The organism is Streptomyces sp. 8L, from assembly GCF_020176795.1.
Classification (GTDB): domain Bacteria; phylum Actinomycetota; class Actinomycetes; order Streptomycetales; family Streptomycetaceae; genus Streptomyces.
This window is the reverse complement of the sequence record NZ_JAIUKE010000055.1, coordinates 1-40,822: the sequence shown is the minus strand read 5'-3', so window position 1 is coordinate 40,822 and position 40,822 is coordinate 1. Positions and strand designations below refer to the sequence as shown.

General features: G+C 72.1%; 33 protein-coding genes. 10 read left to right on the top strand and 23 right to left on the bottom strand.

What is annotated here, in order from left to right:
• Positions 1–90 precede the first annotated feature (90 nt).
• Together sucD and sucC are read right to left on the bottom strand one after the other, a co-directional pair.
• Positions 91–999: a succinate--CoA ligase subunit alpha gene (gene sucD / locus LCE31_RS06825; RefSeq protein WP_225013081.1), complete on the bottom strand. Its 909-nt coding sequence runs from the start codon at positions 997–999 to the stop codon at positions 91–93.
• A 13-nt stretch (positions 1,000–1,012) separates the two neighbouring features.
• On the bottom strand, positions 1,013–2,146 hold the full coding sequence (sucC, locus tag LCE31_RS06820; RefSeq protein ID WP_225013080.1) for an ADP-forming succinate--CoA ligase subunit beta: 1,134 nt from the start codon (positions 2,144–2,146) through the stop codon (positions 1,013–1,015).
• 148 nt (positions 2,147–2,294) lie between these two features.
• On the opposite strand from sucC, the gene LCE31_RS06815 reads away from it, so the two are divergent.
• The 4 genes from LCE31_RS06815 to LCE31_RS06800 all read left to right on the top strand — a co-directional run bounded on the left by LCE31_RS06815 (position 2,295) and on the right by LCE31_RS06800 (position 8,861).
• The gene (locus tag LCE31_RS06815) at positions 2,295–3,977 is read left to right on the top strand and encodes a thiamine pyrophosphate-binding protein (protein WP_225013079.1); all 1,683 of its coding nucleotides are present in this window, start codon (positions 2,295–2,297) and stop codon (positions 3,975–3,977) included.
• A gap of 12 nt (positions 3,978–3,989) precedes the next feature.
• Positions 3,990–5,243 carry a formyl-CoA transferase gene (frc, locus tag LCE31_RS06810; RefSeq protein ID WP_225013078.1) on the top strand — a complete coding sequence of 418 codons (1,254 nt, stop codon included), beginning with the start codon at positions 3,990–3,992 and terminating at the stop codon, positions 5,241–5,243.
• Positions 5,243–7,387: an acetate--CoA ligase family protein gene (locus LCE31_RS06805; protein WP_225013077.1), complete on the top strand. Its 2,145-nt coding sequence runs from the start codon at positions 5,243–5,245 to the stop codon at positions 7,385–7,387. The genes frc and LCE31_RS06805 overlap by 1 nt, the downstream gene beginning before the upstream one ends.
• Before the next feature lie 79 nt (positions 7,388–7,466).
• On the top strand, positions 7,467–8,861 hold the full coding sequence (locus LCE31_RS06800) for an OFA family MFS transporter (RefSeq protein ID WP_225013076.1): 1,395 nt from the start codon (positions 7,467–7,469) through the stop codon (positions 8,859–8,861).
• Positions 8,862–9,156: 295 nt separating this feature from the next.
• Here the strand turns inward: LCE31_RS06800 and LCE31_RS06795 are convergent, their stop codons facing one another.
• The 18 genes from LCE31_RS06795 to LCE31_RS06710 all read right to left on the bottom strand — a co-directional run bounded on the left by LCE31_RS06795 (position 9,157) and on the right by LCE31_RS06710 (position 29,452).
• Entirely contained in the window at positions 9,157–10,203 is a 1,047-nt protein-coding gene (locus LCE31_RS06795) for a sugar phosphate isomerase/epimerase family protein (protein WP_225013075.1), read from the bottom strand.
• Positions 10,200–11,687: a nucleotide pyrophosphatase/phosphodiesterase family protein gene (locus LCE31_RS06790; protein ID WP_225013074.1), complete on the bottom strand. Its 1,488-nt coding sequence runs from the start codon at positions 11,685–11,687 to the stop codon at positions 10,200–10,202. The genes LCE31_RS06795 and LCE31_RS06790 overlap by 4 nt, the downstream gene beginning before the upstream one ends.
• Positions 11,684–12,853 carry a metabolite traffic protein EboE gene (eboE, locus tag LCE31_RS06785; RefSeq protein WP_225013073.1) on the bottom strand — a complete coding sequence of 390 codons (1,170 nt, stop codon included), beginning with the start codon at positions 12,851–12,853 and terminating at the stop codon, positions 11,684–11,686. Before eboE ends, LCE31_RS06790 begins: the two co-directional genes overlap by 4 nt.
• Positions 12,854–12,857: 4 nt before the next feature.
• Complete coding sequence (locus LCE31_RS06780; RefSeq protein ID WP_225013072.1) at positions 12,858–13,718, bottom strand: TatD family hydrolase; 861 nt, start codon at positions 13,716–13,718, stop codon at positions 12,858–12,860.
• On the bottom strand, positions 13,718–14,299 hold the full coding sequence (locus tag LCE31_RS06775; protein ID WP_225013071.1) for an EboA domain-containing protein: 582 nt from the start codon (positions 14,297–14,299) through the stop codon (positions 13,718–13,720). Before LCE31_RS06775 ends, LCE31_RS06780 begins: the two co-directional genes overlap by 1 nt.
• A gap of 72 nt (positions 14,300–14,371) precedes the next feature.
• Complete coding sequence (locus LCE31_RS06770; protein ID WP_225013070.1) at positions 14,372–15,232, bottom strand: sugar phosphate isomerase/epimerase family protein; 861 nt, start codon at positions 15,230–15,232, stop codon at positions 14,372–14,374.
• Entirely contained in the window at positions 15,229–16,362 is a 1,134-nt protein-coding gene (locus tag LCE31_RS06765; protein ID WP_263631522.1) for an SCO3242 family prenyltransferase, read from the bottom strand. Before LCE31_RS06765 ends, LCE31_RS06770 begins: the two co-directional genes overlap by 4 nt.
• A 5-nt stretch (positions 16,363–16,367) precedes the next feature.
• On the bottom strand, positions 16,368–17,501 hold the full coding sequence (locus LCE31_RS06760) for an inositol-3-phosphate synthase (RefSeq protein WP_225013068.1): 1,134 nt from the start codon (positions 17,499–17,501) through the stop codon (positions 16,368–16,370).
• A gap of 651 nt (positions 17,502–18,152) precedes the next feature.
• Positions 18,153–19,157, bottom strand: a complete 1,005-nt coding sequence (locus LCE31_RS06755; RefSeq protein WP_225013067.1) for a sugar phosphate isomerase/epimerase family protein — start codon at positions 19,155–19,157, stop codon at positions 18,153–18,155.
• An 11-nt stretch (positions 19,158–19,168) separates the two neighbouring features.
• On the bottom strand, positions 19,169–20,434 hold the full coding sequence (locus LCE31_RS06750) for a Gfo/Idh/MocA family protein (RefSeq protein WP_225013066.1): 1,266 nt from the start codon (positions 20,432–20,434) through the stop codon (positions 19,169–19,171).
• A 76-nt stretch (positions 20,435–20,510) separates the two neighbouring features.
• Positions 20,511–21,548: a substrate-binding domain-containing protein gene (locus LCE31_RS06745; protein ID WP_225013065.1), complete on the bottom strand. Its 1,038-nt coding sequence runs from the start codon at positions 21,546–21,548 to the stop codon at positions 20,511–20,513.
• Between the two features lie 113 nt (positions 21,549–21,661).
• A complete protein-coding gene (locus LCE31_RS06740; RefSeq protein WP_225013064.1) occupies positions 21,662–22,750 on the bottom strand; it encodes an ABC transporter permease in 1,089 nt (362 codons plus the stop codon).
• Complete coding sequence (locus LCE31_RS06735; RefSeq protein ID WP_225013063.1) at positions 22,747–24,276, bottom strand: sugar ABC transporter ATP-binding protein; 1,530 nt, start codon at positions 24,274–24,276, stop codon at positions 22,747–22,749. Before LCE31_RS06735 ends, LCE31_RS06740 begins: the two co-directional genes overlap by 4 nt.
• Positions 24,277–24,717: 441 nt before the next feature.
• Positions 24,718–25,899, bottom strand: coding sequence for an ROK family transcriptional regulator (locus LCE31_RS06730; protein WP_225013062.1), 1,182 nt, complete (start codon positions 25,897–25,899; stop codon positions 24,718–24,720).
• A 226-nt stretch (positions 25,900–26,125) separates the two neighbouring features.
• Positions 26,126–26,803, bottom strand: coding sequence for a GntR family transcriptional regulator (locus LCE31_RS06725; protein WP_225013061.1), 678 nt, complete (start codon positions 26,801–26,803; stop codon positions 26,126–26,128).
• Between the two features lie 90 nt (positions 26,804–26,893).
• The gene (locus tag LCE31_RS06720; RefSeq protein ID WP_225013060.1) at positions 26,894–27,841 is read right to left on the bottom strand and encodes a beta-ketoacyl-ACP synthase III; all 948 of its coding nucleotides are present in this window, start codon (positions 27,839–27,841) and stop codon (positions 26,894–26,896) included.
• Positions 27,842–27,984: 143 nt separating this feature from the next.
• Positions 27,985–28,131: an MFS transporter small subunit gene (locus LCE31_RS06715; RefSeq protein WP_225013084.1), complete on the bottom strand. Its 147-nt coding sequence runs from the start codon at positions 28,129–28,131 to the stop codon at positions 27,985–27,987.
• Positions 28,100–29,452, bottom strand: coding sequence for an OFA family MFS transporter (locus LCE31_RS06710; protein WP_225013059.1), 1,353 nt, complete (start codon positions 29,450–29,452; stop codon positions 28,100–28,102). The genes LCE31_RS06715 and LCE31_RS06710 overlap by 32 nt, the downstream gene beginning before the upstream one ends.
• Before the next feature lie 341 nt (positions 29,453–29,793).
• Between LCE31_RS06710 and LCE31_RS06705 the strand changes: the two genes are divergently transcribed.
• Both LCE31_RS06705 and fdhD read left to right on the top strand, forming a co-directional pair.
• On the top strand, positions 29,794–30,774 hold the full coding sequence (locus tag LCE31_RS06705) for a 2-dehydropantoate 2-reductase (RefSeq protein WP_225013058.1): 981 nt from the start codon (positions 29,794–29,796) through the stop codon (positions 30,772–30,774).
• 409 nt (positions 30,775–31,183) lie between these two features.
• Positions 31,184–32,023 carry a formate dehydrogenase accessory sulfurtransferase FdhD gene (fdhD, locus tag LCE31_RS06700; RefSeq protein WP_225013057.1) on the top strand — a complete coding sequence of 280 codons (840 nt, stop codon included), beginning with the start codon at positions 31,184–31,186 and terminating at the stop codon, positions 32,021–32,023.
• A gap of 202 nt (positions 32,024–32,225) precedes the next feature.
• Here the strand turns inward: fdhD and LCE31_RS06695 are convergent, their stop codons facing one another.
• Complete coding sequence (locus LCE31_RS06695) at positions 32,226–32,672, bottom strand: SRPBCC family protein (protein WP_225013056.1); 447 nt, start codon at positions 32,670–32,672, stop codon at positions 32,226–32,228.
• 126 nt (positions 32,673–32,798) lie between these two features.
• Complete coding sequence (locus LCE31_RS06690) at positions 32,799–33,869, bottom strand: bile acid:sodium symporter family protein (protein WP_225013055.1); 1,071 nt, start codon at positions 33,867–33,869, stop codon at positions 32,799–32,801.
• A 132-nt stretch (positions 33,870–34,001) separates the two neighbouring features.
• Here LCE31_RS06690 and LCE31_RS06685 point away from each other — a divergent pair, with 132 nt between their 5' ends.
• Entirely contained in the window at positions 34,002–34,883 is an 882-nt protein-coding gene (locus LCE31_RS06685) for a LysR substrate-binding domain-containing protein (RefSeq protein ID WP_374118419.1), read from the top strand.
• 65 nt (positions 34,884–34,948) lie between these two features.
• On the opposite strand, the gene LCE31_RS06680 is transcribed toward LCE31_RS06685, so the two are convergent.
• The gene (locus tag LCE31_RS06680; RefSeq protein WP_225013054.1) at positions 34,949–35,956 is read right to left on the bottom strand and encodes an Lrp/AsnC family transcriptional regulator; all 1,008 of its coding nucleotides are present in this window, start codon (positions 35,954–35,956) and stop codon (positions 34,949–34,951) included.
• Between the two features lie 122 nt (positions 35,957–36,078).
• Here LCE31_RS06680 and LCE31_RS06675 point away from each other — a divergent pair, with 122 nt between their 5' ends.
• From LCE31_RS06675 to LCE31_RS06665, 3 genes are all read left to right on the top strand, one after another.
• Positions 36,079–37,578 (top strand): MFS transporter, encoded by a 1,500-nt coding sequence (locus tag LCE31_RS06675; protein ID WP_225013053.1) that lies wholly within the window; start codon positions 36,079–36,081, stop codon positions 37,576–37,578.
• Positions 37,579–37,782: 204 nt separating this feature from the next.
• Positions 37,783–39,606 carry an AMP-dependent synthetase/ligase gene (locus tag LCE31_RS06670; RefSeq protein WP_225013052.1) on the top strand — a complete coding sequence of 608 codons (1,824 nt, stop codon included), beginning with the start codon at positions 37,783–37,785 and terminating at the stop codon, positions 39,604–39,606.
• A gap of 269 nt (positions 39,607–39,875) precedes the next feature.
• Positions 39,876–40,661, top strand: a complete 786-nt coding sequence (locus LCE31_RS06665) for an aldo/keto reductase (RefSeq protein ID WP_225013082.1) — start codon at positions 39,876–39,878, stop codon at positions 40,659–40,661.
• Positions 40,662–40,822: the final 161 nt, after the last annotated feature.

Sequence of the window (40,822 nt, the reverse complement as noted above, 5' to 3'; positions counted from 1 at the left end):
GTGCGGTCGCCGTCCCGCGACCGCACCGGCGTCCGCGCGGGCCGGGCCGTGTCCCACGATCCCGCGGACATGGCACGGCGCCGGCGGCGGTCAGAGCCGGTCGCGTACCAGCCGTGCCGTCTCCGACGGTGTGGAGCCGACGCGTACGCCGACCCCTTCGAGCGCCTTCTTCTTGGCTTCCGCGGTGCCGGACGAGCCGGAGACGATGGCTCCCGCGTGGCCCATGGTCTTGCCCTCGGGCGCCGTGAAACCGGCGATGTAGCCGACCACCGGTTTGGTGACGTGCTCGGCGATGTACGCGGCGGCGCGCTCTTCCGCGTCGCCGCCGATCTCGCCTATGAGCACGACGAGTTCCGTCTCCGGGTCGTTCTGGAAGGCGGCCAGGCAGTCGATGTGGGTGGTGCCGACGACGGGGTCGCCGCCGATGCCCACCGCCGACGAGAAGCCGATCTCCCGCAGTTCGTACATGAGTTGGTAGGTGAGCGTGCCGGACTTGGAGACGAGTCCGATCCGGCCGGGCGTGGGGGCGATGTCGGCGGGGATGATGCCCGCGTTCGACTGTCCCGGGCTGATCAGGCCGGGGCAGTTGGGACCGATGACCCTCGTACCTTTCCCTTCAGCATACGCCTGAAACACCACGGCGTCGTGTACAGGGATGCCCTCGGTGATCACGACGGCCAGCGCGATGCCCGCGTCCGCCGCCTCCATGACCGCGGCCCCGGCGAACGGCGGTGGCACGAAGATCACACTGACATCGGCGCCGGTGGCCGCCATGCCCTCGGCGACCGAGCCGAAGACCGGCACCGGTGTGGGCGCGCCCGCCCGGCCGTCGGGGCCGCGGGGGACGTCGAAGTCGACGGTCCTGCCCGCCTTGCGCGGGTTGACACCGCCGACCACCGCGGTACCCGCGGCCAGCATCCTGCGGGTGTGCTTCATGCCCTCGCCGCCGGTCATGCCCTGGACGAGGACCTTGCTCTCCTTGGTCAGGAAGATCGCCATGTCGAATCGCTCCTCACGCGGCGTGGGCGAGGACGGCGGCCTGGCGCGCCGCGCCGTCCATGGTGGTGACCTGCCGGACGAGCGGGTGGGCGCGGCGGTCGAGGATCTCCCGGCCGCGTGCCGCGTTGTTGCCGTCGAGCCGTACGACGAGCGGCTTGGTCAACGTGACGGATTCCAGGGCCCGTACGATGCCGTCGGCGACCGCGTCGCAGGCGGTGATACCGCCGAAGACATTGACGAAGACGGACCTGACGGACGGGTCGGAGAGGATGACCGACAGGCCGTCGGCCATGACCTGGGCGGAGGCGCCGCCGCCGATGTCGAGGAAGTTGGCCGGGCGCGCGCCGCATCCCGCGACCACGTCGAGCGTCGACATGACGAGGCCGGCGCCGTTGCCGATGATGCCGACCTCGCCGTCGAGCTTCACGTAGTTGAGGCCCTTCCCGGCCGCCGCGGCCTCCAGCGGGTCGGCGCCCGCGTCGCGGGGCGCCTCGCCCCACCGCTCCTGGCGGAAGCGGGCGTTGTCGTCGAGGGTGACCTTCCCGTCGAGGGCGACGATCCGCCCGTCGGCGGCCCGCACCAGCGGGTTGACCTCGACGAGCAGGGCGTCCTCGCGGACGAGGACCTGCCACAGTCCGCGCAGTACGGGTGCGGTGTCGGCGGGCAGGCCCGCGGCGACGGCGATCTCCATGGCCTTGGCCTCGGTGACACCCTCCGCGGGGTCGATGGGGACGCGGGCGACGGCCCCGGGCCGGGTGGCCGCCACTTCCTCGATCTCCATGCCGCCCTCGGCCGAGGCGATGGCGAGGAACGTACCGGCGGCGCGGTCGAGCACGTACGAGACGTAGAACTCGCTGTCGATGTCGACCGTCTCGGCCAGCATCACCTTCCGCACGGTGTGGCCCTTGATGTCCATGCCGAGTATCTGACGTGCCGTCAGTTCCGCTGCGGCCGGGTCGGCCGCCAGTTTCACACCGCCCGCCTTGCCCCGGCCGCCGGTCTTCACCTGAGCCTTCACCACCACACGCCCGCCGAGCCGTTCGGCCGCAGCGCGCGCCCCGTGGGGCGTCGACGCGACTTCGGCGGCGGAGACCGGAATGCCGTGTTCTGCGAAGAGTTCCCTGGCTTGGTGCTCATACAGATCCATGCCGCTCCTCTTTTTCGTCAAGTGCCGCACGCCCCCTGGACACCACCCCCGGAGATGGGGGATAACAAGGTTCATACAGTATTCGTAGACTGTATGCAATGTACCGGGAGCGCCTCACCGCGTTCTGACGAAGGGACAGGAACACTCCATGCCCGACGACAGCCAGGCACAGATCTCCGGTGGCCACCTCGTCGCCAAAGCACTCAAGGCGGAGGGGGTGGAGCGCGTCTACACCCTCTGCGGCGGTCACATCATCGACATCTACGACGGGTGTGTGGACGAGGGCATCGAGGTCGTCGACGTACGCCACGAGCAGGTCGCCGCCCACGCGGCCGACGGCTACGCGCGCATCACCGGCAAGCCGGGCTGCGCGGTGGTGACCGCGGGTCCCGGCACCACCGACGCCGTCACCGGTGTCGCCAACGCCTTCAGGGCCGAGTCACCCATGCTGCTCATCGGCGGCCAGGGCGCCCACAGCCAGCACAAGATGGGCTCGCTCCAGGATCTGCCGCACGTCGACATGATGACGCCCATCACCAAGTTCGCCTCCACGGTGCCCGACACCGCGCGCGCCGCCGACATGGTCTCCATGGCCTTCCGCGAGTGCTACCACGGCGCGCCCGGGCCCTCCTTCCTGGAGATCCCGCGCGACGTGCTGGACGCGAAGGTCCCTGCGGAGAAGGCCAGGGTGCCGCGCTCCGGCCAGTACCGCGCCTCCACGCGCACCGCGGGCGACCCCGACGCGATCGAGAAGCTCGCCGACCTGCTGGTCGGGGCCGAGAAGCCGGCCATCCTGCTGGGCAGCCAGGTGTGGACGACGCGGGGCACCGACGCCGCCGTCGACCTGGTCAGGTCGCTGAACGTGCCGGCGTACATGAACGGCGCCGCCCGCGGCTCGCTGCCGCCCGGCGACCCCCACCACTTCCAGCTCTCGCGCCGCTACGCGTTCTCCAACGCGGACGTCATCGTCATCGTCGGCACCCCCTTCGACTTCCGCATGGGCTACGGCAGGCGCCTCTCCCCCGACGCGACGGTCGTACAGATCGACCTGGACTACCGCACGGTCGGCAAGAACCGCGACATCGACCTCGGCATCGTCGGGGACGCCGGCCTCGTCCTGGAGTCCGTCGCCCAGGCGGCGAGCGGCCGGATCAACGGCGGCGCGGCCCGGCGCAAGGGCTGGCTGGACGAGCTGCGGGCCGTGGAGCAGGCGGCGCTGGAGAAGAGGCTCCCGAGCCTGAGGTCGGACGCCTCGCCGATCCACCCGTACCGGCTGGTCAGCGAGATCAACGACTTCCTGACCGAGGACTCGGTCTACATCGGCGACGGCGGCGACATCGTCACCTTCTCCGGACAGGTCGTGCAGCCCAAGTCACCGGGCCACTGGATGGACCCGGGCCCGCTGGGCACCCTCGGCGTCGGCATCCCGTTCGTGCTCGCGGCCAAGCAGGCGCGGCCGGACAAGGAGGTCGTCGCGCTGTTCGGCGACGGCGCCTTCTCCCTGACCGGCTGGGACTTCGAGACGCTCGTGCGCTACAACCTGCCGTTCGTCGGCATCGTCGGCAACAACTCCTCGATGAACCAGATCCGTTACGGCCAGGCCGTCAAGTACGGCAAGGACCGCGAACGGATCGGCAACACCCTCGGTGACGTGCACTACGACAAGTTCGCCCAGATGCTGGGCGGTTACGGCGAGGAGGTCCGCGATCCGGCCGACATCGGGCCCGCGCTGCGGCGTGCGCGCGAGTCCGGGCTGCCGTCGCTCATCAACGTGTGGGTCGACCCCGACGCGTACGCGCCGGGAACGATGAACCAGACCATGTACAAGTGAGGAGTCCCTCCCATGACCCAGGCAGTTCAGGCCCCGGGCGCCACCCAGGCGCTGGCGGGCGTACGCGTCCTCGACATGACGCATGTGCAGTCGGGCCCCTCCGCCACCCAGCTGCTCGCGTGGCTCGGCGCCGACGTGGTGAAGCTGGAGGCTCCGAGCGGTGACATCACCCGCAAGCAGCTGCGGGACCTCCCGGACGTGGACTCGCTGTACTTCACCATGCTCAACTGCAACAAGCGCTCCATCACACTGAACACCAAGACGGACCGCGGCAAGGAGATCCTCACCGAGCTGATCCGCCGCTCCGATGTGATGGTGGAGAACTTCGGCCCCGGCGCGGTCGACCGGATGGGCTTCACCTGGGAGCGCATCAAGGAGATCAACCCGCGGATCATCTACGCCTCCATCAAGGGCTTCGGTGAGGGCCCGTACACCAACTTCAAGGCGTACGAGGTCGTCGCGCAGGCCATGGGCGGCTCGATGGCCACCACCGGTTTCGAGGACGGACCGCCCACCGCGACGGGCGCGCAGATAGGCGACTCGGGCACCGGTGTGCACGTGGTGGCCGGCATTCTCGCGGCGCTGTACCAGCGCGAGTCCACCGGGCGCGGCCAGCGGGTGAACGTCGCGATGCAGCACGCCGTCCTCAACCTGTGCCGGGTCAAGCTGCGCGACCAGCAGCGCCTCGGGCACGGCGCGCTGCGCGAGTACCCCAACACGGACTTCGGCGACGAGGTGCCGCGCAGCGGCAACGCGAGCGGCGGCGGGCAGCCCGGCTGGGCGGTGCGGTGCGCGCCCGGCGGACCCAACGACTACGTGTACGTGATCGTGCAGCCGGTGGGCTGGGCGCCGATCACCGAACTCATCGGCAGGCCCGAGCTGGCCAACGACGCCGACTGGGCCACGCCCGAGGCACGGCTGCCCAAGCTGGGGAAGATGTTCCAGCTGATCGAGGAGTGGACCTTGGGACTGCCCAAGTGGGAGGTGCTGGAGAAGCTCAACGCCCACAACATCCCGTGCGGTCCCATCCTGTCCACGAAGGAGATCATCGAGGACGCCTCGCTGGCCGCGAACGACATGGTCGTGGAGGTCGAGCACCCCACCCGCGGCACCTTCACCACCGTCGGCAACCCCCTCAAGCTGTCGGACTCCCCTGTGAAGGTCACGAGTTCCCCCCTGCTCGGCGAGCACAACACCGAGGTCTACGGCGAACTCGGCCTCGGCGACGAGGAGCTGAGCACTCTGAAGACGAACGGAGTCATCTAGTGTCACAGAACGAGACCGCCCGGTCGGCCGTCAGGGCCGTACTGGACGCGGCGCTGGCCGAGGGCCGTACGGCGCTGACCGCCCCCGAAGGGAAGGCGATCAGCGACGCGTACGGCATCCCGACGCCGGCCGAGGCACTCGCCGAGTGCTCCGACGACGCGGTCCGGCTCGCGGACCGCATCGGCTTCCCGGTGGCGATGAAGATCGTGTCGCCCGACATCCTGCACAAGACCGACGCGGGCGGGGTGCAGATCGGCCTGAAGTCGGCGTCCGAGGTGCGCGGCGCGTTCGCGTCGATCGTGTCCAACGCCCGGGCGTACGACGCCGACGCGCGCATCCTCGGCGTCCAGGTCCAGCAGATGGTGCCGGAGGGCACCGAGGTGCTCGTGGGCACCGTCACCGACCCGACGTTCGGCAAGATCGTGGCGTTCGGTCTCGGTGGTGTGCTGGTGGAGGTCCTGCGGGACGTGACGTTCCGGCTCGCCCCTGCGACCGAGGACGACGCGCTCTCGATGCTGGACGGCATCCGCGCCGCGGAGGTCCTGCGCGGCGTGCGCGGCGGGAAGGCCGTGGACCGCGCGGCGCTGGCCGGCCTGATCGTACGGGTGTCGCGGCTGGCCGCCGACTTCCCGGAGATCGCCGAGGTCGACCTCAACCCGGTGTTCGCCACGGACTCCGGTGTGATGGCGGCGGACGTGCGGATCATCCTGACCGGGCAAGCGCCCGCCGCCCGGCGGACGTTCACCCGCGAGCAGATCCTCACCTCGATGCGCCGGCTGATGCAGCCGGAGTCGATCGCGGTGATCGGCGCCTCCAACGAGCAGGGCAAGATCGGCAACTCGGTCATGCGCAACCTGATCGACGGCGGCTTCCGCGGCGAGATCCACCCGGTGAACCCGAAGGCCGACGACATCCTCGGCCGCAAGGCGTACGGCAGCGTCACCGACGTGCCGGGCGAGCCGGACGTCGCGGTGTTCGCGATCCCGGCGAAGTTCGTGCCCGCGGCACTTGAGGAGGTGGGCCGCAAGGGCATACCCAACGCGGTGCTGATCCCGTCCGGGTTCGCCGAGACCGGCGAGCACGAACTCCAGGACAGGATCGTGAAGATCGCCGAGGAGCACGGCATCCGGCTGCTCGGACCGAACATCTACGGCTACTACTCGACGTGGCAGGACCTGTGCGCCACGTTCTGCACGCCGTACGACGTGAAGGGCGGTGTGGCCCTCACCTCGCAGTCCGGCGGCATCGGCATGGCGATTCTCGGGTTCGCCCGTACCACGAAGACCGGTGTGTCCGCGATCGTCGGCCTCGGCAACAAGTCCGACCTGGACGAGGACGACCTGCTGACCTGGTTCGGCGAGGACCCGCACACCGAGTGCATCGCGATGCACCTGGAGGACCTCAAGGACGGCCGCGCGTTCGTCGAGGCGGCGCGGGCCACCGTGCCGAAGAAGCCGGTGGTGGTGCTGAAGGCGGGCCGCACGGCGGCGGGGGCGAAGGCGGCCGGTTCGCACACCGGCGCGCTGGCGGGCGACGACGCCGTCTACGACGACATCCTGCGGCAGGCCGGTGTGATCAGGGCCCCGGGGCTGGCCGACATGCTGGAGTACGCGCGAGCGCTGCCCGTGCTGCCCACGCCGAAGGGCGACAACGTCGTCATCATCACCGGGGCCGGCGGGTCCGGTGTGCTGCTGTCCGACGCGATCGTGGACAACGGCATGAAGCTGATGGAGATCCCGGACGATCTGGACGCGGCGTTCCGGAAGTTCATCCCGCCGTTCGGCGCGGCCGGCAACCCCGTCGACATCACGGGCGGCGAACCGCCGTCCACGTACGAGAAGACGATCCGCCTGGGCCTCGAGGACCCGCGCATCCACGCGCTGGTGCTGGGCTACTGGCACACGATCGTCACTCCCCCGATGGTCTTCGCCGAGCTGACGGCCCGTGTCGTGGCGGAGTTCAAACAGCGGGGCATCGAGAAGCCCGTCGTCGCGTCGCTGGCGGGTGACACCGAGGTGGAGGAGGCCTGCGCCTACCTCTACGAGCACGGTGTGGTCGCGTACCCATACACCACGGAACGGCCGGTCCAGGCGCTCGGCGCCAAGTACCGGTGGGCCCGGGCGGCGGGGCTGCTCACCACGTAACCGAACTCCTCAAAGCACCAAGAGTCCGGACAGGGGGCGCTGGCCAGGTTCTTTGGAAGCCGAAGGAGACAAACCACCCATGAGTAGCGACGTAGGGCGGGAGACGGCGCCGGCCGCCTACCGCGAGATCACGGACGGCAAGGGCCGCGTCTACCGCATCGGCGAGAGCGACCGGGAGATCCTCGGCCACTCGCGCAAGCTGATGATGTGGCTGCCGTGGGCCGCGATGTTCGCGATCAGTGTGTTCGAGTACGCGTACGGCTCTGCCGAGGACGTGCTCTCCGACGCCCACAACTGGACCCAGAGCAACACCTTCTGGATTCTCAGTGTGTGGACGTTCTTCCAGGCGGGCGTGTCGTTCCCGACCGGATGGCTGCGGGAGAAGGGCTACCTCAAGCCGCGGGGCGCCGTGCTGCTCGGCTCGGTCCTGGCCCTGCTGGGATTCCTCGCGATATCCCACTTCGACAATGTGTTCCTCGCCATCATCGGGTTCGGCGTGCTCGGCGGCGTGGGGTCGGGTCTCGTGTACTCCACATGCATCAACATGACCGGCAAGTGGTTCCCCGAGCGGCGGGGCAGCACGACCGGCTTCGTCAACGGCGGTTTCGCGTACGGCTCGGTGCCGCTCATCTTCATCTTCAACTTCGCGTTCGACACCAGCAATTACCATGTGGTGCTGGACCTCGTCGGCGTGTACGTCATGATCGTCCTGCTGGCGGTCGCCTGGTTCTTCAAGGACCCGCCGAAGAACTGGTGGCCGGCCCACGTCGACCCGCTGAAGCGGGGCGAGGCCGGCTCCAAGACCGCGCGGGCCCTGGCGAAGAACCCGCCGGCCGTCAAGCAGTACACCCCCATGGAGGCGATCAAGACAGGTCAGCTGCCGCTCATCTGGGTGCTGCTGGTGATCACCGCCGGTGTCTCCATCTTCGGTGTGTCCTTCCAGGTCCCGTTCGCCAAGGAGGTCGGCTTCGGCCCGCTGGTCGCGGCGAACTCCGCGGGCGTCCTCTCGGTCGTCAACGGTGTCGGCAGGGCCGTGGTCGGCTGGCTCTCCGACATCATGGGCCGCAAGCTGGCGCTGATCATGGTGATCCTGGTCCTCGGCCTCTCGCAGTTCGGTGTCATGTGGGCGGGCAACATCCACAGCGAGTGGCTGTTCCTGGTGTTCGCGTTCTTCTCCGGGTTCGGCGGCGGAGCGTTCTACCCGATGTTCGCCACGCTGGTGCCGGACTACTTCGGCGAGAACAACAACGCGACGAACTACGGGATCGCCTACAGCGGCAAGGTGGTCAGCGGTCTGTTCGGCTCCGGCCTCGGATCGATGGTCATCGACAGCTGGGGGTACAACGGCGCCTACGTCACGGCCGGTGTGATCTCACTGGTGGCGGCGGCCCTGGCGTTGCTGCTGCGGCACCCGGGGGCGCCGCGCCGTGGGACGGTGCCCAATCCCAACCCGGTCAGCCGCGAGGCGACATGACCGGCACCTGACCGGCGGACCGCTGCCGTCCGCCGGAACTCCGCGGGCCGCGGCTCGCGACCTCCACCCGCGGACGGCTCCTGTCACACCGGCGGGGGGGGGGGGGGGGGGGGGGGGGGGGGGGGGGGGGGGGGGGGGCCGGCGGGGGGCCCCCCCCCGCGCCGCCGCGCGCCGCCCCCCCCCCCCCCCCCGCGCCGGGGCCCGGGCCGGGGGGGGCGGCCGCCCCCCCCCCCCCCCCCCCCCCCCCCCGCGGAGTGCGCGCTCCCGGCCTGCGGCGGCCGCGAGCGCCCGGGGCTCAGCCCTTCGCCCTCTCCGTCAGCGCGTGCAGGCTGTTCGCCGACTTGCGGGCGAATTCGAGGGAGTCGGCCGGCTGGTCGTGCTCGACCTGCCAGTTGTGGGTGGTGCGCCCCTTGTTGGTGGCGTTGACCTTCTGGATGAAGGTCTTGTAGTCGATGTCACCGTCACCGACGTCGACCATGTCGTAGCCGTCGCGCGCGTCGGGGTCGTGGACGCCGTCCTTGACGTGGAACAGCGGGTAGCGGTGGGGCTGCTGGACCACGTAGTCGATCGGCTCGAACGGCCGCGGCCTGCCCTCGGGGGTGACGCTGAAGCGGAACTGCGCCGTGTAGGCCCAGTAGATGTCCATCTCCAGGAACACGTACCGCGGGTCGGTCTCGGCCAGCAGCACGTCGTAGAGGCGCACGTCGGGGTTGTCGGTGGCGAAGCCGAACTCGTCGCCGTGGTTGTGCTGGTAGAACTTCATGCCCCGGGCCTTCGCGGCCTCGCCGTACGTGTTGAACTCCGCGGCGGCCCGCTTCCAGGCGTCCACCGTGTTGCCGTACCGGTTGGGGCTCGACGCCGTTCCGATGTGTTCGAGTCCGAGGGCCTCTGCGTCGTCCAGGACCCTGCCGAGGCTGGTGGCGAAGCTGTAGCCCTTCGGATCGTCGGTGAAGTAGCCGACGTGGCTGCCGATGCCGTCGAGGCCGTAACTCCTGGCGAGCCGGGCCACCTGTTTCACGGTGATCGGCCCGATGCCCTGGGTGTAGCCGGCGTACTCGATCTGGTCGTAGCCGAACTCAGCCAACTCCTTGAAGACGGACGCGAATCCGATCTCCTGGATCTTGTCGCGGACCGAGTAGAGCTGGATGCCGAGGCGCCCGGGCGGCAGCACGGGGCGGGTCGGGGCCGTCCTCTTCCGCGCGGCGGCCAGGGGCGCGGCGCCCGCGGTGCCTGCGGCGAGGCCGAGCAGCGTGGCGGCGCCGGCGCCCGCGGTGACGCCGAGCATGCCGCGTCGGGAGAGCCGGTGGGCGAGCTCGGCGTCGGCGGTGTTCCTGCGGATCATGGGCGGGACTCCCTCTGTGGTCGGTGCGGGTCTGCGAGGCCGAGGAGCAGGGACTTCACATCGGTCGCCGCGACGCGGCCACCGACGGCTCCGGGCTCGGAGCACAACAGCACGGGGCCCTCGTCGTCGCTCGCCGGCAGGCGGCCGTGGCTGCCGCGGATCGGCGAGGCGTCGAGCGGCACGACGGCGAGCCGGTAGCGCATGCCCGCCTTCTTGCGGGCGAGCGCCGCGGCGGCCCTCAGCCGGACGTAGGGATCGTGCGGGTCCATGAAGAGCTCGACCGGGTCGTAGCCGGGCTTGCGGTGGATCTCCACGAGCCGCGCGAAGTCCGGGGCGCGCGCGTCGTCCAGCCAGTAGTAGTACGTGAACCACGCGTCCGGCTCGGCGATCGCGACGAGCTCGCCGGAGCGCGGATGGTTCAGCCCGTGGCGCTTCTTGCCGTCGTCGTCGAGGAGTTCCGCGATGCCGTCGAGGCCGGCGAGCGCCTCGCGTACTGCGGTGCTCTCCCCCGGCCGCCCGGGCCTGCGGAGGTAGATGTGGGCGATCTGGTGGTCGGCGACGGCGAAGGCGCGGGAGGCCATCGGGTCGAGGTACTCCATGCCGTCCTGGGTGTGCACCTGAAGCAGTCCCGCCCTGCGCAGGGCGCGGTTGATGTCGACCGGGCGGGACACCCCGGTGATGCCGTACTCGGACAGCGCGACGACGGTGCGGTTCGCCCGGCGGGCGTCGTCGAGCAGCGGTGCGAGGGCGGTGTCGAGGTCGGCGGCGGCGCGCAGGGAGCGCGGGTCGTCGGGGCCGTGGCGCTGGAGGTCGTAGTCGAGGTGCGGCAGGTAGCACAGCGCGAGGTCGGGGGCGCGGGTGCGCAGGATGTGCCGGGTCGCGTCGATGATCCACTGCGAGGAGACCAGGTCCGCGCCCGGGCCCCAGAAGTGGAACAGCGGGAACGTGCCGAGCCTCGCGGTGAGTTCGTCGTGCAGCGCGGGCGGGCGCGTGTAGCAGTCGGGTTCCTTGCGGCCGTCCGCGTAGTAGACGGGGCGCGGGGTGACCGTCCAGTCGGTGTCCGCGCCCATCGCGTACCACCAGCAGATGTTGGCGACGGTGTATCCGGGGTACGCGCGCCGGGCCGCGTCCCACAGCAGGTCGCCGGAGACGAGTCCGTTGTGCTGGCGCCACAGCAGGACGTCGCCGAGTTCGCGGAAGTACCAGCCGTTGCCGACGATGCCGTGCTCGGCGGGAAGGGTGCCGGTCAGGAACGTGGACTGCGCGCTGCAGGTGACGGCGGGCAGCACGGTCTCCAGCGCTGCCCGTGACCCGGCGCGCGCGAGTGCCGTCAGGTGCGGCATGTGCGCGAGCAGGCGCGGGGTCAGGCCGACGACGTCGAGGACGAGGAGCGGGACCGGCCCCTCGGACGGCGGCGGGGTCGTGGCAGGCGGGGTCGTGGCAGGCGCCGTCGTGGCAGGTGGGTTCGTGGCGGGCGGGGTCATGGCAGCTCCTTCAGCCCGAGATCGGTCAACAGGTCCCGGGCGAGGACGAGTTCGGCTGCTATGCCGTCGGCGAGGCGCCCCCGGGTGCGGGGCCGCAGCTCGGCGGGGAGCGCCTGCCAGGTGTATGTCTCGACCTCCAGGTGGCGGGTGCGCGGCTCTGCGACGGCGACGAGGGCGGCCAGTACGGTGCGCAGCACGTCGAGTGTGGAGGTGAGCGGGGGCGCGGGCGGCGCGTGCAGGGGTACGTGGAAGTGTGCGCGCCAGGGCCCGCCGTCCGGCAGCGCCCCGCCGGCCAGGGCCTCGTCCAGGTCGTCCGTGCCGTGCAGGCCCGCCGCCGTACGGGTACGGGTCTGATGGAGGAAGCGCGGTTCCGCGAACGCGCCGAGCGCGGCCCGGACTTCCGGCAGATGCGGCTGCTCGGCGTGCAGGGCTGCGGAGAGCTGGGTCTTGGGGACAGTGACACCGGCGGCGGCCAGCGCGGCGAGGGCGGCGAGCGGGTCCTCGAAGGAGGTGGCGAGGTGGCAAGTGTCGACGCACACGCCGATCCGGTCGGAGGCGAGGGCGGCGACGGGTGCGATGGCGTCGGCGGTGGTCTCGACCGTGCAGCCGGGCTCGGGTTCCAGGGCGATCCGGATGGACTTGCCGGTCAGTTCCTCCAACGCGTCGAGCCGTCGCGCGAGGGTGGCCAGCGCGGCGTGCGCGGTGCGGGCCGCTTCGGCGCCGTACGCGGTGCGCCAGGCGAGGGGAAGGGTGGAGATGGTGCCCTCGGTGACGTCGTCGGGGAGAAGGGCGGCGAGGAGCCGTGCGAGGTCGGTGGTGTACGCCAGGCGCTCCGGATCGGCCCAGTCCGGCTTGTACACGCGGTACTTGACCTCGTCGGAGCCGAAGCCGTCGTAGGGGAAGCCGTTGAGGGTCACGACTTCGAGGCCGCGCCGGTCGAGTTCCGAGCGCAGGCCGCGCAGCCGCGCCGGGTCGTCCACGAGGGTGCGGGCGGCGCGCCTGGCGAGCCACAGGCCGATGCCGAGGCGGTCGCGGCCGAGGCGCCTGCGGACGGGTTCGCAGTGGTCGCGGAGCTGGGCGAGCACGCCGTCGAGCGTCTCGGCGGGGTGCACGTTGGTGCAGTACGCGAGGTGGACGGTGGAGCCGTCGGGGTGGCGGAAGCGCATGGCCTCACTCCCCGCCGCGCAGAACGGAGTTGCCCTCGTGCAGCGCGCCGTCGGCGGTGCCCGGTCCTGGCACGTCGAGCTGGAGCCGGCCGCTCTGGCCGTAGAACGCCACGGGGTTGGCCCAGAGCACCTGCTCGACGTCTCGGTCGGTGAAGCCCGCGGCGAGCATCGCGTCGGCGACCTTGCGGGTCTTCAGCGGGTCGCTCTTCCCCCAGTCCGCCGCGGAGTTGACGAGGATCTTCGCGGTGCCGTACTCCCGCAGGACGGCGACCATGCGGTCCTCGTCCATCTTGGTGTCGGGGTAGATGGAGAAGCCCATCCAGCAGCCGCTGTCCGCCGCGTCCTCGACGGTGGTCTCGTTCAGGTGGTCGAGCAGCACGCGCTCGGGCGGCAGCTCGGACTCGCGTACGGCGTCGACGGTGCGGCGCAGCCCGGTGCGTTTGTCGCGGTGCGGGGTGTGTACGAGGGCGGGCAGGCCGTGGTCGGCGGCGAGCTGGAGCTGCGCGGCGAGGGCGTGGTCCTCGGCCGGGGTCATCGAGTCGTAGCCGATCTCGCCGACGGCGACGACGCCGTCCTTGACGAGGTAGCGGGGCAGCGCGTCCAGCACGGGGGTGCAGCGCGGGTCGCCGGCCTCCTTCGGATTGAGGGCGAGGGTGCAGTGGTGGGCGATGCCGTACTGGGCGGCGCGGAACGGCTCCCAGCCGAGCAGCGCGTCGAAGTGGTCGAAGAAGCTGGCGGGCGAGGTGCGGGGCTGGCCGAGCCAGAACGACGGCTCCACGAGGGCGCGCACCCCGCTGTCGTACATGGCCTCGTAGTCGTCCGTGGTGCGGGAGGTCATATGGATGTGGGGGTCGAAGATGCGCATCAGGACTCCAGTCCCGTCAGGGCGAGTACGCGGTGCAGGCCGGCGGGCACGGGCCGCCCCGCGGCGCCGCGTTCCGCGGCGAAGTCGCCGAGCATGCGGGCGAGTTCGCGATCGCCCGCGGCGCGCCTCGCGAGGCCCGCGACCTGCTCGACGGGCACCCCTGTGAAGAGGCACTTGAGCACGGCGTGCCGCCAGGCGTGCGGGTGCAGGTGGTCGGCGGCGTACGGCCCCACGGCCGCGGCGACGAGCCGCGTGTCGTTGGCCCGCAGGGCGTCCTCGACCAGCGGCACGGCCTCGGGGCCGGGGACGCGGCCCGGCAGGGCGAGCAGGACGGCGCGCCGCTCGGCGCCGCTGCCCTGCCGGTAGAGGCGATCCAGGGTCGCGACTCCGGCCCCGGCGCGGTCGAGGAGCAGGACGCGGACGTCGTCGGCGTTGTCCTGGCCGCACACCCGCCCGGCGGCGGCGAACCTGAGCTCCCAGGCGCCGTCTCCCGGTGCGGCGGCCTCGGCGAGCGCCGCGTCCAGCCACGCGCGGGCCGGGCCGTCGAGGCGGGGGGCAAGCGTGGCACGGGTGGGTCTCATACCGGTGCCCCCTTCGCGCGGGTGCGGGCGAGTCTCATACGCGTGCTCCCTTCGCGCGGGCGCGGGCGAGTCTCATACGCGTGCTCCCTTCGCGCGGGCGCGGGCGTGCCTGAGGAACTCGATGGAGCGCCGGGCGAGTTCGGGTCCGGCGTGCGAGTGGCGTGGCAGCTCGACGACGGTGAGGCCCTGGTAGCCGACGGCGTCGAGTGCGTCGAGCACGGGCGGGAAGTCGATCTCGCCGTCGCCGAACGGCAGGTGTTCGTGCACACCGCGCCGCATGTCCTCGATCTGTACGTGGCGCAGCCAGGGCGCGGCGTCGCGCACGCAGTCGGCGGGCGGGGCCGGTTCGAGGCACTGGCAGTGGCCGACGTCGAGTGTGAGTCCGAGGGACGGGGGGTCGCCCAGGCGGTGGCGCAGGGTGTGGAAGGACGCGAGGTCGCCGACGAGGTGGCCGGGTTCGGGTTCGACGGCGAGCGGAACACCGGCCAGGTCCGCGGCGTCGAGGACCGGTGCGAGGCCCTCTTCGAGCCGGTCCCACCCCGCCCGCGGCTCCTCGCCCCCGCCGAGTGCGCCGCTGAAGCAGTGGACGGCGCACGCACCGAGGTCGGCGGCGACGCGTACGGCTCTCAGCAGCAGTCCGACGCGCGCGGCACGCGCGGCGGGGTCGGCGTCGAGCAGTGTGGGGCCGTGCTTGCGGCGAGCGTCGAGCACATAGCGCGCCCCGGTCTCGACGGTGACGCCGAGCCCGAGCGAGCCGAGGCGCGCGGCGACGGCGCGGGTGCGGCCGGCGAGGTCGGGGGCGAGCGGGTCGAGGTGCATGTGGTCGAGCGTCAGGCCGACGCCGTCGTAGCCGAGATCCGCGAGGAGCCCGAGGGCGTCGTCGAGCCGCAGGTCGGTGAGGCCGTTGGTGCCGTAGCCGAGACGCGGGCTCATGTGGGGCTCACCTTCCTGGCGAGGTGCCGGGCGACGGGCACAAGGCCGGCGAGGGCGAGGGCGGTCGGCGGATCGCCCGCGCGGGCGGCCAGCGCGGACTGGAGCGGGATCAGGGCGCGGATGCCGCCGCCGACCGCGCGCTGGGTGAGCGGTGGTGAGGGATTGAGGAGGGCATGCCACATCGGACGTACGGCAGTGGCCAGATAGGCACAGACGAGACCGGCGGAGACGAGCGACGCGACGGGGTCCGGGGCCAGCCCGCACGGCACCGGGCCCGGCGGGTCCCCGTACGACGGCACACCGGACGGAAGGCCCGGCGCGGGCCAGCGCCGCGACACACCGGACCGAAGACCCGGTGGGAACACGACCGACGGCACACCGGACAAAGGCCCCGGCACAGGCCAGCGCCACGACACACCGGACGGGAGGCCCGGCAGGTCGTCCCCGCGCGCGGCTCCCGGTCCGGTCCGCTCGGGGCGCGGCCCCGCCGAACCGCGCGGCGCGGTGGACGGGACAGAGGGCGCGCGGACCAGCGCCGCCGACAGCGCGGCCGTGGCCGCCAGCGCCGCGAGGGGCGCGGCCCGCGCGCCACCCCGGGTCTCGCCGCGGGAGACGGCGGTGACCGCGGCCGTGTGGGCACCCACCGCGAGGGCGCCGGGCAGCGCGGCACCGGCCCGGCCGCCCGGCGCGGCGCTCGCGCCCAGCAGTACGTCGAGCGAGCGGGCCGCGCCCATCGCGACCGGACCCGCGACGGTGTGTTTCAGCTTCAGGTCGTACGCCCACACGGTCGCGGCCACCGCGGCCGACACCGCGAGGGTTCGGCGCCCCGCCAGGGCCGCCAGGGCCAGGCCGGCCGCCGTCAGGGCGCCTGCCGCGCCCAGCGCGGCGCACGGGGCGACCCGCCCCGACGGGATCGGGCGGTGCGGCCGCTCGACCGCGTCCTCCTCGCGGTCCGCCCAGTCGTTGAGCGCCATGCCCGCCTCGTACAGGCACAGGGAGGACCCGATGGCGAGCGCGGTACCGCGGCCGGGGCGCGCACCTGCCGTCGCCGCACCGGCCAGGGCGTCGCCCGGAACCGTGAACAGCGCCGACACGCGCAGCAGTTCGGCCCAGGCGCGGGCACGGCCCAGGAGGCTCACGCGTCCGCTCCCAGGCGTACGGCGAAGGCCAGCAGTTCCTCGTACTGCTCGGCGAGCGCGACGATACGGCCGTCCGGGTCCTTGAAGTAGAAGCCCAGCTCGGGAAGGGGGCCGCCGATGCCCGCCTCGTGTGCGCGGCCGACGAGCCGGGCGAGGTCGAGCACGAGGGGCGCGGCGAGCGCCGAGTCACACCCCTGCCAGGTGGTCTGGAGGGTCATCCGGGAGCCGAGGAATCCGTCGAAGGCGATGTGGTCCCACGCCGTCTTCCAGTCGCCGAGCGCCGGTACGTCGTCGATGTGCACCTCGCCCTCGGGGACGGCGCCGAGCGCGTCGGCGAGGACACGTTCCTTGCCCGCGTTCTTGGCCGCCGCTGCCGCCGGGTCCGCGAGCGCGGCGCCGTCGCCGCCGCCGAGCAGGTTCGTGCCCGACCACGCCCGTACGGTCAGGGCGCGCCGCACGAACATCGGGGCGAGCACGGACCGCAGCAGCGTCTGGCCGGTCTTGCCGTCGCGGCCCGCGTGGGGAAGTCCGCTCGCCTCCGCCACGCAGGCGAGCGCGGGGGTGCGCAGGCCGGTGGACGGTGTGAAGTTGACGTAGCCGCAGCCCGCGCGGAGCGCCGCCGCCGCGTACAGGGAACTGGCCGGCAGGCGCGGGTCGCCGGGTCTGGGCAGGGGTTCCGTCGAGGAGACGTTGACGACGACGGTGCGGGCGGCGCCCGCGCGGTGTGTGAATCGGGTGATGTCGGCGGCGAAGGCGGCGATGAGTTCGTCGTCGTCCCTGGTGTCGCCGGGGCCCGGGCCGCCGGGTCTGATCTCCGCGTCGGCGGCGGCCAGTTCGGCCGTGATGGCGCCGGCGAGCCCGTGGGGCAGCACGCCCGCCGCGGTCAGCGCCTCGGCCCGCTTGGGCAGCGGGCAGCTCGCGGTGTCGTGGCCGCCGAAGACGAGGGAGGACAGCGCGGGCAGGCGGGCCGCCGCGAACGGCGGTGTCTCGGTGACCATGCCGGTCGGCGGACGCAGGCCCGCCGTCACCGCCGCACACCCGGCGATCGCGGTCGTCGCGACGGAGCCGCGCGCCCCGACGAGCCAGACTCCGGTGCGCGTTGTGGTCGATTCGCTGCTGGTCGTCGTCACGGGCTGCCTCCTGCCGCCGATGTGCGGGTGTGCTGTGCGCTGCGCTCACGCGGTGCGGTGTGCCGGTGCGGTGTGCTGACGCGTGCTCCGCCGGTGCGGTGTGCGGGCCCGAGGCGGTGGGCGGGGGGTACGGCGCCTCCCCGCCCACCCCCGGCGCGTGGGCGCCGGCGGTCAGGGGCCGGACGTCAGGCGGTCCTGGCGGCCGGCGACCCGGTCCGGGCCATGGCGGTGCTGGTACTGGTACGCCTACTGGTACGTGTACGGGTGCGCGACGCCGCCCGGCGGTGCGGGCCGGGCCGCCCGCCCGCGGCAGCGGAGAGGAGACCTGCCCGCGCGATAGGGGGTGTTCCGGCTGTGGGACGTCCTCTGTGCACGAAAGTCCTCCGGAGAGTGGGCTGTTCGTACGCTTCCGGTACGCGCCCGGCACCGGTGGTGAAACGTGGCCGCGGTGTGTACGCCACACCGGGCCGCTGTCCTGTGCGTCCTCTGTGGACGGTAGCCGGGTTCGTCCCGGACCGAAAGACCTTGCGCATGGATACGCTCATCTTTTCCCAGCGCCAGGACAAAGCAGTGTGCGGGCAGGCCGGACCGCCCGGCGGCACACCTCCGCCACCGGGCAGGCCCGGCCGTCAGAGCGCTCGGCCCGGCTGCTCAGGCACCGCCGCCGAACGCCGCGTCGAACGACGCGCTCGGCGGGTCGAAGTCGAACCGCTTGAGGTCGCGCAGCGCCTCCGGCGCCCCCGCCAGCCGGTCCATGCCCGCGTCCTCCCACTCGACCGACACGGGGCCTTCGTAGCCGATGGAGCGGAGCATCCGGAAGACGTCCTCCCAGGGCACGTCGCCGTGGCCGGCGGAGACGAAGTCCCAGCCGCGGCGCGGATCGCCCCACGGCAGGTGGGAGCCCAGGCGTCCGTTGCGGCCGTCGAGCCGCTTGCGGGCCTCCTTGCAGTCGACGTGGTAGATCCGGTCGCGGAAGTCGTAGAGGAACCCGACCGGGTCCAGGTCCTGCCACACGAAGTGGCTCGGGTCGAAGTTGAGCCCGAACGCCGGGCGGTGGTCCACCGCTTCGAGCGCACGGTGCGTGGTCCAGTAGTCGTAGGCGATCTCACCGGGGTGCACCTCGTGGGCGAACCGGACGCCCTCCGCGTCGAACACGTCGAGGATCGGGTTCCACCGTGCGGCGAAGTCGTCGTACCCCCGCTCGATCATCCGGGGCGGCACGGGCGGGAACATCGCGACCAGGTGCCAGATCGGCGAGCCGGTGAAGCCGATGACGGTGTCCACGCCGAAGGCCGCGGCGGCCCGCGCGGTGTTCTCGATCTCGGCGGCGGCGCGCCGCCGTACGCCCTCGGGGTCGCCGTCGCCCCAGACGCGGCCGGGCAGGATGTCCTGGTGGCGCTCGTCGATGATGGCGTCGCAGACCGCCTGTCCGACCAGGTGGTTGGAGATCGCCCAGCACTTCAGGCCGTACTTCTCCAGCAGTTGGTGCCTCCCGGCCAGGTAACCGGGGTCGGCGAGTGCCTTGTCGACCTCGAAGTGGTCGCCCCAGCAGGCGAGTTCGAGCCCGTCATAGCCGAAGTCGCGGGCGAGGCCGCACACCTCCTCCAGCGGCAGGTCGGCCCACTGGCCGGTGAACAGGGTGAACGGACGTGACATGCGGCTCTCTCCTAAGTTTGGGCGGCGGTCGTGGCGGCCGTTACGGACGCGGGCATCTCGGCGGGCGACGGGGGCGGTACGAGCGTGTAGAGCGCGTTGTTCGCGGCGCTCTCCTCCACCGCCGCGAGCACCCGCTGGACCTGGAGGCCGTCCGCGAACGAGGGGACGGGGTCCGCGCCCCCCGCGACGGCCTCCACCAGGTCGCGCACCTGGTGGACGAAGGTGTGCTCGTAGCCGAGGACGTGCCCGGGCGGCCACCACGCCGCCAGGTAGGGGTGTTCCGGCTCGGTGACGAGGACGCGGCGGAAGCCCGCGGTCGCGGCCTGTTCCGTGTGGTCGTGGAACGACAGCTCGTTGAGCCGCTCCAGGTCGAACGCCAGTGACCCGGCCGAGCCGTTGATCTCCAGGGTCAGCGCGTTCTTGCGGCCCGCCGCGTACCGGGTGGCCTCGAAGGACGCCAGCGCCCCGGAGGCGAGCCTGCCGGTGAACACGGCGGCGTCGTCCACCGTCACCGGGCCGAGCGCGTCGCCGCCGGCACCCGACAGCCCCGCGGACGCCCCGCTGAGCACCGGCCGCTCCCTGACAAAGGTCTCCGACAGCGCCGAGACCCCCGCGATCGGCTCCCCCGTCAGGTACTGGACCAGGTCGACGATGTGCGCGCCCAGGTCGCCGAGCGCGCCCGAGCCCGCGTCCTCGCGGCGGAGCCGCCAGGTCAGCGGGAAGGCGGGGTCGACCAGCCAGTCCTGGAGGTAGGTGACCCGCACGTGGCGCAGTGTGCCGAGCCTGCCCTGCTCGACCAGGGTCCTGGCGTACGCCACCGCGGGCACCCTGCGGTAGTTGAAGCCGACCATCGCCACCTGGCCGCGCGCCCGGGCCGCCCGAGCCGCCCGGGTCATCTCCTCCGCCTCGGCGACCGAGTTGGCGAGCGGCTTCTCGCACAGGACGTGCTTGCCCGCCTCCAGCGCCGCGATCGCGATCTCGGCGTGGCTGGCCCCCGGGGTGCAGACATCCACCAACTGGACGTCGTCACGGGCGATCAGGGCCCGCCAGTCGGTCTCCGCGGCCTCCCAGCCGAGCCGTGCCGCGGCGTCCCGCACGGCGGTCCCGTCCCGGCCGCACACCGCGGCCATCCGCGGCCGCAGCGGCAGGTCGAACACATGGCCCGCGGTACGCCATCCCTGGGAGTGTGCGGCGCCCATGAACGCGTATCCGACCATGCCGACGCCCAGTGTGGGCGGCGCACCGGCCGCTGCCTCCGGTGCCTGCGTGGGGGTCATAGGGGAGACTCCTCGTCTGTGTCGGTGAGCGGTGGTACAGCACTCCCGGCGGGTATGTCCCACCAGCCTGTGCGGGTCAGTTGAAGCCCGTCGGCAGGTACTGGTCGATGTTGGCGCTGTCCACGACGGCCGAGAACACCGCGATCTGCGTGGGGATCTCGGACTCCGAGATCCCGCTGACGCCCTTGGCCTGGCCGAGCGCCCGCGCCAGGTCGATGGCGGAGGCCGCCATGCTGGGCGGGTACAGGACCGTCGCCTTCAGTACGCTGTCGTCCGCCTTGATGTGGTCCATGGCGGACTTGGCGCCCGCGCCGCCGACCATCAGGAAGCCGTCCCTGCCCGCCTGGTCGACGGCGCGCAGGGCGCCGACCCCCTGGTCGTCGTCGTGGTTCCAGACCGCGTCGAACTGCTTCTGCGCCTGGAGGAGCTGGGCCATCTTCGCCTGGCCCGACTCGACGGTGAAGTCGGCGGCCTGGCGGGCCACCTTCCTGATGTTGGGGTACGTCCTGAGCGCGTCGTCGAACCCCTTGGTGCGCTGCCGGGTCAGTTCGAGGTTGTCGATGCCGGCCAGCTCGACGACCTTGGCGTCCGGCCTGCCCTTCAGCTTCCCGCCGATGTAGTGGCCGGCGTTGAGGCCCATGCCGTAGTTGTCGCCGCCGATCCAGCACCGGTACGCCTGCGGGGTGTCGAAGACGCGGTCCAGGTTGATCACGGGGATGCCCGCGCGCATCGCCTTCAGGCCCGCCTGGGTGAGCGCCTTGCCGTCGCCGGGCAGGACCACCAGGACGTCGACCTTCTTGTTGATCAGTGTGTCGATCTGCCCGATCTGCACGGCGGTGTCGTTGGAGCCCTCCGTCGGTACGAACGTCACGTCCGCGTACGACTCGGCGCGCTGCTTGGCCCGCACGTTGATGGCGTTGAGCCAGCCGTGGTCGGCCTGCGGCCCGGCGAACCCGATGGTGACGTGCTTGCCTGGCTTGCCGTCGGCGGCCGGCCGCTCGGCGGTCTCCTGGGCCTTCGCCTCGGGCTCGTTGCTGGTGCACGCGGTCAGGAGGGCACCCGCGCCGATCGCTGCGGTGCCGAACAGCAGTCCTCTGCGGCTCGTCTCAGGCATGGAGTCAATGGCCTTTCGCGTAGGGGAACGGCGGGTGTGGCGGGAATGGGGATGTGGGGCCCGGTTGAACGGTGCAGCACGGCACGGTGCGGTGCGGGAGGCCAGGGGCGGCCTCACGCCTCGCCCGGGCGGGCGCTCCGGCGCTGGACCAGTACGGCGGCGACGATGATCACGCCCTTCGCGATCTGCTGCACGTCCGTCTGGAGGTTGTTCAGGGCGAAGATGTTGGTGATGGTGGTGAACACCAGCACACCGAGCACGGAGCCGACGATGGTGCCGCGCCCGCCGCTGAGCAGGGTGCCGCCGATGATGGCCGCGGCGATCGAGTCGAGTTCGTACAGGTTGCCGTTGGTGTTCTGGCCCGAGCCGGAGAGCACCACCAGCAGGAACGCGGCGATGCCGCAGCACAGCCCGGACAGCAGGTACAGGCAGAGCCGCTGTCTGCGCACGTCGATGCCGGCCAGGCGTGCGGCCTCGGGGTTGCCGCCCACCGCGACGGTGCGGCGCCCGAAGGTGGTCCTGTTCAGGGCGAGCCAGCCCGCGACCACGACGCCCGCGAAGACCAGGACGAGCGGCGGGACTCCGAGGACGTACGCGTCGCGCGAGCCGAGGTCCAGTACGGACTGGACGGTGACCACCTGGGTCCTGCCGTCGGTGAGCTGAAGCGCGAGCCCGCGGGCCGAGGCGAGCATCGCCAGGGTGGCGATGAACGGCACCATCCGCCCGTACGCGATGAGCACACCGTTGACGAGGCCGCAGCCGAGTCCGACGACGACGGCGGTGAAGGCGATCCCGGCGAAGCCGTAGCTCTGGGTGGCGACGGTGGTGGCCCAGACGGAGGAGAGCGCGACGATCGCACCGACGGACAGGTCGATGCCGCCGCTGGTGATGACGAAGGTCGCGCCGACCGTCACCACACCGATCACCGAGGCCTGGGTGAGCACGAGTTGGAGGTTGCTGACGGCGAGGAACTCGTCCGGCTTCGTGATGCCGCCGACCAGGACGAGCGCGGCGAGCACACCGAGCAGGGACAGGCCCCGCGCGTCGAGGCGGAGTCCGAGCGCGCGCGGCCCGCCCTTGCCGCCGCCCCGTCCCGGCGGCCGTCCCGCGGCGTCCGTCCGCTTGGCGCGCGGTTGTGTACCGTGCGGTTCCGTGGCGGGTACGGCCCCGCCCTGCTGTGCCTCGGAGGCAGGCTGTGTCATGGCGTCGGGCTCCCTTCCATCACAAGGTCGAGTACGCGGTGTTCGTCCAGCTCCCCGGCCGGCGCCCGGTGGACGACGCGGCCCTCGCGGAGCACCAGCACGCGGTCCGCGAGGCCGAGCACTTCCGGCACCTCGCTGGAGACGAGCAGGACGGCGAGGCCGTCGTCGGCCAGCCGGCGGATCACGGCGTAGAGCTCGGCGCGCGCGCCGACGTCCACGCCCCTGGTGGGTTCGTCCAGCAGCAGCACACGGCAGCCGCGCAGCAGCCAGCGGGCGAGGACCGCCTTCTGCTGGTTGCCGCCGGAGAGGGTGCGCACGGCCGCGTCGGGGTTGTCGGGGCGCAGCGAGAGTTCCCTGGTGGCCGCGTGCGCCGCGGTGCGCTCGGCGGTCCGGTCCAGCCAGCCGCCGCGCGAGAAGCGGGAGAGCGTGGACACCGACACGTTGCTCGTGACGGTGTCGAGCATCAGCAGGCCCTGCGCCTTGCGTTCCTCGGGGGCGAGGCCGAGTCCCGCGCGCACGGCGGAGCGCACACTGCCGGGGCGCAGCGCCTTACCGTCGACGGTGACGCGGCCCGTGGTGGGTCTGCGCGCCCCGTAGACCGTCTCCAGGATCTCGGAGCGCCCGGAGCCCACGAGCCCGGCGAGCCCGACGATCTCTCCCGGCCGCACCTCCAGGTCGAAGGGGGCGAACTCGCCCTGCCTGCTGAGCCCTTCGACGCGCAGCACCGGTTCGGCCTCGGCGGGTGGCGGGGTGGTCCGCCGGAGGAAGGCGTTCTCCACGGCCCGCCCGGTCATCAGGGTGACGACCTCGGCGGTGGGGGTCCGTGCGGCGGGCAGCCCTACCGCGACGGTCCTGCCGTCCTTGAGCACGGTGACCCGGTCGCCGATGCGCCGGATCTCCTCCAGGCGGTGGGAGATGTACACCACGGCCACGCTGTCCGCGACGAGCGTCGCCACGATCCGGAAGAGGTTGGCGACCTCGTCGGGGTCGAGCGCGGCAGACGGCTCGTCCATGATGATCAGCCGGACGTCGTGGGACAGGGCACGGGCCATGGAGACGATCTGGCGCTGGGCCGCCGACAGGTCGCCGACGGGCCGGCCGGGCGGGATCTCCGGGTGGCCGAGGCGCCGGAGCAGGGCGGCGGCCCGGCTCCGGGCGTGCCGGCCGCGCACGACGAAGCCCGCGGCGGTGGGTTCATGGCCGAGGAAGATGTTCTCGGCCACCGACAGGCCCTCGACCAGGTCGAGTTCCTGGTAGATGGTCGCGATGCCCAGGCGCATGGCCGCGGTCGGCGATCCCACGGTGACCTGCTCGCCGCACCAGGTGATGACGCCGTCGTCGGGCTGGTGGGCACCGGCGAGGACCTTGATCAGGGTCGACTTCCCCGCTCCGTTCTGCCCGAGGAGGCAGTGGACCTCGCCCGCCTGGACGGACAGGTCGACGCCGTCCAGGGCGCGCACGCCGGGGAAGGTCTTGGTGATGCCGGACATGGTGAGCAGAGCTGTGTCGGGTGGCGCTGGCGCCATGGCGAATCCCCTCGGCAGGTGCGGCCGTGTGGTGGCGCGGGTGCGCGCCGGGCGGCGCGGGCCGCGGTGCGGTGGCACGTACGGTGGTGTGCACTCATGCGGTGGTGCGGTGGCACGTGGGACGCTGCGGTCGTGCGGTGGTGCGCTCGTACGGTGGTGCGCTGGTGCGTGATGCGCTCGTTCGCTCGTACTGTCGGACGCCTACGGTGCGGGCCTGCGTTCGCCCGCCGTACGGACGGTGCCGTGGTGCGCGGTGCTGGTGCGGTGGGCCGCGTCGCGGTGGGGACGAGCGGCTGGGCGGCCCGGTGGCGGTGGCGTGGCGGTGGGGCGGTGGCGTACGTGTGGTGCGCCGCCCGGTGGTACGCCGGTGCTCCGGAGCGCGATGCGCGCCGGTGCTCCGTTACGCCGGTGGTCCGGGCGACCGGGAGAGCGGCCGCCCGGTCACGCCGGCGAGAACAGGTGGTCGCTGATCAGCCGGGCCGCGCCGGTGACTCCGGCGTTCTGGCCCAACTCCCCCAGGACGATGGGGAGGTTGCCGGTGGCCAGGGGAAGTGACTGGCGGTAGACCTGGGTGCGGACCGAGGCGAGCAGGGTGTGCCCGAGGCCGGTCACACCACCTCCGATCACCACGAGCCCCGGGTTGAAGAAGCTGACGAGCCCCGCGATGACCTGGCCGACGCGGTTGCCGCCCTCGCGGATCAGGTCGAGCGCGGTCGCGTCGCCCGCCGCCGCGGCGGCCGCCACGTCGACGGCGGTCAGTGTGCCCGCGGCGGCGAGGCGGGTGGCGAGTTCGGGCGAGGCTCCGGTCCTGGCCGCCTCCTCGGCGTCGCGCGCGAGCGCCGCGCCGCTGAAGTGGGCTTCGAGACAGCCCTTGTTGCCGCAGGCGCAGGCCCGGCCGTCGGGCTCCACCTGGATGTGGCCGATGTCGCCCGCGCTGCCCGTCGTACCGCGGTAGACCTCGCCGCCGACGACGATCCCGCAGCCGATACCCGTACCGATCTTGACGCAGAGGAAGTCGGCCACGGAGCGCGCCACGCCCGCGTGCTGCTCCCCCATCGCCATCAGGTTCACATCGTTGTCGACCATGACGGGACAGCCGAGTTCCTGGCTGAGCGCCTCGCGGACGGGGAAGCCGTCCCAGCCCGGCATGATCGGCGGCGCGACCGGGACGCCCTCGGGGTAGCGCACGGGGCCCGGCACGCCGATGCCGGCACCGTCGAACCCGTCGGCGAGGCCCGAGGCCCTGAGCTTCGCCGCCATCGCGAGCACCTGCTCGAAGACGGCGACGGGCCCCTCCCTGACGTCCATCGGGTGGTTGAGGTGGCCGAGCACCTCGAGCTCGGCGTTCGTGACGGCCACGTCCACGGATGTGGCGCCGATGTCCACACCGAGGAAGCGGAGGCCGGGAGTGAGCCTGATGTTGTGCGAACGCCGTCCGCCGCGGGAGGCGGCAAGGCCGTCGGCGACCACCAGTCCGGTCTCCAGCAGCCGGTCGACCTCGACCGCGAGCTTGGAGCGCGACAGGTCGATCTGGTCGCCCAGCTGTGCGCGCGAGTTGGGCCCACCGTCGCGCAACAGCCTGAGCAGTCGCGCCTGATGGGCGTTCGCGGGTCGTGCGGTCATACGTCTCACGCGCCCCTCCCCGCCATGTCGGCTGTCTTACCCGTCGGTGCCCCGTGCCTCTGCTGCTTTCGAGTGGAACGTAGCAGCGGTTGCGCGCAGGGGGAAGAAGTTGAGAGTAAATCAGCGGCAACTTTCCCCACACTGAAGACAAAGCGTCGGGCGGCGGTTACCTGGAACTTGCCGATCCGGCCCCGGAGCGCGGAGGACGGACGGCCCGCGGGCGGCGTCAGTCGTGCTCGCGGTGGTGGTAGGTCGACCGGGTGTGCTCGGTGTGGGCGCGCATCACGGTGACGGCCCTGGCCTCGTCGTGGGCCGCGATCGCGCTGATCAGCTCGCGGTGCTCGATCCACGACTGCCGCCCGCGCTGGCGGGCCACGGGCGTGTAGTACCAGCGGACCCTGCGGTCCACCTGGCCGGCCAGCTCCGCCAGGACGACGTTGCTCGCCATCGCCATCACCCGCGCGTGGAAGGCGGCGTTGGTCGCGACGGCCAGATCGACGTCGTCGTCGTCCACCGCCCGCTCTCCCTGCCCGCACAGCGCCTCCAGGTCCGCGATGCCCTCGGCGTCGGAGGCGGCGGCGGCGAGCCGCGCGGCCTCCGCCTCCAGCAGTGTGCGTACGGAGAGCAGCTGGTCGGCCTCCGACTCGGTCGGCTCGTGGACGAACGCGCCCTGCGCGGGGCGCAGGTCGACCCAGCCCTCGGTGTTCAGCCGCTGGAGCGCCTCGCGGACCGGCTGCCGCGACACCCCGAGATGGCCTGCCAGTTCACTCTCGACGAGGTGCTGGCCCGGCGTCAGGGCACGGGTGATGATCAGTTCGAGGAGCGCCTCGTAGACCCGCTCGCGCAGCGGCCCCGGGCGCTCCAGCTTCGGTACCGTGCCGTGCGGCAGTCCTGCGGACAACATGGGATCTCCCTCTCCGGCCGACCGCGACAGATTGGCTATCGTCTACAGTCTACTGACAAGTGAGGGCGCCAAGGCCACCAAGCCGAGAGGTCAGGGGCAGCGGATCACCTGGCCCGCGTAGGAGAGGTTCCCGCCGAAGCCGAACAGCAGGGCAGGCGCGCCCGAGGCGACCTCCCCCTTGGCGACGAGCTTGGACAGCGCCATGGGGATCGAGGCGGCCGACGTGTTGCCCGACTCCACGACGTCGCGCGCGATCACCGCGTTGACGGCGCCGATCTTCCGGGCCACCGGCTCGATGATCCGCAGATTCGCCTGGTGCAGCACGACCGCGCCGAGCTCCTCGGGCAGGACGCCTGCGCGCTCGCACACCCTGCGCGCGACGGGCGGCAGTTCGGTGACGGCCCAGCGGTAGACGGACTGCCCGTCCTGGGCGAACCGGGACGGCACGCCCTCGATCCGTACGACGGTGCTCATCTCCGGCACGGACCCCCACAGCACGGGGCCGATGCCGGGGCTCTCGCCCGGCCCCACGGCCTCGACCACGGCCGCGCCCGCGCCGTCGCCCATCAGGACGCAGGTGGAGCGGTCGGTCCAGTCCGCGATGGCCGTCATCTCGTCGGCACCGATGACCAGGGCGCGGGAGGCCGCCCCCGCCCGTACGGTGTGGTCGGCCATGGCGAGCGCGTGCGTGAAGCCCGCGCAGACGACGTTGATGTCCAGCACGGCGGGCGACGCCATGGAGAGCCGGGCCGCCACCCGGGCCGCCATGTTCGGCGAGCGGTCGACGGCGGTGGAGGTGGCGACGAGGACGAGGTCGATGTCCGCGGGGACGAGGCCGGCCGCCGCCAGCGCCTTGGCGCCCGCGTGCGCGGCCAGCTCGTCCACGGGTTCGTCGGGCCCCGCGACCGACCGGGTCTTGATGCCGACCCGACTGGTGATCCACTCGTCGCTGGTGTCGACCATGCCCGCGAGATCGTCGTTGGTGAGCACCTTGGCGGGCTGATAGTGCCCGAGCGCGGTGATACGCGTACCTGTCACGCGGGACCCCCTTAGCTGTCGAGGCTGGATCTTCCAGTCTCGTCAGCGACTCACCAGTACGAAGACAGGTGAATCGACAGGATTCCTCCCCGCCGCTTGGAGGGACCGCATCATCCTTGGCCCAACCCCTTGACGCGACAAGGTCAACCGGTGAACAGCTGTTTGGCTTTGAGCACGAGTTCGTACACTCCGTAGGCGAACGGAGCCCCGACCCAGACCCAGGCGAGGGCGATCAGTCCGCCGCGCCTCGGTCCCGCCTCAGACTCCGGGTTCCGCGCCGGCATGGCCATCGGATGTCTCCTTCCGTGTCGCGATGTGGTGGCGCGGATTCACCGGCCGGACGAACTCGTTGGCGATCAGCCCGACGGCGAGCAGGCAGATCATGATGACGAAGGAGACGCCGTACAGCTGCGCTCCCGACTTCCCGGCGTCCGACTGGGCGTCCGCGACCCGGTTGACGATGAGCGGCCCGAGGACGCCGGCGACGGACCACGCGGTCAGCAGCCTGCCGTGGATGGCGCCGACCTGGTACGTGCCGAAGAGGTCCTTCAGGTACGCCGGGAGGGTCGCGAACCCGCCCCCGTAGAACGACAGGATCACCATCGCGCAGATGACGAACAGCGGCTTGGCGGCGTCACCGGCCAGGAAGATCAACAGGTACATGATGATGCCGACCGCCAGGTACACCCGGTAGATGTTCTTCCTGCCGATCAGGTCGGACAGCGACGACCAGCCGATCCTGCCCGCCATGTTGGCGGCGGAGAGCAGGGCGACGAATCCGGCGGCTGCCGAGGCGGACACGGCGGCCGAGGTGTTCGCGAAGAAGTCGGTGATCATCGGAGCGGCGCGCTCCAGGATGCCGATGCCCGCGGTGACGTTCATGCACAGGACGATCCAGAGGCACCAGAACTGCGGGGTCTTCAGCGCCGACTTCGCCGACACCTGCACGGCCCCGATCAGCATGACGGCGCCCGGTTCCGCGCCCGGCACGGTCGGCGCGTCCGGCTTCGGCCGGGGCACCCGGATCAGGAACACGCCGAGCGACATGAACAGCGCGTAGACCAGGCCGTGTACGAGGAAGGCCAGCGCGATGCCGTCGCTGTCGGCGCCGAAGTGGTCGAGCATCGCCTGCGACCAGGGCGACGCGATGAGCGCGCCGCCGCCGAAGCCCATGATCGCGATACCGGTCGCGGTACCCGGCCGGTCGGGGAACCACTTGATGAGCGTCGACACGGGCGAGATGTAGCCGATGCCGAGGCCGACCCCGCCGACGAACCCGTAGCCGAGGACGATCAGCCAGAACTGCCGCGTCTCCGCACCCAGCGCGGACAGCAGGAACCCGGAGGAGAAACAGATCAGCGCGACGGTCATCGCCCAGCGCGGGCCTCTGCGTTCCACCAGGGTGCCGCCGAAGGCGGCGGAGAGGCCGAGCATCACGATGCCGAGCTGGAACGGGAGCGCGCTCTGCGTTCCCGAGAGGCCGAGCGCGGATTCGAGTGGCGGCTTGAACACGCTCCAGGAGTAGGCCTGGCCGATGGAGAGGTGGACTGCCAGCGCCGCGGGCGGCACCAGCCATCGGCTCCAGCCGGCCGGTGCGATTGGGGGTGTCATGGCAGCGAACTCTAAGAAGCGGAACGGCTCTTGGGAAGAACTGTGTCACGGCGTGTTCATGACGTTCCGGGAGCTTGACGGGGTCGTTACCGCGGTGGCCGGGACGGCCGGGCCCGCACGGGCGGAGCCCGCGGAAGCGTCACGGCGGCATGACGGCGGACCGGCGCGCACGCCGGTCAACAGCTCGCAAACAAAAGGGAACGGGAGGGCCCGGGCTGCGCCGGAAGGCTTGTCGGCACAGAACCCATACTGTAGACAGTATATCGTCGACATGGAAGTCGGCATGGACTCGGAGTGTGACGCTTCTCTCGGTCTCCCTCAAACCGAATGGAGAGCCCCACGTGAAAGTCGCCATTGTGGGCGCCGGAGCCATCGGCGCCTACGTCGGAGCCGCGCTCGACAGAGCGGGCGCCGACGTCCATCTGATCGCCCGTGGACCGCACCTCGCGGCCATGAGGCAGCACGGAGTCCGCGTGCTCAGTCCGCGCGGGGACTTCACCGCGCACGTCCACGCCACCGACCGGCCCGCCGATGTGGGCCCCGCCGACTATGTGTTCCTCGGCCTGAAGGCGAACTCCTACGCGGCGTGCGGGCCGTTGGTGGAGCCGCTGTTCAAGGACTCGACGGCGGTGGTCGCGGCGCAGAACGGCATCCCCTGGTGGTACTTCCACGGCCACGGGGGGCCACAGGACGGCCTGCGGATCGAGAGCGTCGACCCCGGCGGCTCGGTCAGCGCCGTACTGCCGCAGGAACGCGCCGTCGGGTGCGTCGTCTACGCGGCGACGGAGCTCGCGGCGCCCGGTGTGGTCCGGCATCTGGAAGGAACGAGGTTCTCGATCGGCGAGCCGGACCGTACGGTCTCGCGCCGCTGTCTCGACTTCAGCGAGGCCATGCGGGCGGGCGGGCTCAAGTGCCCGGTCGAGCCCGAGCTGCGCGACGACATCTGGATCAAGCTCCTCGGCAACATCTCCTTCAACCCGATCAGCGCCCTGACCCGGGCGACCATGCGGGAGATGTGCCTGCACCGCTCCACCCGGGGCGTCATCGAACTCATGATGGCCGAGACCCTGGCGGTCGCCCGGTCCCTGGGCTGCCGCCCCGCGATCTCCATCGAACGGCGGCTCGCGGGCGCGGAACGCGTCGGGGACCACCGCACCTCCACGCTCCAGGACCTGGAGAAGGGCAAGCCGCTCGAACTGGACGTGCTGCTGGCCGCCGTGGTGGAACTCGCCGGCCTGACCGGCGTACCGGTGCCGACCCTGTGCACGGTCGCCGCCATCTCCGATCTGCTCGCCCGCGGTACGGCGCTCGCCGCCGCCTGACCCGGCGGTCACACCGCCGATGGCCGACGGCCGCCACCGTGCACGAGCAAGCCGTCACAAATCCCGGTCCACAGGCTTCCGTTGGGACTCCACCCAGCGAATACTGTATGCAATGGGGCGGACCGCCGGCCATCGCCCGGGGGAGGCGCGCGACGCGCGCCGCCTCCCCCGGGAGCCCGCGCCGAGGCGGCTGTCGTCCGGCGCGGACGGCGGCCGGGCGCGCCTACTGTGGACAGCAGGACAGCACGAACGAGGCGGTGACCGGACGGTCCCCGCGCCAGGAGCCGGTCCTGTCTCGACGGATACGCGGATACGCGGATACGCGAATACACGGATACGCGGGCAGGCGGGTACGGCAGCGCCGGCGGAAGTCTGGCGGCGCGGAAGAGATACGAGTAGGACTGATCACATGGGACGGGTCACCGAACGACGGCGGACGATACGCATCCGGGACGGCGCGGTCAGCGCCCGCCCCGACACCCTGGTGTCGGAGGAACCGCTGGAGATCCGCCTGAACGGCAAGGCCCTCGCCATCACCATGCGCACGCCGGGCGACGACTTCGCGCTGGCCGCGGGCTTCCTCGTCAGCGAGGGGGTGCTGGCCTCGGCGGCGGACGTGCAGTCGATCGTGTACTGCGCGGGCGCCAGGGACGACGGGCAGAACACGTACAACGTGGTCGACGTGCGGCTCGCCCCCGGGGTCCCGGTCCCGGACATCACGCTGGAGCGGAACGTCTACACGACGTCGTCCTGCGGGCTGTGCGGCAAGGCCAGCCTGGACGCCGTGCGTACGACGGCCCGGTTCAAGATCGCCGATACGCCCCCGGTCCTGGTCGAGCCCGCTCTGCTCGCGGCTCTCCCCGACCGGTTGCGCGCGGCGCAGCGGGTCTTCGACAGGACCGGGGGTCTGCACGCGGCGGCGCTGTTCTCCGAGTCGGGCGAACTCCTGGACGTACGGGAGGACGTCGGCCGCCACAACGCGGTGGACAAGCTCGTGGGGCGGGCCCTGCGCGAGGACCTGCTGCCGCTGTCGCGGGCGATCCTGCTGGTGTCGGGGCGCGCGTCCTTCGAACTGGCGCAGAAGGCCGTCATGGCGGGCATCCCGGTGCTCGCGGCGGTCTCGGCGCCGTCGTCCCTCGCCGTCGACCTGGCGGCCGAGACGGGGCTGACGCTGGTGGGATTCCTGCGCGGCCCCTCCATGAACGTGTACGCGGGCGATGAACGGATCGCCCTCCACACCGGGGTGTGACGCGCCTCGCGTCACGGGATGAGGCCCGGCCGGCGGGGAGCGCCCCCTGCGCCGGCCGGGCCGGTCCGTTCCCGGGCCCCACTTCGCGGTCCGGCCGTCGACCACCGGCGTCGACCACCGGACCACCGGTTTTCCTCGGCCCGGGACATCCGGGCGCCGGGCTGCCCGGGTCCGGACGCGAAGCCCCCGAGTCAGGCCCCGGTCAGGCGCCCTCGACGGCGTCCTTGATGCGGTGGGCGAACGCGTCGCCGTCCTTGCGGGCGGCGTTCAGGGCGAAGCCGGCGAGGAGCTTGCCCACGCCGTGCCCCTCCATGTTGTTGAAGACGCGCAGGTGCGTCGTACCGTCGTCCGCGGCCTCCAGGTCGTAGCCGCCCTCGGGGACCGTGACCATGTTCTTGGAGGTCTCCGTCCAGCGGATACGGCGCGGCGGGTCGAACTCGCTGATGCGGAAGACGCGGTGGGTGGTCATCCCGGCGTCCTTGACGGTGCTCGCGTAGACCGTGCCGACCTCGGTGGCGCCGGGCGTCGTCCGCTGCATCTCCATGACGCGGGGACTGAACTTCGGATCGTTCTCGCCGTCGGCGAGGAAGGCGAAGACCTCCTCGACCGGGCGGTCGATGTCGACGGTGGCCTCGAACTGTCCGGCCATCTCGTTCCTCCCGTGCTGGTCCGCCCCGAGGCTGTCGCACCGCCCATCGTTCCAGAGCTCCCGCCCGCCCGCAGCGCGGGCACGGGACGCCTCCGCGCAGGGACGGCGCGGCGTCGCCGCCAGGCCCTACGGCCGGCCTGCGGTCCTCGACGGTTCGGCCGCGGCCTCCCGCGCGGGCGGCGATCCGCCGACCACGCGCGTGTGCTGCTCGCTCTCCCGCGCCTCGGGGTCCCGGGAGCGGCGCTTCGCGATCACGGCGCAGACCATCAGCTGCATCTGGTGGAACAGCATCAGCGGCAGCACGGCGAGGCTCGCCTGCGGCCCGAACAGGACGCTCGCCATCGGCAGTCCCGAGGTCAGGCTCTTCTTCGACCCGGCGAACTGGATCGCGATCCTGTCGTCCCTGGCGAACCCCAGCCGGCGCGCACCCTGCCAGGTCAGCATGAGCATCACGGCGAGCAGGACCGCCTCGACGGCCATCAGCTCCAGCAGCCGCACCACGGTCACCTGGTGCCAGATGCCCGCGACCATGCCTTCGCTGAAGGCCGTGTAGACGACCAGCAGGATCGATCCCCGGTCGACGAACTTGAGGACCGTCTTGTGCCGCGCCATGAACCCGCCGATCCAGCGGCGCAGCAGCTGGCCCGCGACGAACGGCGCGAGCAGCTGGAGCAGGATCTGGACCAGCGAGTCCGCCGAGAAGCCGACAGAGCCGCCGCCGAGCAGCCCGGCGGCCAGCAGCGGCGTGATGACGATGCCCGCGAGGCTGGAGAACGACCCGGCGACGATCGCGGCGGGGACGTTGCCCCGGGCGATGGACGTGAACGCGATGGACGACTGGATGGTCGACGGTACGAGGCACAGGAACAGCAGGCCGTTGTAGAGCTGCGGCGTCAGCAGGAACGGTACGAGGCTCCTGGCGGCCAGGCCGAGCAGCGGGAACGCGACGAACGTGCAGACCAGCACGGTCAGGTGCAGCCGCCAGTTCCGGAAGCCGTCGAGCGCCTCCCGGGTCGAAAGGCGCGCGCCGTAGAGGAAGAACAGCAGCGCCACCGCTCCCGTGGAGAAGCCGCTCGCGACATGGGCGGCACCGCCGGAGGCCGGGAGGAGCGCCGCCAGGCCCACCGTCCCGAGGAGCGCCAGGATGTACGGGTCGATCGGCAGCCAGGAGGGCATCTTCAGCGTGCGGCGGTTCATGTGCTCCACTCTCGGTACAGGTCGTGCCTCCCCATGATCGGCCCGGGGCGCATGATCGGGAATCCGGTGTACGGCTCTGACTGTCATCACGGATCACGATGACCGGCCGGAGACCCGTCTAACCTGGTCTTTGTGTACGACCCCGCTCAGCTGCGCACGTTCCTGGCCGTGGCCCAGACGCTCAGTTTCACCCAGGCGGCCCGCCGGCTGGGCCTGCGGCAGTCCACGGTGAGCCAGCATGTGCGGCGGCTCGAGGAGGCGACGGGCCGCCCGCTGTTCACGCGCGACACGCACAGCGTGGAGCTGACGGAGGACGGCGAGGCGATGCTCGGCTTCGCCGGGACGATCCTCGCGGCGCACGAGCGGGCCTCGGCCTTCTTCACGGGGACCAGGCTGCGCGGCCGGCTGCGGGTCGGCGTCTCCGAGGACTTCGTCCTGACGCGGCTGCCGGAGATCCTGGAGGCCTTCCGCGCCGAGAACCCGGAGGTGGACCTGGAGCTGACCGTCGAGCTGTCCGGAATCCTGCACGAGCGGCTGGCCGCGGGACGCCTCGATCTGGTGCTGGCCAAGCGGCGCACCGGCGCGGCGCAGGGCGAACTGGTCTGGCGCTCGACGCTGACCTGGATCGGCGCGCCCCGGCTGCGGATCGACCCGGACCGCCCCGTACCGCTGATCCTCTTCCCGCCGCCCGGCATCACGCGGGCGCGGGCCCTTCAGGCTCTGGAGCGGGCGGGCCGCCCCTGGCGCGTCGCCTGTACGAGCTCCAGCCTGAGCGGGCTGATCGCCGCCGCGCGCGCCGGGCTCGGCGCGATGGCGCACACGCGCGGCCTGATTCCGCCGGGTCTCGTCCCGATCCCTGCCCGGGCCGGGCTGCCCGATCTCGGCGACGTCGACTTCGTACTGCTGCGGCCCCGGGACGCCCGGCCCTCGCCCGCACGCGACGCGGCGGACGCCCTCGCGAAGGCGATCCTGACGGGCGGCGACCGGCTGCACCCGGTGCCGGACGGCGGCTGACCCCCGCCGCCGGGAGCCCGGCGCCGTCCCGGCGCGCCGTGCCGACGCCCCGCCTGGGGCCCGGCTCAGGGGCGGCGGCGACCGCCGTCCTCGTACGTCAGCTGCTTGATGCGGCGCAGCACCGGTGAGACCTCCACGCGCTGGACGCCGTCGAGGCGGCCGACGGATCGGTTCAGGTAGCGGTAGAGCTCGGCGACGCCCCGGCAGATGACGACGGCCGTCAGATTGCTCTCGCCGGTCGTCGCGAACACGGCGGCGACCTCGGGCTGCCGGGCCAGGGCCCGTCCCACCGCGTCCAGGGCCCGGGGCTCGGCGGTCACCCACAGCATGGCGTGGCTGGTGTAGCCGATGGCCTCGGTGGAGAACTCCGCGTCGATGTAGACGCCGCCGGAGCGCAGCAGCTGGTCGAGCCTGCGGCGGGCGGCGGTCTCGGAGAGTCCGGAGTTCCTGGCCAGGTCGGCGACCGGCGCCCGGCCGTCCCGCTCCAGTGTCCGCAGGATGGCCTCGCCCGCCGGGTCGAGCGACGCCCGGTCCAGCGGCTCCGCCGGCTCGCCGCCGTCCGCCGCCCACGCGGGGGTGAGCGCCGCGACGAGAGCGGCGTCCGGCACGGCGTCCTTGCCGAACCAGCCGTTGGGGCCGCCGAAGAACCGGTGCAGCAGCTGGTGCGCCCGGATGTCGGTGATGCTCGGCGTGCGCGGCAGCTTCCCGAGGATCAGCTCCTCGTGCTCCCCCGCGCTGGAGAAGGAGGTCGTGCAGACGATCTCGGTGCCCGCCGACGTGAGCCCGATCCAGCTGGTGTCGGACCGGCGGGCGAGGGCGTGGGCGACGGCGTCGGCCGCGTCGGGCTTGACCCTCAGCCGGAGCATCCACGTGTCCTGGCCGAGGAGCTCCGCGTCCCGCACACCGACGATCCGCAGCTCCATCTCCGCGGTCAGGCGCCGGAAGCGGCGGGCGACCGTCTGGTCGGAGACGCCGAGGACGGTGGCGATCCGGCTGAAGGAGGCGCGGCCGTCGATCTGGAAGGCGTGCAGCAGCTGGAAGTCCAGGTCGTCGAATGTGTGGTGTTCCGCCACTGCCGCGCTCCTGGATGTCGGACATCGGCGCCGGGGTGGCCGAAACCACCGGAAGCCGCTCTTCAGCACCGATCGTAGGGCAACGGAATGGGCCGTTGGCCGATGAGAGTTCGGAGAGAGACATGGGGAAGTGGGGACCGCTGGTGGCGGTCTGCCTCGGCACGTTCATGCTGCTGGTGGACGTGTCGATCGTCGTGGTGGCGCTGCCCGCGATGGCCGGCGGACTGGGGGCGTCGCTGAGCGACCTCCAGTGGGTGATGGACATTTACGCGCTGGTGCTGGCGGCGCTGCTGCTCGCGGCGGGCGCGGCGGCCGACGTCCTGGGCGGGCGGCGCATATACGCGGCGGGCACGACGCTGTTCGCGCTGGCCTCGCTGGGCTGCGGCCTGGCGACGAGCGCGCCCGAACTGATCGCGCTGCGGGCGGTGCAGGGACTTGGCGCGGCGGCGATGTTCGCGACGACGCTGTCCCTGCTGGCCGCCGCCTACCAGGGCAAGGACCGGTCCGTCGCGCTGGGCGTGTGGGGCGCGGTCAACGGTGCGGCCGCCGCGGTCGGCCCCGTGCTCGGCGGGGTGCTGACGCAGGGGCTCGGCTGGCGGTGGATCTTCTTCATCAACCTGCCGGTGAGCGTCGCCGCGGTCTGGCTGACGCTGCGCGTCGTGCGCGAGGCGAGGCGGGACCCCGGCCGGCGGGTGGACTGGGCAGGCACGGCGTGTTTCGCGCTGTTCGCGGGCGCGGTGACGTACGGGGCGGTGCGCGCGGGCGACGACGGGTGGGTGTCGGTGCCGACCGGCGTGACGGGCGCGGTCGCGCTGCTGGCGCTGGTGGCGTTCGTGCTGGTGGAACGGCGGGTCGCGCAGCCGCTGATGGACCTGGCGCTGTTCCGCCGGGCGTCGTTCGTGACGGTGATGGGGACGGCGCTGGTCTTCAGCGCCTCGGCGTTCACGATCCTCGCGTACATCTCGGTGTGGCTCCAGACGCTGCTCGGGATGAGCCCGATCACGGGCGGTCTGGCGCTGCTGCCGCTGGCGGCCGCCTCGTTCCTGGTGTCGGCGGTCTCCGGACGCCTGCTGCACGGGGTGCCCGCCCGGTATCCGGTGGGCATCGGCACGATGCTGGTGGGCGCGGGCGAGTTCGCGCAGGCCGTGCTGGGCGCGGGCTCGTCGTGGCTGACTCTGAGCGCCGGGCTCGTGGTCACGGGTGTCGGGGTGGGCCTGGTGTCGCCCGCGCTGTCGGGGGCGGCGCTCGCGTCGGTGCCCCCGCGCGAGGCGGGCATGGCGGGCGGCGCGCTGAACACCTTCAGGCAGCTCGGGTACGCGCTGGGCATCGCCGTCTTCGGCACGGTCGTGACGTCCGGCATCGCCTCGGCGCTGCACGGGTCGGCGGCGCGTCCGGGAGACGCCGCGAGGGCGCTGCTCGGCGGGGGCGCCGCGTCGCTGCGCGGGGCCGTCCCGCAGCACGCGCTGCGCTCGGCGTTCGCGTCGGGGCTGAACACCGCGATGATGGTCGCGGGGGCCCTCGCGGTGCTCGCGGGTGCGGCGGTGCTGATCTGGGTACGCACACCACGGCACACCGAGGCGACGGCTCCCCGGGAGCGGGAGAAGGCCGCCGCGGCGTCGTAAGCGACGCGTACGGATTCGGTGGAGATTCCCCCGCGCGGTACTTACTCTTCAGTCAGATGTCTGTCCGTGCACTGCCGGAATGGGCGATTTTCGGCCGCTCCCCTGGGGCGGTTTCGCCTGTTCCGGCCGCCCGAAGGGCTCTTTTCGCCCTCTGCGGTGGGGTAGCGTCGCGGCGCTGTGCGGAGCGCGACAAGGAGCAAGTCATTGCGCGAATTCACCGTTCCCCCCCTCGTGGCGGCCGCCTCCTCCGGTGGTCTCGCCGACACCATATTTGATCATGCCCGCGACAACCCGGACCATATCGCGCTCGGCCGCAAGGACGAGGCCGGAATCTGGCACGACATCACCTCCGCGGAGTTCCGCGACGAGGTGGCCGCCGTGGCCAAGGGACTGCTCGCCGACGGCGTCCGCTTCGGGGACCGGGTGGGGATCATGTGCAGGACCCGCTACGAGTGGACCGTCTTCGACTTCGCCGTGTGGACGATCGGCGCCCAGTCGGTGCCCATGTACCCCACGTCCTCCGCCGAGCAGGTGCTGTGGATGCTCTACGACTCGGCGGCGTCCGCCTGTCTGGTGGAGCACGAGGACCACGCGATGACCATCGGCTCGGTCATCGACCGGCTGCCCGAACTCAAGCAGATGTGGCAGCTCGACAAGGGCGCGATGGACCATCTGCGCACGGCGGGCTCCCACCTCGGCGACGACGTCCTGGAGCGGCACCGCGGCGCCGTGACACCGGAGTCCTGCGCGTCCGTCATCTACACCTCGGGCACCACGGGACGCCCCAAGGGGTGCGTCCTGACCCACGGCAACTTCATGTTCGAGACGGACACGATGGTGGAGCGCTACGAGGGCGTCTTCCACTCGAAGCCGGGCGACCAGGCGTCCACGCTGCTGTTCCTGCCGCTCAGCCACGTCTTCGGCCGCATGGTGGAGATAGCCGCGGTGCGCGGCGGGGTGAAGCTCGGCCACCAGCCGGAGCTGCGGGCGAGCGCCCTGCTGCCCGATCTGGCCTCGTTCCGGCCGTCGTTCATCCTCGCGGTGCCCTACATCTTCGAGAAGGTGTACGGGGCGGCACGGCGCAAGGCGGAGCGCGAGGGGAAGTCGGGCCCCTTCGACAAGGCCGTGGACGTGGCCGTGCGGTACGCGGAGGCCGTCGAGGACAAGGCGTTCGGCACGGGCCCCGGGCCGTCCGCGGCGCTGCGCCTTCAGCACCAGTTCTTCGACAAGGCCGTGTACGGGAAGGTGCGCGCGGCGATGGGCGGCCGGGTGCGGCACGCCATGTCCGGCGGCTCCGGGATGGACCGCAGGCTCGGGCTGTTCTTCGCGGGCGCCGGGGTCACCGTCTACGAGGGGTACGGGCTGACGGAGTCCTGCGCCGCGGCCACCGCCAACCCGCCCGAGCGCACCCGGTACGGCACGGTCGGCATCCCCATCCCCGGCATGACGGTGCACATCGCGCACGACGGCGAGGTGTGGCTGAAGGGCCCCAACGTGTTCACCGGATACCTGGACGACCAGAAGAACACGGACGAGACGCTGCACGACGGCTGGCTGGCCACCGGGGACCTCGGCTATCTGGACGACGACGGCTATCTCACCATCACGGGCCGCAAGAAGGAGATCCTGGTCACCTCCGGCGGCAAGAGCGTCTCCCCCGCCGCGCTGGAGGAGCGGGTGCGGGCGCACCCGCTGGTGGGCCAGTGCATCGTGGTCGGCAACGACAGACCGTACGTGGCCGCGCTGGTGACGCTCGACCAGGAGTCCGTCGAGCACTGGCTGTCGGTGCAGGGCAAGCCGGAGCTCGGGCCGAAGGACCTCGTGCGCGACGGGGATCTGGAGACGGAGATCCGGCGGGCCGTGGTGGCCGCCAACACGGCCGTGTCGCAGGCGGAGTCGATCCGCACGTTCCGGATTCTGGCCCACCCCTTCAGCGAGGAGCACGGCATGCTGACGCCCTCGCTCAAGCTGAAGCGGAAGGCCATCGAGGCCGCGTACACGAGAGAGGTCGAGGCGCTGTACCGGTGAGGGGTGCCGCACCGCGGTGATCCGAGGGGTGCCGTATCGCGGTGATCGGTGAGGCGTGCCACATCGCGGTGCGGCCGGGAATTCCCGCGCGGGGGCCGTCGTTCTGCACCGCGGGGCAGGCGCGCCCCGCCCCGCACCCGGGCCGCGCACAGCGACCCGGGGACACATCCGAAGAACCTGACGAACCCGATGAACCCGACGAAGACGAAAAGGATCGACACCGCGTGAGCAGCCAGGTCCCCTCCCTCACACTCAACAACGGCATCGAGATGCCCCAGCTCGGCTTCGGCGTCTGGCAGGTCCCCGACGACGAGGCCACCGCCGCGGTCGGCACCGCCATCGAGGCGGGTTACCGCAGCATCGACACGGCGGCGGTCTACGGCAACGAAGAGGGCACGGGCAAGGGCATCGCGGCTTCCGGCGTCGCCCGTGACGAGCTGTTCGTCACCACGAAGCTGTGGAACGCCGAGCAGGGCCACGACACGACGCTGCGGGCGTTCGACGCCTCCCTGAAGCGGCTCGGCCTCGACTACGTCGACCTCTACCTGATCCACTGGCCGACGCCGGCCAAGGGCCTGTACGTCGACACGTTCAAGGCGTTCGAGAAGATCCTCGCGGACGGCGGCGCCCGCGCCATCGGCGTCTCGAACTTCCTGCCCGAGCACCTGGAGGTGCTGGCGGGCGAGACGTCCGTGGTGCCCGCGGTCAACCAGATCGAGCTGCACCCCCACCTCCAGCAGGCCGAGGCGCGGGCGCTGCACGCGAGCCGCGGCATCGTCACCGAGGCGTGGTCCCCGCTCGGCCAGGGCAAGGGCCTGCTGGAGGTCCCGACCGTGGCCGCGATCGCCCACAAGCACGGCAGGACCCCGGCGCAGGTCGTGCTGCGCTGGCACCTCCAGCTAGGCAACGTCGTCATTCCGAAGTCGGTGACGCCGTCACGCATCCGCGAGAACATCGATGTGTTCGGCTTCGAGCTGGACGACGACGACCTGGCCGCCTTCGCCGCGCTGGACGAGGGCAGGCGCCTGGGCGGCCACCCCGCCGAGGTCAACTGATCCCGGGCCCGGTGCCTCGCGCACCGGGCACCGCACCACACCGTACGGGCCCCCGGCCCCCCCCGCGCCCCCCCCCGGGGCGGGGCCCCCCGGGGGGGGGCGGGGGGGCGGGGGGGGCGGTGTTGTATTTTGGGGAGTTGTGGAGCCAGTTTGAGGCGGAG

Excerpts from the sequence above, each read along its gene's own strand:
- sucD (WP_225013081.1), bottom strand. The coding sequence starts at position 999 with ATGGCGATCTTCCTGACCAAGGAGAGCAAGGTCCTCGTCCAGGGCATG.
- sucC (WP_225013080.1), bottom strand. The coding sequence starts at position 2,146 with ATGGATCTGTATGAGCACCAAGCCAGGGAACTCTTCGCAGAACACGGC.
- LCE31_RS06815 (WP_225013079.1), top strand. The coding sequence starts at position 2,295 with ATGCCCGACGACAGCCAGGCACAGATCTCCGGTGGCCACCTCGTCGCC.
- frc (WP_225013078.1), top strand. The coding sequence starts at position 3,990 with ATGACCCAGGCAGTTCAGGCCCCGGGCGCCACCCAGGCGCTGGCGGGC.
- LCE31_RS06800 (WP_225013076.1), top strand. The coding sequence starts at position 7,467 with ATGAGTAGCGACGTAGGGCGGGAGACGGCGCCGGCCGCCTACCGCGAG.
- LCE31_RS06795 (WP_225013075.1), bottom strand. The coding sequence starts at position 10,203 with ATGATCCGCAGGAACACCGCCGACGCCGAGCTCGCCCACCGGCTCTCC.
- LCE31_RS06790 (WP_225013074.1), bottom strand. The coding sequence starts at position 11,687 with ATGACCCCGCCCGCCACGAACCCACCTGCCACGACGGCGCCTGCCACG.
- eboE (WP_225013073.1), bottom strand. The coding sequence starts at position 12,853 with ATGCGCTTCCGCCACCCCGACGGCTCCACCGTCCACCTCGCGTACTGC.
- LCE31_RS06780 (WP_225013072.1), bottom strand. The coding sequence starts at position 13,718 with ATGCGCATCTTCGACCCCCACATCCATATGACCTCCCGCACCACGGAC.
- LCE31_RS06775 (WP_225013071.1), bottom strand. The coding sequence starts at position 14,299 with ATGAGACCCACCCGTGCCACGCTTGCCCCCCGCCTCGACGGCCCGGCC.
- LCE31_RS06770 (WP_225013070.1), bottom strand. The coding sequence starts at position 15,232 with ATGAGCCCGCGTCTCGGCTACGGCACCAACGGCCTCACCGACCTGCGG.
- LCE31_RS06755 (WP_225013067.1), bottom strand. The coding sequence starts at position 19,157 with ATGTCACGTCCGTTCACCCTGTTCACCGGCCAGTGGGCCGACCTGCCG.
- LCE31_RS06750 (WP_225013066.1), bottom strand. The coding sequence starts at position 20,434 with ATGACCCCCACGCAGGCACCGGAGGCAGCGGCCGGTGCGCCGCCCACA.
- LCE31_RS06745 (WP_225013065.1), bottom strand. The coding sequence starts at position 21,548 with ATGCCTGAGACGAGCCGCAGAGGACTGCTGTTCGGCACCGCAGCGATC.
- LCE31_RS06740 (WP_225013064.1), bottom strand. The coding sequence starts at position 22,750 with ATGACACAGCCTGCCTCCGAGGCACAGCAGGGCGGGGCCGTACCCGCC.
- LCE31_RS06735 (WP_225013063.1), bottom strand. The coding sequence starts at position 24,276 with ATGGCGCCAGCGCCACCCGACACAGCTCTGCTCACCATGTCCGGCATC.
- LCE31_RS06730 (WP_225013062.1), bottom strand. The coding sequence starts at position 25,899 with ATGACCGCACGACCCGCGAACGCCCATCAGGCGCGACTGCTCAGGCTG.
- LCE31_RS06725 (WP_225013061.1), bottom strand. The coding sequence starts at position 26,803 with ATGTTGTCCGCAGGACTGCCGCACGGCACGGTACCGAAGCTGGAGCGC.
- LCE31_RS06715 (WP_225013084.1), bottom strand. The coding sequence starts at position 28,131 with ATGGCCATGCCGGCGCGGAACCCGGAGTCTGAGGCGGGACCGAGGCGC.
- LCE31_RS06710 (WP_225013059.1), bottom strand. The coding sequence starts at position 29,452 with ATGACACCCCCAATCGCACCGGCCGGCTGGAGCCGATGGCTGGTGCCG.
- fdhD (WP_225013057.1), top strand. The coding sequence starts at position 31,184 with ATGGGACGGGTCACCGAACGACGGCGGACGATACGCATCCGGGACGGC.
- LCE31_RS06695 (WP_225013056.1), bottom strand. The coding sequence starts at position 32,672 with ATGGCCGGACAGTTCGAGGCCACCGTCGACATCGACCGCCCGGTCGAG.
- LCE31_RS06690 (WP_225013055.1), bottom strand. The coding sequence starts at position 33,869 with ATGAACCGCCGCACGCTGAAGATGCCCTCCTGGCTGCCGATCGACCCG.
- LCE31_RS06675 (WP_225013053.1), top strand. The coding sequence starts at position 36,079 with ATGGGGAAGTGGGGACCGCTGGTGGCGGTCTGCCTCGGCACGTTCATG.
- LCE31_RS06665 (WP_225013082.1), top strand. The coding sequence starts at position 39,876 with ATGCCCCAGCTCGGCTTCGGCGTCTGGCAGGTCCCCGACGACGAGGCC.